53 protein-coding genes and 1 pseudogene (1 of these 54 only partly in view) are annotated in these 56122 nt (G+C 73.7%); 33 read left to right on the top strand and 21 right to left on the bottom strand.

Translation table 11 applies throughout. The annotated features are described in order from the left end of the window. A protein-coding gene (locus tag KSNIM_RS09230) for a winged helix-turn-helix domain-containing protein (RefSeq protein WP_263102740.1) crosses the window boundary here: on the top strand, positions 1-434 show its 3' portion. 280 nt of this gene lie to the left of the window's left edge; 434 of the gene's 714 nt are visible here — the last part of the coding sequence; the start codon falls outside the window, past its left edge; its stop codon occupies positions 432-434. Positions 435-531: 97 nt separating this feature from the next. Here KSNIM_RS09230 and KSNIM_RS09225 read toward each other — a convergent pair whose 3' ends face one another. Beyond that, positions 532-1521 (bottom strand): aldo/keto reductase, encoded by a 990-nt coding sequence (locus KSNIM_RS09225; RefSeq protein ID WP_263102739.1) that lies wholly within the window; start codon positions 1519-1521, stop codon positions 532-534. Positions 1522-1647: 126 nt separating this feature from the next. Between KSNIM_RS09225 and KSNIM_RS09220 the strand changes: the two genes are divergently transcribed. From KSNIM_RS09220 to KSNIM_RS09185, 8 genes are all read left to right on the top strand, one after another. Next, the gene (locus KSNIM_RS09220) at positions 1648-2082 is read left to right on the top strand and encodes a group III truncated hemoglobin (protein ID WP_263102738.1); all 435 of its coding nucleotides are present in this window, start codon (positions 1648-1650) and stop codon (positions 2080-2082) included. An 86-nt stretch (positions 2083-2168) separates the two neighbouring features. Continuing rightward, positions 2169-5600, top strand: a complete 3432-nt coding sequence (locus tag KSNIM_RS09215; protein ID WP_263102737.1) for an AfsR/SARP family transcriptional regulator — start codon at positions 2169-2171, stop codon at positions 5598-5600. Positions 5601-5638: 38 nt separating this feature from the next. After that, complete coding sequence (locus KSNIM_RS09210) at positions 5639-7765, top strand: MMPL family transporter (protein ID WP_263102736.1); 2127 nt, start codon at positions 5639-5641, stop codon at positions 7763-7765. Positions 7766-7866: 101 nt separating this feature from the next. Further along, entirely contained in the window at positions 7867-8433 is a 567-nt protein-coding gene (locus KSNIM_RS09205) for a TetR/AcrR family transcriptional regulator (RefSeq protein ID WP_263102735.1), read from the top strand. Positions 8434-8448: 15 nt separating this feature from the next. Then, positions 8449-9027 carry a DUF4865 family protein gene (locus tag KSNIM_RS09200; RefSeq protein WP_263102734.1) on the top strand — a complete coding sequence of 193 codons (579 nt, stop codon included), beginning with the start codon at positions 8449-8451 and terminating at the stop codon, positions 9025-9027. 1 nt (position 9028) lies between these two features. Next, positions 9029-9898, top strand: a complete 870-nt coding sequence (locus KSNIM_RS09195) for a phosphotriesterase (protein ID WP_263102733.1) — start codon at positions 9029-9031, stop codon at positions 9896-9898. A 111-nt stretch (positions 9899-10009) separates the two neighbouring features. After that, the gene (locus tag KSNIM_RS09190) at positions 10010-10876 is read left to right on the top strand and encodes a universal stress protein (RefSeq protein WP_263102732.1); all 867 of its coding nucleotides are present in this window, start codon (positions 10010-10012) and stop codon (positions 10874-10876) included. 303 nt (positions 10877-11179) lie between these two features. After that, entirely contained in the window at positions 11180-12319 is a 1140-nt protein-coding gene (locus KSNIM_RS09185) for an alpha/beta hydrolase (protein WP_263102731.1), read from the top strand. Positions 12320-12373: 54 nt separating this feature from the next. On the opposite strand, the gene KSNIM_RS09180 is transcribed toward KSNIM_RS09185, so the two are convergent. Then, positions 12374-12703, bottom strand: a complete 330-nt coding sequence (locus KSNIM_RS09180) for a MoaF-related domain-containing protein (RefSeq protein ID WP_263102730.1) — start codon at positions 12701-12703, stop codon at positions 12374-12376. Positions 12704-13569: 866 nt separating this feature from the next. Here KSNIM_RS09180 and KSNIM_RS09175 point away from each other — a divergent pair. Together KSNIM_RS09175 and KSNIM_RS09170 are read left to right on the top strand one after the other, a co-directional pair. After that, positions 13570-14718, top strand: coding sequence for a hypothetical protein (locus KSNIM_RS09175; protein ID WP_263102729.1), 1149 nt, complete (start codon positions 13570-13572; stop codon positions 14716-14718). Positions 14719-14852: 134 nt separating this feature from the next. Beyond that, entirely contained in the window at positions 14853-15164 is a 312-nt protein-coding gene (locus KSNIM_RS09170; RefSeq protein WP_263102728.1) for an antibiotic biosynthesis monooxygenase, read from the top strand. A gap of 33 nt (positions 15165-15197) precedes the next feature. Here the strand turns inward: KSNIM_RS09170 and KSNIM_RS09165 are convergent, their stop codons facing one another. Beyond that, positions 15198-15989: an IclR family transcriptional regulator gene (locus KSNIM_RS09165; protein WP_263102727.1), complete on the bottom strand. Its 792-nt coding sequence runs from the start codon at positions 15987-15989 to the stop codon at positions 15198-15200. Positions 15990-16178: 189 nt separating this feature from the next. Between KSNIM_RS09165 and aceB the strand changes: the two genes are divergently transcribed. Together aceB and KSNIM_RS09155 are read left to right on the top strand one after the other, a co-directional pair. Then, complete coding sequence (gene aceB / locus KSNIM_RS09160) at positions 16179-17831, top strand: malate synthase A (protein ID WP_263102726.1); 1653 nt, start codon at positions 16179-16181, stop codon at positions 17829-17831. Between the two features lie 141 nt (positions 17832-17972). After that, on the top strand, positions 17973-18359 hold the full coding sequence (locus KSNIM_RS09155) for a gamma-glutamylcyclotransferase (protein WP_263102725.1): 387 nt from the start codon (positions 17973-17975) through the stop codon (positions 18357-18359). A gap of 220 nt (positions 18360-18579) precedes the next feature. Here the strand turns inward: KSNIM_RS09155 and KSNIM_RS09150 are convergent, their stop codons facing one another. From KSNIM_RS09150 to KSNIM_RS09125, 6 genes are all read right to left on the bottom strand, one after another. After that, positions 18580-19962 (bottom strand): 8-oxoguanine deaminase, encoded by a 1383-nt coding sequence (locus KSNIM_RS09150; protein ID WP_263102724.1) that lies wholly within the window; start codon positions 19960-19962, stop codon positions 18580-18582. Positions 19963-20115: 153 nt separating this feature from the next. Further along, the gene (gene pucL, locus KSNIM_RS09145; protein WP_263102723.1) at positions 20116-21036 is read right to left on the bottom strand and encodes a factor-independent urate hydroxylase; all 921 of its coding nucleotides are present in this window, start codon (positions 21034-21036) and stop codon (positions 20116-20118) included. 31 nt (positions 21037-21067) lie between these two features. Then, positions 21068-21403 (bottom strand): hydroxyisourate hydrolase, encoded by a 336-nt coding sequence (gene uraH, locus KSNIM_RS09140; protein WP_263102722.1) that lies wholly within the window; start codon positions 21401-21403, stop codon positions 21068-21070. Positions 21404-21450: 47 nt separating this feature from the next. Beyond that, positions 21451-21975: a 2-oxo-4-hydroxy-4-carboxy-5-ureidoimidazoline decarboxylase gene (uraD, locus tag KSNIM_RS09135; RefSeq protein ID WP_263102721.1), complete on the bottom strand. Its 525-nt coding sequence runs from the start codon at positions 21973-21975 to the stop codon at positions 21451-21453. A 182-nt stretch (positions 21976-22157) separates the two neighbouring features. After that, a complete protein-coding gene (locus KSNIM_RS09130; protein WP_263102720.1) occupies positions 22158-22538 on the bottom strand; it encodes a helix-turn-helix domain-containing protein in 381 nt (126 codons plus the stop codon). Further along, positions 22535-22804: a thiamine-binding protein gene (locus KSNIM_RS09125; protein WP_263102719.1), complete on the bottom strand. Its 270-nt coding sequence runs from the start codon at positions 22802-22804 to the stop codon at positions 22535-22537. Before KSNIM_RS09125 ends, KSNIM_RS09130 begins: the two co-directional genes overlap by 4 nt. Before the next feature lie 227 nt (positions 22805-23031). Here KSNIM_RS09125 and KSNIM_RS09120 point away from each other — a divergent pair, with 227 nt between their 5' ends. The 14 genes from KSNIM_RS09120 (at position 23032) to KSNIM_RS09055 (ending at position 37807) form a co-directional block, all read left to right on the top strand. Continuing rightward, complete coding sequence (locus KSNIM_RS09120) at positions 23032-23889, top strand: TIM barrel protein (RefSeq protein WP_263102718.1); 858 nt, start codon at positions 23032-23034, stop codon at positions 23887-23889. A 43-nt stretch (positions 23890-23932) separates the two neighbouring features. Then, complete coding sequence (locus tag KSNIM_RS09115) at positions 23933-24817, top strand: 2-hydroxy-3-oxopropionate reductase (RefSeq protein WP_263102717.1); 885 nt, start codon at positions 23933-23935, stop codon at positions 24815-24817. Between the two features lie 347 nt (positions 24818-25164). Next, positions 25165-26307: a glycerate kinase gene (locus KSNIM_RS09110; protein WP_263102716.1), complete on the top strand. Its 1143-nt coding sequence runs from the start codon at positions 25165-25167 to the stop codon at positions 26305-26307. Positions 26308-26457: 150 nt separating this feature from the next. After that, positions 26458-27825: an allantoinase AllB gene (gene allB / locus KSNIM_RS09105; RefSeq protein ID WP_263102715.1), complete on the top strand. Its 1368-nt coding sequence runs from the start codon at positions 26458-26460 to the stop codon at positions 27823-27825. 11 nt (positions 27826-27836) lie between these two features. Beyond that, complete coding sequence (gene alc / locus KSNIM_RS09100) at positions 27837-29102, top strand: allantoicase (RefSeq protein WP_317634004.1); 1266 nt, start codon at positions 27837-27839, stop codon at positions 29100-29102. Positions 29103-29146: 44 nt separating this feature from the next. Further along, the gene (locus KSNIM_RS09095) at positions 29147-30607 is read left to right on the top strand and encodes a catalase (RefSeq protein WP_263102714.1); all 1461 of its coding nucleotides are present in this window, start codon (positions 29147-29149) and stop codon (positions 30605-30607) included. 201 nt (positions 30608-30808) lie between these two features. Beyond that, on the top strand, positions 30809-31594 hold the full coding sequence (locus KSNIM_RS09090) for an IclR family transcriptional regulator (protein ID WP_263102713.1): 786 nt from the start codon (positions 30809-30811) through the stop codon (positions 31592-31594). A 68-nt stretch (positions 31595-31662) separates the two neighbouring features. Then, positions 31663-32301: a hypothetical protein gene (locus tag KSNIM_RS09085; protein WP_263102712.1), complete on the top strand. Its 639-nt coding sequence runs from the start codon at positions 31663-31665 to the stop codon at positions 32299-32301. Between the two features lie 130 nt (positions 32302-32431). Beyond that, positions 32432-33325: a metal-dependent hydrolase gene (locus KSNIM_RS09080; RefSeq protein WP_263102711.1), complete on the top strand. Its 894-nt coding sequence runs from the start codon at positions 32432-32434 to the stop codon at positions 33323-33325. A gap of 146 nt (positions 33326-33471) precedes the next feature. Beyond that, positions 33472-34557: a PDR/VanB family oxidoreductase gene (locus KSNIM_RS09075; RefSeq protein WP_263102710.1), complete on the top strand. Its 1086-nt coding sequence runs from the start codon at positions 33472-33474 to the stop codon at positions 34555-34557. A 16-nt stretch (positions 34558-34573) separates the two neighbouring features. Further along, on the top strand, positions 34574-35404 hold the full coding sequence (locus tag KSNIM_RS09070; RefSeq protein ID WP_263102709.1) for a M24 family metallopeptidase: 831 nt from the start codon (positions 34574-34576) through the stop codon (positions 35402-35404). Next, on the top strand, positions 35401-37119 hold the full coding sequence (locus KSNIM_RS09065; protein WP_263102708.1) for an SDR family oxidoreductase: 1719 nt from the start codon (positions 35401-35403) through the stop codon (positions 37117-37119). The genes KSNIM_RS09070 and KSNIM_RS09065 overlap by 4 nt, the downstream gene beginning before the upstream one ends. A gap of 62 nt (positions 37120-37181) precedes the next feature. Continuing rightward, complete coding sequence (locus tag KSNIM_RS09060) at positions 37182-37394, top strand: type II toxin-antitoxin system VapB family antitoxin (RefSeq protein ID WP_263102707.1); 213 nt, start codon at positions 37182-37184, stop codon at positions 37392-37394. Next, entirely contained in the window at positions 37391-37807 is a 417-nt protein-coding gene (locus KSNIM_RS09055; protein ID WP_263102706.1) for a PIN domain nuclease, read from the top strand. Before KSNIM_RS09060 ends, KSNIM_RS09055 begins: the two co-directional genes overlap by 4 nt. 18 nt (positions 37808-37825) lie before the next feature. On the opposite strand, the gene KSNIM_RS09050 is transcribed toward KSNIM_RS09055, so the two are convergent. The 6 genes from KSNIM_RS09050 to KSNIM_RS09025 all read right to left on the bottom strand — a co-directional run bounded on the left by KSNIM_RS09050 (position 37826) and on the right by KSNIM_RS09025 (position 45039). Continuing rightward, positions 37826-38125, bottom strand: a complete 300-nt coding sequence (locus tag KSNIM_RS09050) for a hypothetical protein (RefSeq protein ID WP_263102705.1) — start codon at positions 38123-38125, stop codon at positions 37826-37828. A gap of 142 nt (positions 38126-38267) precedes the next feature. Further along, a complete protein-coding gene (locus KSNIM_RS09045) occupies positions 38268-39479 on the bottom strand; it encodes an XdhC family protein (protein ID WP_263102704.1) in 1212 nt (403 codons plus the stop codon). Positions 39480-39567: 88 nt separating this feature from the next. Beyond that, positions 39568-41046: an NCS2 family permease gene (locus KSNIM_RS09040; RefSeq protein WP_263102703.1), complete on the bottom strand. Its 1479-nt coding sequence runs from the start codon at positions 41044-41046 to the stop codon at positions 39568-39570. 263 nt (positions 41047-41309) lie between these two features. Next, on the bottom strand, positions 41310-43673 hold the full coding sequence (gene pucD, locus KSNIM_RS09035; protein ID WP_263102702.1) for a xanthine dehydrogenase subunit D: 2364 nt from the start codon (positions 43671-43673) through the stop codon (positions 41310-41312). After that, positions 43670-44155 carry a (2Fe-2S)-binding protein gene (locus KSNIM_RS09030; protein ID WP_263102701.1) on the bottom strand — a complete coding sequence of 162 codons (486 nt, stop codon included), beginning with the start codon at positions 44153-44155 and terminating at the stop codon, positions 43670-43672. Before KSNIM_RS09030 ends, pucD begins: the two co-directional genes overlap by 4 nt. Then, positions 44152-45039: an FAD binding domain-containing protein gene (locus KSNIM_RS09025; protein ID WP_263102700.1), complete on the bottom strand. Its 888-nt coding sequence runs from the start codon at positions 45037-45039 to the stop codon at positions 44152-44154. Before KSNIM_RS09025 ends, KSNIM_RS09030 begins: the two co-directional genes overlap by 4 nt. A gap of 413 nt (positions 45040-45452) precedes the next feature. On the opposite strand from KSNIM_RS09025, the gene KSNIM_RS09020 reads away from it, so the two are divergent. Next, positions 45453-47036 (top strand): PucR family transcriptional regulator, encoded by a 1584-nt coding sequence (locus KSNIM_RS09020; protein ID WP_263102699.1) that lies wholly within the window; start codon positions 45453-45455, stop codon positions 47034-47036. Positions 47037-47116: 80 nt separating this feature from the next. Here KSNIM_RS09020 and KSNIM_RS09015 read toward each other — a convergent pair whose 3' ends face one another. Then, positions 47117-48229 (bottom strand): alpha/beta hydrolase, encoded by a 1113-nt coding sequence (locus KSNIM_RS09015; protein ID WP_263102698.1) that lies wholly within the window; start codon positions 48227-48229, stop codon positions 47117-47119. A gap of 343 nt (positions 48230-48572) precedes the next feature. Here KSNIM_RS09015 and KSNIM_RS09010 point away from each other — a divergent pair, with 343 nt between their 5' ends. Next, on the top strand, positions 48573-49673 hold the full coding sequence (locus tag KSNIM_RS09010; RefSeq protein WP_263102697.1) for an ROK family glucokinase: 1101 nt from the start codon (positions 48573-48575) through the stop codon (positions 49671-49673). Positions 49674-49682: 9 nt separating this feature from the next. On the opposite strand, the gene KSNIM_RS09005 is transcribed toward KSNIM_RS09010, so the two are convergent. Both KSNIM_RS09005 and KSNIM_RS09000 read right to left on the bottom strand, forming a co-directional pair. Continuing rightward, positions 49683-50282, bottom strand: a complete 600-nt coding sequence (locus tag KSNIM_RS09005; RefSeq protein WP_263102696.1) for a CocE/NonD family hydrolase C-terminal non-catalytic domain-containing protein — start codon at positions 50280-50282, stop codon at positions 49683-49685. Positions 50283-50471: 189 nt separating this feature from the next. Further along, positions 50472-50894, bottom strand: a complete 423-nt coding sequence (locus tag KSNIM_RS09000) for a hypothetical protein (protein ID WP_263102695.1) — start codon at positions 50892-50894, stop codon at positions 50472-50474. A gap of 133 nt (positions 50895-51027) precedes the next feature. On the opposite strand from KSNIM_RS09000, the gene ggt reads away from it, so the two are divergent. From ggt to KSNIM_RS08985, 3 genes are all read left to right on the top strand, one after another. Beyond that, positions 51028-52824, top strand: a complete 1797-nt coding sequence (gene ggt, locus KSNIM_RS08995) for a gamma-glutamyltransferase (protein WP_263102694.1) — start codon at positions 51028-51030, stop codon at positions 52822-52824. A gap of 171 nt (positions 52825-52995) precedes the next feature. Beyond that, positions 52996-53799: an exodeoxyribonuclease III gene (locus KSNIM_RS08990; RefSeq protein ID WP_263102693.1), complete on the top strand. Its 804-nt coding sequence runs from the start codon at positions 52996-52998 to the stop codon at positions 53797-53799. 158 nt (positions 53800-53957) lie between these two features. Then, positions 53958-54530, top strand: a complete 573-nt coding sequence (locus tag KSNIM_RS08985) for a hypothetical protein (RefSeq protein WP_263102692.1) — start codon at positions 53958-53960, stop codon at positions 54528-54530. Positions 54531-54561: 31 nt separating this feature from the next. On the opposite strand, the gene KSNIM_RS08980 is transcribed toward KSNIM_RS08985, so the two are convergent. From KSNIM_RS08980 to KSNIM_RS08970, 3 genes and pseudogenes are all read right to left on the bottom strand, one after another. Then, a complete protein-coding gene (locus KSNIM_RS08980; protein WP_411543681.1) occupies positions 54562-55269 on the bottom strand; it encodes a lysoplasmalogenase in 708 nt (235 codons plus the stop codon). Next, positions 55266-55544 (bottom strand): annotated as a pseudogene (locus KSNIM_RS08975) (sterol desaturase family protein); the annotation flags it as partial. The gene KSNIM_RS08980 and the pseudogene KSNIM_RS08975, both read right to left, overlap by 4 nt. After that, complete coding sequence (locus KSNIM_RS08970; protein WP_263108265.1) at positions 55499-55675, bottom strand: hypothetical protein; 177 nt, start codon at positions 55673-55675, stop codon at positions 55499-55501. The pseudogene KSNIM_RS08975 and the gene KSNIM_RS08970, both read right to left, overlap by 46 nt. Before the next feature lie 128 nt (positions 55676-55803). On the opposite strand from KSNIM_RS08970, the gene KSNIM_RS08965 reads away from it, so the two are divergent. Further along, on the top strand, positions 55804-56122 hold a 319-nt coding region (locus KSNIM_RS08965; protein WP_263102691.1), incomplete at its 3' end, for a DUF2397 domain-containing protein.

Genomic DNA, 56122 nt, shown 5'->3' with positions numbered 1-56122 from the left:
GGTACGGCGCCGAGCTCGGCGCCTCCGCCGGGCACCCGCTGGTCGGCTACCTGCTGCTCGTCCCCGCCGACCAGGCCGCGCCGGCCCCCGTGCCCGCCGCCCCCGCGCAGGCCGAGGAGCCGCGGCCCGCGGCCACCCGGCCGCCCGCGCACGGCATCAGCGTCGACACCGACCGGCGCACCGCCCACGTCGACGGCGTCCAGCTCGACCTCACCTACCTGGAGTTCGAGCTGCTCGCCCACCTCACCGAGCACCCGCACCGGGTGCACACCCGCGACCACCTGGTCACCGCCGTCTGGGGCTACGGCCACGTCGGCGACGGCCGCACCGTGGACGTCCACGTCGCCCGGCTGCGGCGCAAGCTCGGCGCGGCGCACCGCGACAGCATCGTCACCGTCCGCCGGGTCGGCTACAAGTACGCGCCCGCCGTCTGAACGGGCGCAGCAGCACGACGGCCGGGGCCGGACGCGGTACGCGTCCGACCCCGGCCGGTGGCACGACCGACGGCGCAGGCCGGCCGGGCCCGCGGGCTCAGCGGCTGAGCCGGTCGATCTCGGCGAGCTCCTCGGCGGTCAGCGGACCGGCCTTGAGCGCGTCGAGGTTCTGGTCGAGCTGGGCGACGCTCGACGCACCGATGATCACCGAGACCACCCGCTCGTCCCGCAGCACCCAGGACAGCGCCAGCTGGGCGAGGGTCTGGCCGCGCTGCTCGGCGACCTTGTTCAGCGCCCGCAGCTGCTCCAGCTTCTGCCCGGTCAGCGCCTCCTCGCGCAGGAAGTGGCCGACCGACATCCGCGAACCGGCCGGCACCTCGCCCGACAGGTAGCGGTCGGTCAGCAGCCCCTGGGCCAGCGGCGAGAAGGCGATCATGCTGGTCTGGGTCTCGCCGATCGCGTCCAGCAGCCCGTCCTCGGGGGTGCGGTTCAGGATCGAGTAGCTGATCTGGTTCATCAGCACCGGCGTGCCCATGCCGCGCAGGATCTCCACCGCCTCGCGGTGCTGCTCGGCCGGATAGTTGGAGATCGCCGCGTACAGCGCCCTGCCCGAGCGCACCGCCCGGTCCAGCGCCCCCATCGTCTCCTCCAGCGGAGTCGTGGGGTCGTAGCGGTGCGAGTAGAAGACGTCGACGTAGTCCAGGCCCATCCGGCCCAGCGACTGGTCGAGACTGGACAGCAGGTACTTGCGCGAGCCGCCGTCGCCGTACGGGCCCGGCCACATGTCGTAGCCCGCCTTGGACGCGATGAACAACTCGTCCCGGTACGGCTTGAAGTCCTGCGCGAACAGGTAACCGAAGTTGCGCTCGGCACTGCCGTACGGCGGGCCGTAGTTGTTCGCCAGGTCGAAGTGGGTCACACCGCGGTCGAAGGCCCGGCGCAGCACCGCGCGCTGCACCTCCAGCGGCTGCGAGTCACCGAAGTTGTGCCACAGGCCGAGCGACACGGCCGGCAGCTGCACACCGCTGCGCCCCGCCCGCCGGTAGGTCATGGACGCGTAGCGGTCGTCCGAGGGGAGATAGGTCATACCGGCATCCTGCCAGGTGGCGCCCGGTGGCAGGGACGAACGACCCTGCCGGAACCGGGCACCCGCGGCGTAGCCTGGCCGCGGCGGCCGGACGGGCCGCCGGGCCGCACGGAGAGGAGCCCGCCGGTGCCGCGTCCCGACATCACCGACCGCGCCGACCTGGAGCCGCTGCTGCGGCGCTTCTACGCCGCAGCCTTCGCCGACCCGCTGATCGGCCCGCACTTCACCGAGGTCGCCCGGCTCGACCTGGAGACCCACCTCCCGCACATCACCGACTTCTGGGCGAGCGCCCTGCTGCGGAGCGGCGAGTACCGCCGCAACGCCTTCGCCCCGCACCTCGGCCTCCACCGACAGCGCCCGCTCACGGCCGCCCACTTCGGCCGCTGGGTCCAGCTCTGGCAGGCCTCCGTCGACGGCCTCCACTCCGGCCCCACCGCCGACCGCGCCAAGGCCCAGGGCGAACGCATCGCCCTCGCCATGCTCCGCCGCACCGCCGGAGACGACACCGAGGGCACCGGGGGCGGCTTCGTCCCCCTCTCGGCAGTCCTGCTCCGCAGCTGACATAAAGCACCGGCAGGGGCGCCCCTGAGGTACTGCCGGCATCCGCTTGGAGTCCACTTGGAGCCATCGCATAGGCTCGCTGCACGATGGTGCGGATATCGGTGCTGGGCACGTTGACGGCGCAGGTGGCGGGGGCGACGGTCGGCCTCGGCGGCCCGCGGCAGCGCGGTGTGCTCGCCCGGCTGCTGGTGGCCCGTGGCGCCGTCGTCCCGGTGGACCGGCTGATCGACGACCTGTGGCAGGGCCGCCCCCCGGCCAAGGCCGCCGCCTCCCTGCAGGCGTACGTCTCCAATCTGCGGCGCCTGCTCGAACCCGAACGCGGGCCGCGCGAGCCCTCCCGGCTGCTGGTCACCCGTGCCCCCGGCTACGCCCTGGCGCTGCCCGCGTCCGGCGTCGACGCCTGGGACTTCGAGCACCGGCTGCGGGACGCCCGCGGTCTCCAGCCGTTCGCCGGGCAGGCCGCGGAGCGGCTCGGGCACCCGGTCTCCCGGCTGTTCGACGAGGCGCTGGCGCTCTGGCGGGGCAGCGCCTTCGCCGAGTTCGCCGACGAGCCGTGGGCCGCCGCCGAGATCGCCCGCCTCGGCGAACTGCGGCTGGCCGCGCGGGAGTCCGCCGTGGGGGCGGCCCTGGACGAGGGCCGGGCCGGCGAGGCGGCGGCCGCCGCGCTGGCGCTGACCGAGGAGCACCCGCTGCGCGAGGAGGGCTGGCGGCTGCTGGCCCGGGCGCTGTGGGGCGCCGGCCGGCAGGCCGAGGCGCTGGACGCGCTGCGCCGCGCCCGCACCGTGCTCACCGCCGAACTCGGCCTGGATCCGGGCCCGGCGCTGGCCGAGCTGGAGTCGGCGATCCTCCGGCAGCGGACGGACCTGCTCGCCGTGCCGACCCCGGCCGCCGACCTGCCCCCGGCGGTCCCGTCCGGCTCGCCCTGCGCCGCCGGACAGGGCTGCGGCAACGGCCCGCCCGACCTGCCGTTCGTCGGCCGGGAGGCCGAGCAGCGCACGCTGCGCGAGGCGGCGACGGCCGCCACCGCCCCCGGCGGCCGGTCGGTGGTGCTCGTCTCCGGCGAGGCCGGTGCCGGCAAGTCCACCCTGCTCGCCCGGCTGAGCGGTGAACTGCGTCGCAGCGGCTGGCTGGTGGCCACCGGGCGGTGCCCGGAGACGGAGGGCGCCCCGCCGGCCTGGGCGTGGACGGAGGCGCTGCGCGAGCTCGCCCGGCAGCACCCGCCGAACGCCGTGACCGCGGCCGAACTGGCCCCGCTGCTCGGCGAGGACGACCCGACCCGCCGACGGGACGCCCTGACCGGCCGCTTCCGGCTGCACCGGGCGGTCGTCCGCTGGCTGGAGGCCGCGACCGAGCAGGCCCCCGTCGCGGTGATCATCGACGACCTGCACGCCGCCGACCAGGAGACCCGTGCGCTGGCTGCCGAACTCGCCGCGGTGCGCGGCCCCGAGCGGCTGCTGCTGGTGTGCGCGCACCGCCCCGGCGAGGGCCGGCTCACCGATCTGCTCGGTACCTTCGCCCGCTGCTCGCCGTACCGGATCGCGCTCGGCGGTCTGGACGCGGCCGAGGCCGGCACCCTGATCGGCGCGGTCTGCGACGCCCCCGTCGACCCGGACACCGTCCGCGCGCTCGCCGAACGCACCGGCGGCAACCCGTTCTACCTGGTGGAGAGCGCCCATCTGCTGGCCGGGGAGGGCGCGCTGGTGGCCGTCCAGGAGGTCCCGCAGGGCGTCCGGGACGTGCTGCGGCGGCGGTTCGACCGGCTGCCGCCGGCCACCGTCGAGGCGCTGCGGCTGGCCGCGGTCGCCGGCCGGGAGACCGAGGTGGAACTGCTGGTGCACGCCTCCGGCGCCGACGAGGAGGGCATGCTGGACGCGCTGGAGGCGGCCGTCGCGGGCGGGCTTCTCACCGAACCCCGACCCGGGGCCGTCCGGTTCGCGCACGCGCTCGTCCGCGACACCCTGTACGGCGACCTCAGCGGGCTGCGCCGGGCCCGGCTGCACGGCCGGTTCGCCGAGGCGCTGTGCGCCCTGCGGCCGGACCGGCTCGCCGCGCTGGCCCACCACTGGACGGCCGCCGCCTCCTCCGCCACCGCCCGGCGGGCCGTCGACGCCTGTGTCCGCGCCGCCGAGGCCGCCGAGCGCCGCTACGCCCACCAGACCTGCGCGGACCTGCTGCAGCAGGCACTCGACAACCTGGACCGGGTGCCGGACGACGGCGACGACCGGCCCGCGCGCCGGATCGCCCTGCTCGGCGCGCTGCTGCGGGCGCAGGTCCGGGCCGGGGCGATCTCCGCCGCCACCGCCACCCGGGCCCGGGCCGTCGCCCTCGCAGAGGAGACCGGCCGGGAGGACCTGGAGATCGAGGCCTGGACGGCCTGGACCGAACCCACCCCGTGGGTCGCCCACCCCTACGGCAGCTACGACGACCGGGCCGTGGAGACCCTGCAGCGGCTGCTGCGCCGCACCGACCTGCCGCCCGCGACCCGCTGCCGGCTGCTGGACGCCCTCACCCACGAGTGCAACTGTGCGGGGGAGCCGATCGGCACCGCGGCCGCCGACGAGGCGCTCGCCATCGCCCGCGCCGAGGGCGACCCCCGGCTGCTGGCGCTCGCGCTGGCCGCGTCCGCCCGGATCTGCGACTTCGAACTCGGCGCCCCGCAGCGGGCCGGGATCGCCGACGAGCTCGCCGCGCTCGCCCGCCGGCACGACCTGCCGGCCTACCGCTGGCAGGCCGAGCAGCTGTACGCCACGGCCGCCGCGGTCGCCGGCGACCTGCCCGCGCTGCGCCGCCACATCGCGGCGGCCGCGGTCATCGCCGAGCGGTACGGCCTGCTGGAACTCGTCGACGTCGGCCTCTGCCACCGCGGGATGCTCGAACTCGCCGCCGGCCGCACCGCGGACGCCGCCGAGCTGTACCGGCAGGCCGTCGCCGGGCTGACCGCCAGGGCCTCGGTGCACGCCGAGGGCTTCGGCGCGCTCGCCGACCTGACCATCGCCGTCCGGGAGGGCCGGATCGGCGGTGAACTGCCCCGGCTGCGCGCCGTCTCCGCGCTGTACGGGCGCCTGGTCGCCGACGTGGAGGCGCTGGCCCTCGCCGCGCTCGGCCGCACCGAGGAGGCCCGGGCGGCCCGGGCCGTGCGGCTGCCCGTCCAGCCCGACTACTACCGCTCCTTCTTCCTCGTGCTGCGCGCCGCCGCGGTGGTCGCCCTGGACGAGCGGGCCGAGGCAGCCGAGCTGATCACCGAACTGCGGCCGCTGCGCGGCCTGGTGGCCGGTGCGGCGTCGACCTCCGTCGCGCTGCGGCCGGTCGCGCAGGCACTCGGCGAGCTGGCCCGGATGCTCGGCCGGACGGAGGAGGCCGCCGACTACTTCGCGCAGGCCGCGGAGGTGGCCCGCCGGTGGGAGTCCCCGCTCTGGGAGTCGGAGGCGCTGGCCGCCCTGCACGGGCTGCCGGCCGTGCCGGACGAGGAGGCCGTCGCCCGGCACCAAGTGGGCTCCAAGCGGCACCCCGCAGGCTGAACGGGTATCGACCACCGGACTGCCGAAAGGCCCCGACGATGTCTACCCTGCTCGGCCGCCTCGGCGGCGCATCCGCCGCCCGGCCCTGGCGCACCGTCCTCGGATGGGTGCTGCTGCTGGGCCTCGCCCTCGGCCTGGCCGCCGCCTTCGGCGGCACCCCGCACGACGACTACCGCGTCCCCGGTACCCGCTCCACCGCGGGCGCCGACCTGTTGAAGGAGCGCTTCCCGGAGATGTCCGGGGCGAACGCCCGGGTCGTCGTCCACGACCGCCACGGCGGGCCGGTGCCCGCCGACCGGCTGACGGCGCTGCGCGATCGCCTCGCCGCCCTGCCCAAGGTGTCCTCGGTGGCGCAGCCGGTGCTGTCCGCCCGCGGCGACACCGCCCTGCTCACCGTCGACTACTCCGTCCCCGTCACCGACTTCAAGGGCTCCGCGGGCCTGGACGCGCTGCGCGAGGCGGCGAAGCCCACCGAGCAGTCCGGGCTGCAGGTCGAGTTCGGCGGACAGCTGCCGGAGAACTTCACCGCGCCGAACGGCGCCGCAGAGATGATCGGCATGGGCGCCGCCCTGGTGATCCTGGTGATCGCGCTCGGCACGGTGGTCTCGGCCGGCCTGCCGCTGGTCGTCGCCCTGGCCGGCCTCGGCCTCGGCACCGGCCTCACCACGCTGCTCTCCGCCGTCACCGACATCAGCCCGACCGCGCCGACGGTGGCCTCGATGGTCGGTCTCGGCGTCGGCATCGACTACGCCCTGCTGCTGGTCAGCCGCCATGTCGAGGGCCTGCGCAAGGGCCTGACGAAGCAGCAGGCCGCCGCCGAGGCGACCGCCACCGCCGGTGCCTCCGTGGTGGTGGCCGGCTCCACCGTGCTGGTCGCCCTGTTCGGCCTGAAGCTGGCCGGTCTGCCCACCTACTCCTCGTTCGGCTACGCCACCTTCGCGGTGGTCGGCGCCGTGATGCTGGCCGCGCTGACCCTCGTGCCCGCGCTCTGCTCGCTCGCCGGCGACCGGCTGCTGCGCCGCGCCGAGCGCCGCGAGCCGCAGCGCCGCACCCAGGCCGGCCCGACCCGCACCGAACGCTGGGCCCGGCTGATCGGCCGCCGTCCGGTCGCGGCCGCGCTCGGCTCGCTGGCGGTGCTGCTGGCGCTCGCCGCCCCGATGCTGCACATGCGCACCTGGCCGCAGGACGCGGGCAGCCAGGCGGCGTCCAGCACCACGCGCAAGGCGTACGACCTCACCGCCGACGCCTTCGGGCCCGGCGCCAACGGGCCGCTGGTCGTCGCCGTCGACCTGAAGAAGCTGCCGCAGGAGAAGCTGCCGGCGCTGCTGGACACCCTGAAGGCCCGGCCGGGCGTCGCCGCCGTGCAGCCGCCGCTGGTCAACCGGGCGCACGACGCGGCCGTGGTCACCGTGACCCCCGCCACCGGCCCGCAGGACGAGCGCACCGCCCGGCTGCTGAAGTCGCTGCGCGCCGACGTGCTGCCGGAGGGCGCCGAGATCACCGGCACCGTCGCCGTCTTCTCCGACATCTCGGACCGGCTCTCCGCCCGGCTGTGGGTGGTCGTGCCGGTGGTGGTCGCGCTCTCGCTGATCCTGCTCACCGTGCTGTTCCGGGCGCCGGTCATCGCGGTCAAGGCCGCGGCGATGAACCTGCTCTCGGTGGCCGCCGCCTACGGCGTGATGACCGCGGTGTTCCAGTCCGACAGCGGCGCCCGGGCGCTCGGCCTGCCGCACGAGGTGCCCGTCTCCAGCTGGGTGCCGATCCTGATGTTCACCGTGCTGTTCGGCCTCTCCATGGACTACGAGGTCTTCCTGCTCGACCGTGTCCGGGAGGACTGGCTGGCCACCGGTGACGCCCGGGGTTCGGTGGTGCGCGGCCTGTCCGCGACCGGACGGGTCATCAGCAGCGCGGCCGCCATCATGGTGGCCGTCTTCACCGGCTTCGCGATCGACCCGGACATCACCGTGAAGATGATGGGCGTCGGCATGGCCGTCGCGGTGCTCATCGACGCCACGGTCGTCCGGCTGGTGCTCGTCCCCGCGACGATGACCCTGCTCGGCCGGTTCAACTGGTGGCTGCCCGCCCCGCTGGCCCGCCGCTGGCCCGCACCGGTGGCCGATGCGGCCGCCACCGCAGCCGCCGAGCCGGAGCGCGTCCCCGCCTGAGACCGCACCGCACCGGGCGCCGCTCCCACGGGGGAGCGGCGCCCGGTCGTTCGTACGCTCGCCGCTTGAGTCTGTACCTACTAGTATGTACAGTCGCATCCATGAGCACCCAGGACCGCCTGATCGAGAGCACCCAGGAGCTCCTCTGGGAACGCGGCTACGTCGGCACCAGCCCGCGCGCCATCCAGCAGCGCGCCGGCGCCGGCCAGGGCAGCATGTACCACCACTTCCACGGCAAGTCGGACCTTGCCGCAGCCGCCCTCGCCCGCAGCGCCGAACAGCTGCGCGCCCTCGCCGAGGAGCGCCTCGCCGCCCCCGGCACCGCGTACCAGCGGATCGCCGGCTACCTGCAGCGCGAGCGCGAGGTCCTGCGCGGCTGCCGGATCGGCCGGATGGCACAGGACCCGGAGGTCGTCGCCGACCCCCGGCTGCGCGCGCCCGTCGAGGAGACCTTCGCCTGGCTGCGCGGCCGGATCGCCGAGGTGGTCGCCGAGGGCGTCGCCGCCGGCGAACTCGCCCCCGGCGCAGGCTGTGGAGACCCCGCCGACACCGCCGCCGCGATCGTCGCCGTCGTCCAGGGCGGCTACGTCCTCGCCCGCGCCGCCGGCGACCCCGAACCCTTCCACCAGGCCGTCCGCGGCGCACTCGCGCTGCTGCGCCCCGCCTAGACCGGGGGATCACCCGTGCAGGCCATGCAGTACGAGATCACCCTGCCCGCCGACTACGACATGGGCATCGTCCACCACCGGGTCGCCACCCGCGGCCAGTGGACGGACGCCTTCCCCGGCCTCGGGCTCAAGGCCTACCTGGTCCGCGAGATCGGCACCCTCGGCTCCCCGGTCAACGCCTACGCCCCCTTCTACCTGTGGCGCACCGCCGCCGGCATGGCCGACTTCCTCACCGGCCGGGGCTTCCGCGGCCTCAGCGCCGACTTCGGCCGCCCCGCCGTCCGGCACTGGATCGGCGCCGGACTCCACGCCGGCCCCGCCGCGGACACCCCGCCCACCACCGCCACCCGCACCACCCGGTCGCTGCCGCCCGGCACCGACCCCGGCGAGGAGACCGCCCGCGCCCTCGCCGCCCTCGGCGACGCACCCGGCCTGCACACCGCCGCCGTCGCCCTCGACCCGGCCCGCTGGGAACTCGTCCACTTCGCCCTCTGGGCCGACACCCCGCCCGGAACGCCCGCCGAGGGGCACTGCACCGCCTACCGTGTGCTGCACCTGTCGCGACCCGAACTCCACCTGCTGGCCAAGGACTGAGATGACCGCGGACCGCTCCCCGGCCGTGCACACCGTGCTCGGCCCCGTCCCGCCCGAACGGCTCGGCACCACCAACAGCCACGACCACCTCTTCCTGCGCAGCGCCCTGCTGCCCGGACAGGAACTCGACGACCCGGCCGCCGCCGAGGACGAACTGCGCGCCTTCGCCGCCCTCGGCGGCGGCGCCGTCGTCCAGTGGACGCCGTACGGGCTCGGCCGCCGCATCGACGACCTCGTCGAGCTCGCCGAGACCACCGGCCTCCACCTGGTCGCCGCCACCGGCCTGCACCAGGCCGCCCACTACGACGACCCCGACGCGCTGCGCCGGCTCGACCCGGCCGCCCTGTTCACCGCCGAACTCCACGACCGGGCCGGACTGATCAAGGTCGCCGGCGGCTACCACGGCCTCGACGCCCACGCCCGGTGGACGATGACCGCCGCCGCCGAGGCGCACCACGCCACCGGCGCCCCGATCGCCGTCCACCACGAACTCGGCACCGGCGCCCAGGATGTCCTGGAACTGCTCTGCGACCGCCTCGGAGTCCCGCCGCACCGCGTGCTCCTCGGCCACCTCAACCGCTTCCCCGACCTCGGCCTGCACCGCGAACTCGCCGCCTCCGGCGCCTACCTCGCCTTCGACGGCCCCTCCCGCGCCAACCACGCCACCGACCACCGCCTGCTGGACTGCCTGCACGCCCTCGCCGACGCCGGCCACGCCCACCGCCTGCTGCTCGGCGGCGACACCACCACCGCCGCCGCCCGCGGCAACCCCGGCATGCCATACCTGCTGCACCGGCTGCGCCCCCGGCTCGGCCCCGAGCTGGCCGCCCTCGTGCTCACCGACAACCCGGCGGCGGCCTTCGCCTGGTGACCGGGCCGTGCCGCGGCCCTGGGGGAGGAGCATCCTGGAACGAGAGGTCCGACCGCCCCCGTGACCCGCCCGAACGGGGCCGCGCGGGCGGCGCCACCCCGGGAGCAGACCATGAACAGCAGATCCCCCGCAGGCGTGGTCGTCGGCGTCGACGGCTCGGCGCACGCCGCGGCGGCCGCCGACTGGGCCGCCCGCGAGGCCGCCCGCCGCGACTGCCCGCTCCACCTGGTGCACGCGGTGAACACCGGCACGGTGACGCTATCGCCGCGCGCCAGTTCGGCGGTCACCGACCTCATCCTGCACGACGCCGAGGCCGTCCTGGAGGAGTCGCTCGGCAAGGTCCGGGCCTCCCACCCGGCGCTGCGCCTCACCGGGGACGTCGTCCCCCGGGACGCCGCGGAGGCCGTGCTCACCGCCGCCGAGCACGCCGAAGTCGCCGTGGTCGGCACCCGCGGCCACGGCGGTTTCGCCTCCCTGCTGCTCGGCTCGGTGAGCCTGCGGGTCGCCGCCCACTCCGCCTGCCCGGTGGTCGTCGTCCGCGGCACCGAGCACGTCGGCAACCACGTGCTGGTCGCCGTCCGTGACGAGCGGGACGCCGCCACCCTGCGGTTCGCCCTGCGCACCGGGGAGCTCACCGGGCTGCCGGTGCGCGCCCTGCACACCTGGTCGCCGGTGGTCGCCGACGTCGGCCACATGGCACCCATGGTGGACGAGCTCGGCGAGGAGGCCCGGCTCCACCAGCAGCTGCTGCACCGCACCTGCGACCCCGTCCGCGAGGACTTCCCGGACGTCGCCTTCGAGGCCCGCCAGGTCGGCGGCGCCACCGCCGGCACCCTGGTCGAGGCGTCCCGGCAGGCCGCCCTGCTCGTCGTCTCGCGCCGGCAGCCCGCAGCGCACTTCGGGCTGCGCCTGGGCACGGCGGTGCACGCCGTGCTGCACCACGCCTACTGCCCGGTCGCGGTCGTGCCGTTGCGCTGACGGCCCGCCGGACGCGGCCGCCCGTCCGTCAGCAGCGCGCCGCCGCACGCCCCGAGCGGGTGAGCTGCGTCACCCGTAGGCCCGGGCCGCCGCCGCCAGAGCGTCCCCGTGCGCCGGAGGGGCCGCGCGGACGTGCATACTTGTCGGTCGACGGCAGCGGGCCGGGGACGGTCCGCCGGAACCGGCCGATCCCCGGTGGAACCGGAAGCACCCCGTTCGGCGTGCGTTCACCGGGGGCGTTCCCGCGGACGCGGGAACGGCCACGCCGTGGCGCACGCGGGAATCTCGGGGAGTGGCGGAAGCATGGGTCTGACCAGCAGTACGGTCCTGGTGATCGCGATCGTGCTCGCGGTCCTGCTGCTGGCGGCGACCGTGCTGTGGTGGCCCAGGCTCGCCCGGACGACCTGGCAGGCCGTCCTCGGCCGCATCGCCGCCCTGCTGACCACCCAGTTCGCGGTGCTCTGCGCGATCGGCCTGGCCGCCAACAACTACTTCGCCTTCTACAGCAGCTGGGACGACCTGCTCGGCACCGGCGACACCGGGCCGGTCAGCGTCCAGGCCTCGGTCGAGGGCCGGCCGGCCACGGCGGTGCCGGTGGTCAAGGCGCAGGTGCTCGGCAAGGAGCCGGTGGAGGGCGGCAGCGGCGGCCCCGAGCAGTCCGGCGAGATCCAGTCCGTGCGGATCACCGGCTCGCACTCCGGGCTGAGCACCGACGCGTACGTCTACCTGCCGCCGCAGTACTTCCAGCCGGCCGAGGCCCACAAGCGCTTCCCGGCGGCCGTCGTGATGACCGGCTTCCCCGGCGACGCCAAGAACCTCATCACCCGGCTGAACTACCCCTCGGCCGCTCTCCAGTTGATGCAGAGCGGCAAGATGCAGCCGACCGTGCTGGTGCTGATGCGGCCCTCGCCGGCCATGCCGGCCGACACCGAGTGCGAGGACATCCCCGGAGGCGCGCAGTCCGAGACGTACTTCACCAAGGACGTGCCCCGGGTGGTTGCCGAGAGCTACCGGGTGGCCACCGCTCCGTCGGCCTGGGGTGTGGTCGGCAACTCCACCGGCGGCTACTGCGCGCTGAAGATGGCCATGCGTCACCCCGAGGTGTTCCCCACCGCCATTGCCCTGTCGGGCTACTACAAGGCGGCCGAGGACGCGACCACCGGCGACCTCTTCACGGGCAGCCAGCAGCGGCGCAACGAGGCCGACCTGCTGTGGCGGCTCAACAACCTGCCGCAGCCGAAGATCTCGGTGCTGCTGGCGGGCCCGCAGGCCGGCGACGGCAGCTACAAGCCGAGTACGGAGGCGTTCCAGAAGGCGGTGAAGGCACCGATGACCGCCAACACGGCATGGGTCCCGCAGGGCGGGCACAACTTCCGCACCTGGTCGCAGCTGCTGCCGCCCTCGCTCGAGTGGCTCTCCCAGCACCTGAACGCCGGGGCCTGACAGCCGGGGCCCGACCGGCCCCGGCTCCGTGCGGACCGACCCGTACCTCAGGGCTCAGCTGAGCTGCTCCAGCGTGCCGGTGTGCAGCTCGCCGACCCGGCCGCCCTCGCCCTCGTACGTCCAGAAGACCCGCACGGACAGGGCGGCGAGGTCCATCACATGGCTGACGGTGATGCCGCTCTGCTCCGTCCAGCTCACGAACCAGAGCTGCTCCCCGACCTGGGCCACGTGCAGCGACACGTCCTCGAACTGCCCGGCCGACTCGCCGAGGCCCTCCCAGCGCAGCCGCTTGCCGTCGGCGGAGTACGAGTTGCGGAAGGCGGCGCCGTTGTCGACCTGGAACAGATAGGTGTGGCCGGCGAAACCCGGCAGAGGCGCGGTCATCTCGGGCGTTTCCTCGGAATCTCGGCGGGTGGCTGCGGCCCCGGCGGCCGCACCCGTTCAACCTAGCGGACGCCGTGATCGTTCCCCACCATGGCCGGCCGACTGGGACGGAGGACACGCCGCGGGCTCGCCCGGGGCGCCGCAGGGCTCCACCGATGGGAGCACACGGACGCCGGCCCCGCTCCCGGCGGTCGCCGCTTCGGGCGGGGTCGGCCGGAAGGGCCGATTCGCTTCTTTCATCGACACGTTGGACAACCGATCTGGTGCTCCGTGGCCGAATCTCCTCCGTGAGCGTCGGCCTTAGCAGTGGGCCGGAACGCCGCCGGAGGGCCTGGCCGGGGCAATGCGCGCTCTGCATGGGAGAATTGACGCCACATCGGACGCCGAGGGTCGAACGGGGGTATCCGGCGTTTCGCTTCCGGTCGTGTGGTCTGGACCTCTGAATCACTCAGCGTGTCCGTCCTGGCCGATTCCGGATGGGTCGCGAATGCACCCGAATGGCCGTCAAGCTCGCCCAACCTGCTTGGCAAAAACGCTGATTGAGGTGGTGTGTGAAGCATTCTTCAATCCGTCACACATCAACAGATGGTGATCAGTCAGCGGTTGTCCGCGGTCGAACCGTGTGCTTACTCTTCTCGCGATGTTCCGCCCCCTGCGGACCTCGCGGCCGGTACGCCGATTCCCGTCCGGCCTGCCGCGAGCAGCTCGAGCACAGAATTCCGGACGGGAACGGGAAGCCGATTCGGCGTGTCGACGCGCTCTGCATCGCTTGTGCGTCGACCCGGGGCGTGCCGTGCCAGCGCGGCGGCCCGGCCCTGCCCGAAAGCCAACACGGCCCGCCCGTGGGCGCCTTCAAGGACACCATCATGCGCTTTGCCATCAGACCGGCACGCCTCGGCGTGGCGGCGGCCGCGGCGATGCTGCTCGCGTTGCCGCTCGCCGGCCGCGCCGAGGCCGTCCGGCTCGTCACCCAGGACAGGCTCGTCCCCACCGAGATGACCGAGGGCACCGCCGCGAGCGCGCGGCTCACCGTGCACTCCCTGGTCTGCATCACCGCGAGGACCGTCGGCGTCGCCGTGCGCGACGAGTCCGGCCGCAACCTGGACTTCCCCGGCGCGGCGACCAACGTCCGGATCTGCCCGGGCGGCGTCACGATCACCACCGGCGCCCGCATGCTGCCGGCCGGATCGTACACGACCTTCGGCTACTGGCAGGACTACGCCAATGTCTGGCACGACCTCGGCCAGCAGGGGCTGACCGTCGCCGCCTCGGCCACCGGACCGACGCAGCCCGGCCCCACGCCGACCCCGGACGGCCCCGAGGTCCCGCTGCCCGGAGGTTCGTTGGTCTGGTCCGAGGAGTTCGACGGTTCGATAGCCTGGGGCGCGAAGTGGGTCGGTGACCGCAGCGGCGCGTACCGCTACGGCGACCACAACCCGGACGACAACAAGCTCGACCTGCTGAGCCCCGGCGCGGTCGAGACCGTGGACGGCGTCGTCGTCTTCACCGCCACCCAGTCCGGCCGGTGGCTGGAGAACGGCCGCCGCGCCTGGGAGACGGGCCTGCTCACCACCGAGGGCTCCGACGAGGGATTCCGGGTGCACCCCGGCGACTACGTCGAGACGAAGGTCCAACTCCCCGAGGGCGCAGGGGCCTGGCCCGCGCTGTGGACCTGGCGCAACGGCGGCAGCGAGGTGGACAGCTTCGAGTACCACCCGGACAATCCCCACCTGCTGGAGCTCACCAACCACGTCCGCCGCGGCGCCAAGTACTACACCGACCCGGACGCCGTCGCGCCGGGGAAGTGGGTGACCATCGGCACCCGGTACGGCGCCAACTCGGTCGACTGGTACGTCAACGGCGAGCGCGTCTGGTCGGACGGCCGCGGCGTCGGCCAGCGCTGGTCGGCGTACCTGATCCTCAACCTCTCCGTGGTCGCCGGGAAGTACCACCCCGGCCCGGACGGCGCCGAGCCGATCACCGCCGCCGCCGACTACGTCCGGGTCTACCGCTGAGCCGTCCGCCCGGGCGGGCGTGATTGCCGAAGGTGACTGCGCGGACACGCCAAGTGTGTGGCGAAGAGCCCCCGTTCGGCGGCTGCGCGGACCGGCCGCTCTCGGCGTACGTTGGAGATCCGGAGGTGAGTGCCATGACCGAACAGGTTCTGAGTGAGGTCGGCGCGGTGGTCGCGCCGGAGCGCGAGGCCGAGTTGGTGGCCCTGTATCGCGAACTGGTGTCGGGACCGCTGCCGGAGGGTCTCGTCCGCACCGAACTGCTCCGCGGACCGGCCGGTCATTGGCGGGTGCAGAGCCTGTGGCGGGACATGGCGGCCCTGGAGGCCGTCCGCAACGCGCCGGAGCGCCCGGCCGCGCCGCGGATCTTCCGGCTGGTGGGAACGGAGCCGGAACTCACCGTGCACGAGGTGGTGATCGCGCAGGTCGGGGAGCTCAGTCTGCACTGAACCCCCCTTCCGGCCACGGGTGCTGGCGTCCCGTCAGGGCGCCAGCACCCGGCCGAGCCGCTCGGCGATCTGTCGCATCACCGGCACCAGCGCGGCCTCGCCGTCCTGCGTCTCCAGCGCCCTGATCCGAGCCTCTGGGCCGGACACCGAGAGTGCGGTGGGCGCCGGTGCGCCGGGCACGGCGACCGCGATGCAGCGGACGCCGATCTCCTGCTCCTGGTCGTCGACCACGTACCCGGTCTCCCGGGCCGCCGCCAGGTGCCGCAGCAGCTCGGCCGGGTCGGTGTGGGTGTACGGGGTGTGCGCCTGCAGCGGTCGGCTGCCGAGGATCGCGCGGGCCTCCTCCTCCGGGAGTTGGGCCAGCAGGGCCTTGCCGACACCGGTGCAGTGCGGCTGCACCCGGCGGCCCACCTCGGTGAACATCCGCATCGAGCGCCGGGACTGCACCTGGCCCACGTACACCACCTCGCCGCCCTCCAGGACGGCGAGGTTCGCCGTCTCGCCGGTGGCCTCCATCAGTTCCGCGAGGTACGGGCGGGCCCAACTGCCCAGCAGTCGGCCGGCCGTCTCGCCGAGCCGGATCAGCCGCGGACCGAGCGTGTACCGACGGGCGGTGTCCTGCCGGACATATCCCTGCTGTACGAGGGTACGGATGAGTCGGTGGATCGTCGGCATCGGCAGGCCGGAGCTGGCGGACAGCTCGCTGAGCGCGGCCGTGCCGCCGGCGTCGGCCAGTGCCTCGAGGAGGAGGAAGGCGCGTTCGACGGACTGCACGCCGCCGGCGCGGTCGGTGCCTGTCCGGTCTGCGGCGGGGGTGCTGGCCACCGGTGTTCCCTTCGCTCTCGGGGGAGGAGTAGAGTCCCGCCGATCACATCAACAAACCGTTGAAATTCTGTATCGCGGAAACTAGGCTCCACTGTACAGAACGGAACCCGCCCGCAGGGGGGTCCGGATCTCGGGAGTTCCCATCGGAACCCCCAGTGCTGGCTCAACCGTCCAAGGAGTGTCCTGCCCATGGCTGCAGATCAGGGATCCGCCGGCGCGTCGTCCGCCGCCCCGGTCGTCACGGTCGCCGGTCCGCGCGTCGCCCGCGCCGAGGAGGTGCTCACGCCGGAGGCCGTCTCCTTCGTCGTCGGGCTCCACCGTGCCTTCGAAGGCCGCCGCCAGGAGCTCCTCGCCCGACGGAAGACCCGCCGCGCCGAGATCGCCGCGGCCGGCACGCTCGACTTCCTCCCCGAGACCGCCGACGTCCGCGCCGGAGACTGGCAGGTCGCCGAGGCCCCGCTCGCGCTCCGGGACCGCCGGGTCGAGATCACCGGCCCGACCGACCGCAAGATGGTGATCAACGCGCTCAACTCCGGTGCGAAGGTCTGGCTCGCCGACTTCGAGGACGCCACCTCGCCCACCTGGGAGAACGTGGTCTCCGGCCAGGTCAACCTGGTCGACGCCTTCGAGGGCCGGATCGACTTCACCTCCCCGGCCGGCAAGGCGTACACCCTGAAGCCCGCCGCCGAACTCGCCACCGTCGTGGTCCGCCCGCGCGGTTGGCACCTCGACGAGACCCACCTGCTGGTGGACGGCGCACCGGTCTCCGGCGGGCTGTTCGACTTCGGCCTGTACTTCTTCCACAACGCCGCCCGCCTGATCGCCCGCGGCGCCGAGGACCCCAACTCCGGGCCCTACTTCTACCTGCCGAAGACCGAGAGCCACCTCGAAGCACGGCTGTGGAACGACGTCTTCACCCACGCCCAGGCCGAACTCGGCATCCCGTACGGCACCATCCGCGCCACCGTCCTGATCGAGACCATCACCGCGGCCTTCGAGATGGAGGAGATCCTCCACGAGCTGCGGGACCACGCCGCCGGGCTCAACGCGGGCCGCTGGGACTACCTGTTCTCCATCGTGAAGAACTTCCGCGACGCCGGCGACCACTACATCCTGCCGGACCGCAACACCGTCACCATGGCCTCGCCGTTCATGGCCGCCTACACCCGCCTGCTGGTGCAGACCTGCCACCGCCGGGGCGCCCACGCGATCGGCGGCATGGCCGCCTTCATCCCCTCCCGCAAGGACCCGGAGGTCAACGCGGCCGCCCTGGTGAAGGTCAAGGCCGACAAGGACCGCGAGGCCGCCGGCGGCTTCGACGGCTCCTGGGTCGCCCACCCGGACCTCGTCCCGGTCGCCCGGGCCAGCTTCGACGCGGTGCTCGGCGACCGCCCGAACCAGAAGTCCTCGCCCGGCTCGCCCGAGCCCGTCACCGCCGAGCAGCTGCTCGACATCGCCGGCGCCGGCGGCAGCTGCACCCGCGCCGGCCTGCACAACGCCGTCCAGGTCGGCGTCCGCTACATCGAGGCCTGGCTGCGCGGCCTCGGCGCGGTCGGCATCTTCAACATGATGGAGGACGCCGCCACTGCCGAGATCTCCCGCTCGCAGATCTGGCAGTGGATCAACAACGGCGTCGTCCTCGCCGACACCGGCGAGAAGGCCACCGCGGAGCTCGTCCGCCGGCTCGTGGCCGAGGAACTCGCCGAACTGCGCTCAGAGCTGGGCGACGCCGCCTACGCCGCCGGACGCTGGACGGAGGCCGCCCGGCTCTTCGAACAGGTCGCCCTGGCCGAGGAGTTCGTCGACTTCCTCACCCTGCCGGCACTGCCCCTGCTCGACTGACCCCAACCTATCCGCCGGGCGAGGGGCCCGACGCCCTCCAGGTCGTCGAACTCGCCCGCCGCATTTCACCGTTCCGTACGGCTCCCGCCGCCCCGGCGCCGGGAGCCGTACGGAACGCCCGTTTTCGGAGGCTCTTCCCCCATGGCGCTCATCTTCTTCAACGGCCAGGCGATGACCGGCGGCCCGTTCCATCCGCTGGTCGCCGAGTACCTGGTCGGCCCGGTGCGCACCGCACCCGGCCACCGCTTCTTCTCAGTCCGCGACGTCTGCCCCGGCCTGCTGCCCGACCCGGGCGGCAGCGCGGCGATCGAGGGCGAGCTCTACGACCTGCCGCTGGAGCACCTGCGGGACGCCGTCCTGCCGGGCGAGCCACCGGAGTTGGAGCTCGGCGTGATCGCCCTCGCCGACGGCACGCCGTGCCTGTCCATGGTGCTGCGCCGGGGTGAACTCGAGCGCGGGGTGCACCGCGAGATCACCGCCCACGGCGGCTGGCGGGCGTACCTGGCCACCCTCGGCCGTACCGCCTGACCGGGCCCCGCCCGAACGGTCGATGGCCCCGCAGGAGCGTCTCCTGCGGGGCCATCGACCGTTCGCGGGCGGAAGCCGGCCCGGGAACGCCGCAGCCCCCGGACCCTCGCCGTGGGTCCGGGGGCTGCGCTCCGTACGGCCTCCGGCCCGCTGCGGGCCGACCGGGGGTCACGGAGTCCGGGTGGCGTACCGTCCCTGGTACGGCCCGGAGTGCGGGGGATCAGACGCGGGAGGCGAGCTCCTTCGCGGCGCGGGCGCAGGCCAGCGCGATCCGGTCCTCGTCGACGGTGGTGAGCACGCCCTTCTCGACGACGGCGTTGCCGTTGACGAACAGCACCGCCAGCGGCGGCAGGGCGCCCATGGTGAGCGCGGCCACCGGGTCGGCGATCGAGGAGTGCATGATGCCGTCGATCTTCCAGAGCGCCAGGTCGGCGAGCTTGCCGGGCTCGATGGAGCCGATCTCGTTGTGCCGGCCGAGCACCCGGGCGCCGCCCATGGTGCCCAGGCGCAGTGCCTGGCGTGCCGTCAGCGCGTCGGGGCGGCCGTGCAGGCGGTTGATCAGCAGCGCGTTGCGCAGTTCGGTGCCGAGCTCGCCGGACTCGTTGGAGGCGGTGCCGTCGACGCCGAGGCCCACCGGCACGCCGGCCTTCAGCATGTCCGGGACGCGGGCGATGCCGGCCGCCAGGCGGGCGTTGGAGGACGGGCAGTGCGCGACGCCGGTGCCGGTCTCGGCGAACTTGGCGATGTCGGAGTCGTTCATGTGGACGCAGTGCGCCATCCACACGTCCTCGCCGAGCCAGCCGGTGGACTCGAAGTAGTCGGTCGGGCCCATGCCGAACAGCTCCTTGCAGAACTGCTCCTCCTCGGCCGTCTCCGAGCCGTGGGTGTGCAGCCGGACGCCCTTGCGGCGGGCCAGCTCGGCGGACTGCTTGAGCAGCTCGGTGGAGACCGAGAAGGGTGAGCACGGGGCGATCGCCACGTGCAGCATGGAGCCGAAGGAGGCGTCGTGCCACCTGTCGACGGCGGCCTCGGAGGCGATCAGGATGTCCTCGGTCCGCTCCACCGCGTGGTCCGGCGGCAGGCCGCCGTCCTTCTTGCTGCGGTCCATCGAGCCGCGCAGCGCGGTGAAGCGCAGGCCGAGCTCCTGCACGCCCTCGATCGAGGCGCCGAGCACGTCGCCGCCGCCCTGCGGGAAGACGTAGTGGTGGTCGGAGGCGGTGGTGCAGCCGGACTTGAGCAGGGCGGCGGCCGAGCCCTGGGTGGCGGCGTGCACCAGCTTCTCGTCGATCCGGGCCCAGGTCGGGTAGAGGGCGACCAGCCAGTCGAAGAGGATGCTGTCCTGGGCGAGGCCGCGGGTGATCCACTGGTAGAAGTGGTGGTGGGTGTTGACCAGGCCCGGGGTGACCAGGTGGCCCTCGCCGTTGATCCGGCGCACCACGTTGTCCAGCCACTGCGGGGCGGGGCCGTTGCCGACCGACTCGATGCGGTTGCCGAGGATCACCACGTGGCCGCGGGCGTGCTCGGTGTCGTCTGCGTCCACCGTCGCGATCGCGACGTTCTCGATCACGATCCGCTGGTCGGCGGGCGGGGGCTGGACTGCCATGGCGAACTCCTAGGGGGCGAGGGCTGGGGGTGTGCCGCGGGCGGGGCGGCAGGTGGAGCGGGCCGGGCGGGACGGGTGCGGGTGCCGCCGCGGGGAAGCACAGGGGCCCCGCGGCGGCGCCGTCCGGCCCGTGGCGTGCGGGTGCCGGTCCGGTCAGGCGACGGGTATGACCGGGACGACGCCCTCGCGGTGGACGGTGCCCTCGATCAGGCCGTACATCCGGTCGGCGGCGTAGTAAACCTCGTTCTCGTTCTTGAGGCCGAAGGGCTCCAGGTCGACGAGGAAGTGGTGCTTGTTGGGGAGCTCCAGGCGGACCTCGTCCACCTCGGCGCGGTTGTTCAGCACCCGGGTGCCCATCGCGTGCAGGGTCTGCTGCAGCGAGTAGGAGTACGTCTCGGCGAAGGCCTCCAGCAGGTGGCGCTTCACGTGGTTGTACGAGCGGTTCCAGTTCGGCTGGGGCTCGTCGTCGCGGCCGGTGTAGCCGTACTTCCAGCGGGCCGTCACCTGGGTGGCCAGGATGCGGTCGTAGGCCTCCTGGAGGGTGGTGTACTTGTCCTTGATGTAGCCCCAGAACTCCGAGTTGGTCGTGTTCATCACGACCAGGTCCTTGAGCCCGGAGATCACCTGGACGGACTCGCCGTCGAACACGATCTCGGAGGTGCGTACCTCCTGGCCGTTGCGGACGAAGGAGTGGCCGACCTCCTCGGAGCCGATGAAGCGGGCGGAGCTGTCCGGGGTCCGGATGCGGTCCCAGGTGTACTCCTCGATGCGGATGCGGGCGCTGTGCACCACGCCGCGCTCGGTGTTCTCGACGAAGTGGCGGGCCAGTGTGATGCCGAAGGCCTCCGCCGACTCGATGCCGTACTCCTTGGCGAAGGCGTAGACGGTGTTCTTCGTCGTGTCGGTGGGCAGGCAGTTGGCGTTGGAGCCGGTGAGGTGGACGTCCTCGAACTCGCCCTGCAGGGAGACCGAGACGTTCAGGTCCTTGATCTCGTGCCGGGTGGAGTCGCGGTAGACCCGCACGATGCGGTTCTCCGCCTTGCCGTACTGGTTCTGACCGAGCACATGGGCCATGGCATGGCTCCTAAGCTTCCAGGTCGGTCTACTAGCTTCCGCGGTAGACCGAGTAGCCGAACGGGTTGAGCAGCAACGGCACGTGGTAGTGGTGCTGCGCGGGCGCGACCGTGAAGACGATCGATACCTCGGGGAAGAACGGCGCCGCCTCGCCCCGGGCCGCGTAGTACGCGGTGGTGTCGAAGAGCAGCCGGACGACCGAGCCCGCCTCCACGGCCGGCAGGTCCTTGGCCCGGCCGTCGGAGTCCGTGGCGGAGGTGCCGAGCACCTTCCAACCACCCTCGGTGTGCAGTGCCAGCTCGACCGGAACGCCCTCGGCCGGGCGGCCGAGGCTGGTGTCGAGCACATGCGTGGAGATGCCAGTCATGGGTTGAAAGACCTTACTGATGGCAGGAATTGACTGACCGTCGGAGTCTAGGTCCCGTCGAGCAGCCGGTTGATGCGGATGTCGTTGATCTTGCGAAGCTCGCCGCGGACGATCTCGCTCTCGGTGGCGGCGTCGTTGGGGTAGCGCTCGCGCAGCGAGGCGAGCATGGTCGCGGCCGTGCGGCCGGTCGCGCAGATCAGGAACACGTGGCCGAACTTCGCCTCGTAGGCGGCGTTGGCCTCGCGCAGGTCGTCGAGGAGCGCGCTGTCGGCTCCCCGGATGCCGGCCTGCTCGCGCTCGGAGGTGGCGTCGCCGGTCTTCGGCGTGCCGATCCGGGCGTGTCCGGCCATCGCGTCGGCGAGGTCCCCGGTGTCGAGGGCGGCCATGGCGGCGGCGTTGGCGTCGAGCAGGGCCGTGCGGTCCCGCCACGGTCGGGCGGCCGCGACCGCCTCGGCCCAGCGGGGGCTGGAGCAGATCTCCAGCAGCGTCTCCCGCAGTTCGGCGGCCGGTGCCGCCGCCAGGGTCTCGAGCGCCCCGGGGTCCGTGGTCGCAGCGGTGGATTCATTGGTCACGGGTGGACCTCCTGAAGAGTGGTGCCACTCGCACAAGCTAGATCCACCACTGCAGACCGTCAACACTTTGTTGAACGGTTGGTGGTTACGTTTCGCGGCGGGCCGTGTTGCCGGGGGATGTCGTGTGGGATCCGCCAATGGGCCCGGCGCGACCTGCCGGTGAAGACTCGGTTCGGGCGGTGTCAGCCCTTGCGGGAGTCTTCCTGCCGGTTCAGGTAGTTGTAGACCGTGAAGCGGCTGACGCCGAGCGCCGAGGCCACCGTCTCCACCCCGTGGCGGACGGTGAACGCCCCGCGCTCCTCCAGCAGGGCGACCACGCGCTGCTTCTCGGCCCGGTCCAGCTCGGTGAGCGGGCGGCCGTCGAACTGGCGCGCCATCTCCGCGAGCAGCCGGTCCAGTGCACTGCTCAGGTGCGGGAGCCGCACCGCCACCGCCGCCGCGCCGTCCCACTCCAGGACGACGTCGTCCGGGCGGGCCTCGGCCGGCTCGACCGCGGTGGCGCCCACCGCGTCCAGCAGCGGCTTTATCGCCGCGGTGAGCGGGTGTTCCAGGGCGTTGCTCACGGCGTACCCACTCCTTCCGGGGACTGCTCGTCGCCGAGCACGCTGATCTGGACGGAGATCCGGGTGGCCCCGGCCTCCAGGGTCTCGCGCAGCAGGCGCGTCACCGCGGCCAGGGTCTGCTCGGCGTCGCCCTCGGCGCTGGTGCCGAAGGGCCCGACCGAGACGTCGAGGCCGGCCTCGTCCACGACCCGGCGGGCAGCCTTGGCGTGGTCCGGGAAGCCGTCCAGCTCGAACGGTTCTGTCGTGAACTCCACCATCAATCGCACGCGCTCACTCTAGACGGCCTGCGCAAGGGCCGGACGGGCGCACGGGTGCGCGGGAGGGCTGGGTGATCGGACAGGCCGCGGGCGGTGCGACCGGCGCCGTTCGGCCACTTCAACAAATTGTTGCGGCGGCCTTGACGGTTCGGAAGTTCCTCGGAGAAGATTCCACCAGACAGAATCCCCCTTCCGTATCGTGGAAGTCGGGAACGGAAGAGAGGGAAGGTGAGCACGTGACTGCCGCCGCCGCGCACAGCTACACGGTCAACCTGTCGATCCTGTTCAACGAGCTCCCGCTGCTGGAGCGCCCCGCCGCCGCGGCCGCGGCCGGCTTCACCGCCGCCGAGCTCTGGTGGCCCTTCGGCGAGGACCACGACCCGTCGCAGGCCGAGCTGGACGCGCTCCGCAAGGCGTTCACCGACGCCGGCGTGCGGCTCACCGGCCTCAACTTCCTCGACGACCTCGTCAAGGGCGCCCGCGGCACCGTTTCGGTGCCGGCCGAGAGCGAGCGCTTCCGGGCCAACGTGCCGGTCGCCGCCGCCCTCGCCGAGTCCCTCGGAGCCAGGGCGCTGAACGCCCTCTACGGCAACCGGGTGCCCGGCGTGGATCCGGCCGAGCAGGACGCCCTGGCGCTGGAGAACCTCGTCCTCGCCGCCCGGGCCGCGCACTCGGTCGGCGCGATCCTGCTGATCGAGACCCTCAACCGGGTCGAGTCCCCGGACTACGCCCTGCTCACCGCCGAGGCGGCGATCGAGGTCGTGGACAAGGTCAACGCGGCCACCGGCCTCGGCAACGCGAAGTTCCTCTGCGACCTCTACCACCTGGCCAGGAACGGCGAGGACCTCGCCGCGGTGATCGACGGGTACGCCGACCGGATCGGTCACGTGCAGATCGCCGACGTCCCGGCCCGCAACGAGCCCGGCACCGGCGGGCTCGACTTCGAGGACCTCTTCGCCCGGCTCACCGCCGCCGGCTACGGCACGGACGGCGGCTCCGCCGCGGGCGGCCGGATCGGCCTGGAGTACAAGCCCTCCACCGGCGTCAGCGCCGACAGCTTCGAGTGGCTCCCGCGCGAGCTGCGCGCCAACTGAGCCACCCCCTCCACCACCCCCCAAACGCAAGGAGCACGACGCGATGAGCCGCAAGATCGCCTTCATCGGCCTCGGCATCATGGGCAGCCCGATGGCCGCCAACCTGGTCAAGGCCGGCCACCACGTCACCGGCTACAACCTGACCCAGCCGCAGATCGACGCCCTGGTCGCCGCCGGCGGCCACGGCGCCACCAGCATCGCCGACGCGGTGAAGGACGCCGAGGTCGTCATCACCATGGTCCCGGCCGACCCGCAGGTCGAGCAGGTCGTCCTGGGCGAGGGCGGCGTCCTGGAGAACGCGCAGCCGGGCACCCTGGTGATCGACATGTCCTCGATCACCCCGCAGACCTCGATCAAGGTCGAGGCCGCGGCCAGGGAGCGCGGCGTCCGCACCCTGGACGCCCCGGTCTCCGGCGGCGAGGCGGGCGCGGTCGAGGCCGTTCTGTCGATCATGGTCGGCGGCGCGGCGGAGGACTTCGCCGAGGCCAAGCCGCTGTTCGACGCCCTCGGCACCACGGTGGTCCACGTCGGCCCGGCCGGCGCCGGCCAGACCGTGAAGGCTGCCAACCAGCTGATCGTGGCCGTGAACATCCAGGTCCTGGCCGAGGCCGTGGTCTTCCTGGAGAACGCCGGCGTCGACCTGCAGGCCGCGCTCGAGGTGCTCGGCGGCGGCCTGGCCGGCTCCACCGTGCTCAACCGCAAGAAGGCGAACATGCTGAACCGCGAGTTCGCCCCCGGCTTCCGGATCGACCTGCACCACAAGGACATGGGCATCGTCACCGACGCCGCCCGCGCCGTCGGCGCCGCCCTGCCGGTGGGTGCCGTGGTGGCCCAGCTGGTCGCCTCCGCCCGCGCCAACGGCGACGGCTCGCTCGACCACTCCGCCCTGCTGCGCGGCGTCGAGCGCCTCTCCGGCCGGACGGTCTGACCCGGCCCGGCCCCCCGACTCCTCCTGGCGGCGTGTACCTGTCCGGTCGTGCCCGCGCCGCCAGGAGGCAGTAACCCGACCGGCAGCGGGCCGCGGCCCTGCCCGCCCCCTGCCGGTCGTCCCAGACCGGCGGCGCGCCACCCTCCCGGAAGGCACTTCGGTCGTGCCCGTGCGCGCCGCCCCGGCCCCCTCTCCTGCCGAGGGGAGCCTCTCGAACGTCGGAAGCGGGACGAGAGGAACGGCGGAGAGGGGGCCCGTCACGCCGGTGCGGGCGTGCAGCGCCGCGCAGACCCCCGCCCACCTGGGTAGTGCCAGTACGTAGACGTTCCCGACGAAAGGCCACCACCATGCCCGCCACCCCCGCTCAGGGTCATGTGGTCGTCGCGCCCGACAAGTTCAAGGGCTCCCTCGAGGGCGCCGAGGTCGCCGCCCGGATCGCCGCCGGAGTCCGCCGCGCGGCCCCCGGCACCGAGGTCCGCGAACTCCCGGTCGCCGACGGCGGCGAGGGCACCCTGGCGGCCGCCCTCGCGGCCGGTTTCGAGCGGGTCGCGGTCAAGGTGGCGGGCCCGACGGGCCTGCCGGTGGACGCGGCGATCGCCGTCCGCGGCGACACCGCCGTGGTCGAGCTGGCGCAGGCCTCCGGCCTCGCCCGGCTCCCCGGCGGCCGCACCGCACCGCTGGCCGCCGGCTCCTACGGGGTGGGCCAGCTGATCGCCCGGGCCGTCTCGCTCGGTGCCGAGCGGATCGTGCTCGGCCTCGGCGGCAGCGCCTGCACCGACGGCGGCGCGGGCATGGTCCAGGCGCTCGGCGTCGGCCTGTACGACGCGGACGGCGCCGAGCTGTCGCCGGGCGGTGCGGCCCTGCGCCGCCTCGCCCGGATCGACCTCGGCCCGCTGGCCGACCGGCTGTCCGGGGTGGACGTGGTGGTCGCCTGCGACGTCGACAACCCGCTGCTCGGGCCGCGCGGCGCGACCGCCGTGTACGGCCCGCAGAAGGGCGCGGACGGTGACGACCTGGTGGTCCTGGAGGAAGGTCTGACCGTCTGGGCGGACGCCGTCCGGACCGTGACCGGACGGGACGTCCGCGACGCCCCCGGCGCCGGGGCGGCAGGAGGGGTCGGCTTCGCCGCCCTGGCCCTGCTCGGCGCCACCATGCGGCCCGGGATCGAGCTCCTCCTCGATCTCCTGGGCTTCGACGAGGCAGTGCGTGGGGCGCGCCTCGTCGTCACCGGTGAGGGATGCCTGGACGCGCAGACGCTCCACGGCAAGGCCCCCGCCGGCGTCGCCGCGGCGGCCACTCGGGCGGGGGTTCGGGTGGCTGCCGTGGCCGGACGGCTGGAACTGTCGGAACCGGAGTGGCGGGCGGCGGGCTTCGCTGCGGCCGTGGCGCTCACCGACCTGGCCGAACAGCCGGGCGAGAGCATGACCAGGGCCGGCGAACTCGCCGAGACCGCGGGGGAGCGGCTGGCCGCCGAACTGCTCGGCGGCTGAACCCCGGCCCCTCGTAGGTTCCTACATTGACGTTTTGTTGAAGGCGGGCCTAGGCTCCGAGCACTCGCAGCCGCCCGGCCCCTCGCTCAGGCCCAACTCCCGTGCGCGCCTTCGGCACTCCCCACTCGTACCCTCGTTTCGGAGGTCCCGATGCCCTTCAGCGACACGCCGTCCACTCCGGCCGTGATCCGCTCCCGCCGGGTCGTCCTGCCGGACGGCGAGCGCCCGGCCGACGTCCTCGTCCAGGACGGGCGGATCGCCCAGGTCGCCACGCACGGCTCGCTGCTCGTCGGGGACCGCCACCTCACCGACCTCGGCGACACCGCCCTGCTGCCCGGCCTGGTCGACACCCACGTGCACGTCAACGAGCCCGGCCGCACCGAGTGGGAGGGATTCGCCACGGCGACCCGGGCGGCCGCCGCCGGCGGTGTCACCACGATCGTCGACATGCCGCTGAACTCCGTCCCGCCGACCACCACGCCCGCCGGTCTGGAGGCCAAGCGGAAGACCGCCGAGGGCCAGGCCTGGGTCGACCTCGGCTTCTGGGGCGGTGCCGTACCCGGCAACACCGGCGACCTGGCGGCGCTGCACGAGGCCGGCGTCTTCGGCTTCAAGAGCTTCCTCGCCCCGTCCGGCGTGGACGAGTTCCCGCACCTGGCCACCCAGGACGACCTGGAGTCGGCGCTCGCCGAGCAGGCCCGGATCGGCGCGCTCGCCATCATCCACGCCGAGGACCCGGCCGTCCTCGACGCCGCCCCGCAGCAGCCCGGCGTGCACTACCGCGACTTCCTCGCCTCCCGGCCCGACGACGCCGAGGCCGCCGCCGTCGCCCGGCTGCTCGACACCGCCCGCCGCACCGGCACCCGGGTGCACATCCTGCACGTCTCCTCGGCCGCCGTGCTGCCGCTGCTGCGGCAGGCCCGGGAGGACGGCGTGCAGGTGACCGCCGAGACCTGCCCGCACTACCTCACCCTCACCGCGGAGGAGGTGCCGGACGGCGACACCGCCTTCAAGTGCTGCCCGCCGATCCGCTCCGAGTCCAACCGGGACGCCCTCTGGGCGGCCCTCGCGGCCGGCGAGTTCGCCGCCGTCGTCTCCGACCACTCGCCGTCCACCCCGGACCTGAAGCTGCTGGAGCGCTACGGCGGCAGCGGCGACTTCGCCGCCGCCTGGGGCGGCATCGCCTCCCTGCAGCTCGGTCTGCCCGCGGTCTGGACGGAGGCCCGCCGCCGCGGCCACACCCTCGCCGACGTCGTCCGCTGGATGGCCTCCGGCCCGGCCGCCCTGGTCGGCCTCACCGGCACCAAGGGCGCCATCGCCCCCGGGTACGACGCCGACCTCGTCGCCTTCGACCCGGACGCCGACTTCGCGGTGCACGCCGAGGAGCTGCACCACCGCAACCCCGTCACCCCGTACGCCGGCCGCACCCTCACCGGCGCGGTGCGCACCACCTGGCTCCGCGGCCGGGCGGTCGACACCGCCGGCGAGCCGTTCGGCCGACAGATCACCCGTCCCTGAGGAGAGTCGAGTTGAGCACCGAGAAGACCGCGGCCGCGCCCTTCACCGAGCTGGTCGACCTGGCCTCCCGCCGGCTGGGCGCCGGCGTCGTCGCCACCAACGAGGACACCTTCGCCGACGCGGAGAACCTGCTGGTCGCCAAGCCCGCCGAGTTCCGCCCGCACACCTTCGGCCACAAGGGCCAGATCATGGACGGCTGGGAGTCCCGCCGCCGCCGCGGCGCCTCGGCCGACCAGCCGCACCCCACCGACGAGGAGCACGACTGGGCGATCGTCCGGCTCGGCGCGGCCGGCGTGATCCGCGGCGTGGTCGTCGACACCGCGCACTTCACCGGCAACTACCCGGAGACGGCCTCCGTCCAGGCCGCCTCCGTACCCGGCCACCCCTCGCCCGCCGAGGTCGAGGCCGCCGAGTGGACGGACCTGGTGCCGCGCACCCCGCTGAAGGGCGACACCGCGCACGAGTTCGCGGTCGACAACGGCACCCGCTGGACGCACGTGCGGCTCAACATCTGGCCGGACGGCGGCGTCGCCCGGCTGCGGGTGCACGGCGAGGTGCTGCCCGACCCGCGCGAGCTCGACGGCCTCACCTTCGACCTCGCCGCCCAGGAGACCGGCGGAGTCGCCGAGGCCGCCTCGGACCGCTACTTCTCCTCCCCGCACAACCTGAACGCTCCCGGCCGCGCCACCGTCATGGGCGAGGGCTGGGAGACCCGGCGTCGGCGCGACAAGGCCAACGACTGGGTCCGGATCGCCCTGGCCGGGGGCGGCGAGGTCCTGGCCGCCGAGGTGGACACCACCCACTTCGTCGCCAACGCCCCCGGCTGGGCCGACCTGGTGGGCTACGACGCCTCCGCCGGCGGCGACCCCGCCACCGACACCGCCGGCTGGTTCCCGCTGCTGCCCCGCACCCGGCTGCAGCCGGACACCCGGCACCGCTTCCGGCTCGACGCCGGACGCCCCGCCACCCACGTGAAGATCAACGTCTACCCCGACGGCGGCCTCGCCCGGCTCCGGCTCACCGGCCGCCTCACCGAGGCCGGCCGCGCCGCCCTGGCCCTGCGCTGGTTCGACGCGCTGCCCGCCGCCGAGGCCGAGTCCGCCCTCACCGCGGCCGGCCTGACCGCCGACGAGGCCGCCGGGCTGACCGCCGCCCGGCCGCTCCGGGACGCCGCCGCCACCGGCGCCGCCGCGGCCGCCCTCGTCCCGGCCGACGGCCCGGACGGCGAGCACACCTCCCGCCGCCGCGCCGCCCTCTGGCGCCTCCTCGGCGTCTGACCCCAGACCCCCCTGCACCGCACCGCTGCTACTGAAGGACCCTCATGCCGAAGATCCTGACCACCGAGTCCGGCGCGCCCGTCGCCGACAACCAGAACTCCGCCTCGGCCGGCGAGTACGGCCCGCTGCTGATCCAGGACCAGCAGCTGCTGGAGAAGCTCGCCCGGTTCAACCGTGAGCGCATCCCGGAGCGCGTGGTGCACGCCCGTGGCTCCGGCGCCTACGGCTACTTCGAGGTCACCGACGAGGTCTCGCAGTACACCCGGGCGGACTTCCTGTCGGCCGTCGGCAAGCGCACCGACGTCTTCCTGCGCTTCTCCACGGTGGCCGGCAACCTGGGCGCCTCGGACGCGGTCCGCGACCCGCGCGGCTTCGCGCTGAAGTTCTACACCGCCGACGGCAACTACGACCTGGTCGGCAACAACACCCCGGTGTTCTTCATCAAGGACCCGATCAAGTTCCCCGACTTCATCCACTCGCAGAAGCGCGACCCGTACACCGGCATCACCGAGGCCGAGAACGTCTGGGACTTCTGGGCGCACGCCCCCGAGGCCACCCACCAGATCACCTGGCTGTTCGGCGACCGCGGCATCCCCGCCTCCTACCGTCACATGAACGGCTACGGCTCGCACACCTACCAGTGGGTCAACGAGCAGGGCGACGCCTACTGGGTGAAGTACCACTTCAAGACCAACCAGGGCATCCGCTCGCTGGACGGCTCGCAGGCCGCCGAGGTGGTCGGCGGGGACGCCGACAGCCACCAGCGCGACCTGCACCAGGCCATCGAGCGCGGGGTGTTCCCGTCCTGGACGCTCTACGTCCAGTTGATGCCGGTCGCCGAGGCCGCCACCTACCGCTTCAACCCGTTCGACCTGACCAAGGTGTGGCCGCACGCCGACTACCCGCTGGTCAAGGTCGGCCGCCTGGTGCTCAACAAGAACCCGGAGAACGTCTTCGCCGAGGTCGAGCAGGCCGCCTTCTCGCCGAACAACTTCGTGCCCGGCATCGGCCCGTCCCCCGACAAGATGCTCCAGGGCCGCCTGTTCGCCTACGCCGACGCCCAGCGCTACCGCCTCGGCGTCAACCACACCCAGCTGCCGGTGAACGCCCCGCGCGCCACCGAGGCGAACAACTACGGCCGCGACGGCCTGGGCGCCCTCAACACGGCCGGCCGCGCCAAGAACTACGAGCCGAACTCCTTCGACGGCCCGGCGCAGACCGACAACGCGCTCGCCGCCCCCGTCCGGCTGGAGGGCCACACCGGCACGTACACCACCCCGGCCCACACCAAGGACGACGACTTCTTCCAGGCCGGCGAGCTCTACCGGCTGATGTCCGACGGGGAGAAGGACCGCCTGATCGCCAACCTGGCCGGCTTCCTCGGCCAGGTCGGCCGCGAGGACATCGTGGAGAAGAACCTCGCCCACTTCCACGCGGCCGACGAGGAGTACGGCAGCCGCCTGGAGGCCGCGGTGAAGAAGCTCCGCGCCGGCGACGACGCCTGACCGGCACCCCGACCGGGCCTCTCCCCCCTGGGCAGTGGGGGAGGGGCCCTTCGCCGTACCGCTCGCCGGCTCCCGGAGACCTGACGGACGCTCACGAACCCTGCCGCATCCCGGCGTACGGGCGGCGAGGCGGGCACCCGCGCGGCTAGGCTGGAGAGGCGCGGCCGCGCCGCGTGTACGCGCGAGCGGAAGGGGACGCCCATGCCGGCACCGAGCCGGGGCCGCCGGACCGGCCCCGCCCACGGCCGCCCGAACCCGAACCCCTACGGGCCGCTGCACCGCGCACTGCGCCTGCTGGAGGCCGTCGACCGGCACCCGTACGGCGTCGACACCACCCGGCTGGCCCGCGAACTCGGCCTGCAGGCCGCGGCCGTGCGGGAACTCGCCGAGACCCTGGAGTGCGAGGGCTACCTGCTCTTCGACGACGGCGTCTGGCTGCTCGGCGGCGCGCTCACCGTACTCGGCCAGCAGAACCGCGAACAGCTCGTCCGGGCGCGACTGCACCGCCGGCTCGCCGACCTGCGCGACGAACTCGGCGCCGCCGTCTACTTCAGCCGCTACCACGACGGCGAACTGACCGTGGAGGCCGTCTCCGCCGCCGACCACGCGCCCGCCGTCCAGGAGTGGGTGGACTTCCGGGCGACGGCCCACGCCAGCGCGATGGGCAAGTGCCTGCTCGGGCAGCTCGACCACAACGGCCGCCGCGACCACCTCGCCCGCCACCCCGTCGCCCGGCTCACCTCCCGCACCATCACCGACACCGAGCAACTGCTGCACCGCCTGGACCGGCAGCCCGCCACCGTCCCCGTGCTCGACCTCCAGGAGTACGCGCTGGGCACCGTCTGCGCGGCCGTCCCCGTCACCGCCGGCGCCACCGTCGGCTGCCTGGCCACCTCCCTGCCCGCCACCGAGACCCACCGCCTGCGCGCCGCAGCCGAGCTCCTGTCCCTGCGCGCCGCCCCGCTGATGCTCGCGATGGCGGTGTAGCCCCGGCGTGGACCCGTCCCGGCCCGGGCAGGATCCGATGGTGGCCGGCGCCGTCGGAGGGGGAAGCCATGACCACCGGGGTTCGGCCGTTCGGCCTGCTGTGCGTCGCGGCCGGGCTGGCGGCCGCCGTCCCGTCGGCCGCGGCGATCGCCTACTCCGCCGGCGTGGACTGGCAGCTGGACCCGGCCGGGCCGGTGTTGTTCCTGCTGCTCGGCGGCCTGGTGCTGGCGTTCCTCGGCGGCCTGCTGGCCAGGGCCGATGTGCTCGTCGGCTGCCTGGCGGCCCTGTTCTTCCTGGCCATGCTCTGCATCGGTGCCGAGCTGGCCGGCCGGGCGGTGGAGCGCACCCGTGACTGGTACCGGACTCCGCAGGCGGTCAGCGTCACCGTGACGGAGTGCCAGGTGTACCAGGAGGCCGCCGGGCCGTTCGGCGACCGCTACGGCTGCCTGCACTCCTGGACCTTCGACGGGCGGCAGTTGACCGAGCGGCGCCTCGCCGGGGACCACCCGGACGGCCGCCGGATCCGGCTCTGGATGGACCCGGACGACGGATCGCTCGACGACCACGCACTCGTCACCATCCTCGGTGCGACGGCCTTCGGCCTCTTCACCGGGGCTCTCGCCCTGCTGATGGCCCTGCTCGCGGTCGAGTCCTTCCTGACGCAGATCCGTGCCGCAGTCCGCGGCGCCGCGCCGTTGCCGGACTGAGCCCGGGACCGGCGCGGAGCGATGCTCGGAAACTTATTAGACTCAATGTCGATAAGGCCCTTGCCGGGCCTGCTACCCGCGAGTACGTTGCCAGGGTCGAAGCCGCCACCGCAGGCCAGGAGGCTCACCCATGCCCGGCACCACCCAGCCCCCGCGGGTCCACGACAGCCTCGTCCTGGAACCCCGCGACGTGCAGTTCGACTGGTCCAGCCTGCCGCTGCACTGGATCCCCGACGAGCCGTTCGCCACCCACACCATCAACGTGCTCCACCTGCTCCTCCCGGAGGGCGAACGCTGGTTCGTCCGGGTCTTCTCCGACGCCCTGCCGATGATCACCGACGAGCAGCTCCGCGAGGAGGTCCTCGGCTTCATCGGCCAGGAGGCCATCCACGCCGAGGCCCACCAAGAGGTCCTCGACCACCTGCTCGGCCAGGGACTCGACCCCCGCCCCTACCTCCGCCAGATCGGCTGGCTCTTCCACCGCGTCCTCGGCGACAAGCCCGGCCTGACGGGCCGCCGGCGCCGCGAGAACATCATCGAGCGGGTCGCCTTCGTCGCCGCGATCGAACACTTCACCGCCTTCCTCGGCAACTGGGCGCTCAACTCGCCCGGCCTGGACCGCGCCCAGGCCGACCCCACCATGCTCGACCTGCTGCGCTGGCACGGCGCCGAGGAGGTCGAGCACCGCAGCGTCGCCTACGACCTGCTGGTCCACCTCGACCCGGGCTACCTGCGGCGGATGCGCGGCATGCTCGTCTCCGGGCCGCTGCTGGTGCACCTGTGGGTGCGCGGAGTGCGGTTCCTGCTCGCCGCCGACCCCGAACTCCGCGGCAGGATCCGGCCGACCTGGCGTGAGGCGCAGGTGCAGGCCCGCCGCGGCCTGCTGCCCGACCCGAGGGCGATGGCCCGCTCCGCCGCCCGCTACTTCAAGCCCGGCTACCACCCCACCCAGGAAGGCTCCTCCAGCCAGGCCCTCGGCTACCTGGCCACCTCCCCGGCCGCCCGCGCAGCCGCCACCCACTGAGGGGGCAACCCCCAAGGCGCCCCTCTGGGGGGGATGCCTCCGTTCTGCGCGCTGTGGGTGCACCCACGCGCCCCTGGGGGACGCCCTCCCGCGCCGCTGAGGTCGCCCCTCATGTTCCGATATCGATCGCCACGGAGCCGCCACCGATGGATCTCGTCACTCCGCCGCCCGACCTGTACGGCCGCCCCCGGGACGACCGCTTCATGCGGTGGCTCACCGCCTTCGGCGACCGCTACAGCCCGGCCCTCGGCAGTCCCGGGCTGCGTCGCAGCCCCCGCAGGGCGGCCCCCGCCCCCGTCCCGCCCCTGCGCCTGGTGGTCACAGGTCGCCGCGCGGTGGCCGAGGACGTGGCCGCCCTCGACCTCGCCGAACCCTCCGGTGGCCCGCTGCCCGCCTGGCAGCCCGGTGCGCGGCTGCTCCTCACCCTGCCCTCCGGCCGGCAGCGCCACTACTCCCTCTGCGGCGACCCGGCCGACCGGCACCGCTACCGGATCGCGGTGCGCCGGATCGCCGACGGCGGCGGCGGGTCGGTCGAGCTGCACGACGAGGTGGCGGTCGGCGCTCTGCTGACCGCCGCCCGCCCGCGCAACGGTTTCGCCTTCTGTGCGGAGCCCGCCGTGCTGCTGCTGGCCGGTGGCATCGGCATCACGCCGCTGCTGCCGATGGCCCGTCAGGCGCGGTCGCTCGGCCTCGACTGGCGGCTGGTGCACACGGGCCGTACGGCCGCGGCGCTGCCGTTCACCGCGGAGCTGCGCGCCCTCGACCCGGGCCGCGTGGAGATCCGTACCGACGACCGCGACGGTGTACCGGACGCCGCCGAGCTGCTCGCCCGGGCCCCGCGCGGCGCTGCCGTCTACTGCTGCGGCCCGGCGCCGATGCTGGCCGCCGTCCAGCGGGCGTTCGACGCCTCGCCGGCCCGTGCACTGCACTTCGAGCGGTTCGGTGCGGCCCCGGTGACCGGCGGTCACCCGTTCACCGTCCGGCTCGGTGCCGACGGTCCCGAACTCGCCGTGCCCGCCGACCGGTCCGCCCTGGACGTGGCCCGCGACTTCCGTCCCGACCTGCCGTACTCCTGCAGGCAGGGCTTCTGCGGCATCTGCCGGGTGCGGGTGCTGGACGGGACGCCCGAGCACCGCGACCGCCGGCTGACCCCGGCCGAGCGCGCGGGCGGTGCCCTGCTGCCCTGCGTCTCCCGTGCCGCCGAGGGCGAGACCCTCGTCCTGGACCTCTGAACCGCCGAGGAGAGCCGTGAGTTTCCCGTACGACGAGCACGACCTTGCCCGCTTCCGCGAGACCCAGCAACTCGCCTACCACTGTGCGGAGCAGGTCGCCGCCTGGATCGAACCCGGTGTCACCGAGCGGCAGGCGACCGCGAAGCTGCGCCGCTGCCTGGAACGGGCCGGGGTGCAGGACTACTTCCACGTGCCGTTCGCCTGGTTCGGTGACCGCACGGCCTTCCGGCACTTCCACACTCCGCTGCAGTTCTTCGCCGGCGGGCGCCGGCTGGAGGAGGGCATGCCGTACGTGCTGGACTGCGCGCCGGTGGTGGACGGCTACACCGCGGACATCGGCTACGGCGGCAAGGTCGGCGAGAACCCGGTGTGGGACCGCCTCGCCGCCGACCTGAAGGTCTACCGGGAGCTGATCCTCGCCGAGGTCAGGGCCCGCAAGCCGCTGAACGAGGTGTACGCGGCGGTGGACGCCCAGCTCGCCGTGCACGGCTACGACAACCGGCACCGGGTCTACCCCGGCCGGGTGATCGGCCACCGGGTCACCCGGACCACCGCCCGCGGCCCGGCCGGCGTCACCCTCTTCGGCTTCGGCGTGCGTACACTCCAGACGCTCGGCCGGGAGCTGATCGGCGAGCGGCTGCACGGCCGCTCCCCGCTCTGGGCGGACGGCCGCTCGTCCCGGCACGCACCCACCCCGGGCCTGTGGGCGGTCGAGCCGCACATCGGCTTCCGGGACGTGGGCATCAAGTTCGAGGAACTGCTCGTCGTCACGGACGACGACGCGTTCTGGCTCGACGACGACCTGCCGCACGTGCGGCGCTGGACGCTCCAGGAGGAGGCCGCATGACCATCCGCCGCCGCACCGTCCACTCCGGCGGGCTGCCGCTGGCCGTGTACGAGCAGGGCGACCCGGCCCGGCCGACCGTCCTGCTGGTGCACGGCTACCCGGACACCCACGCGGTCTGGGACGACGTCGCCGCCGACCTCGCCGTCGACCACCACGTCGTCCGCTACGACGTCCGCGGCGCCGGCGGTTCCGGCGTGCCCGCCGCCCGGGACGGCTACCGGCTGGAGCACCTCGGCGCCGACCTGTTCGCCGTCGCCGACGCCGTGAGCCCGGACGATCCGGTGCACGTGGTCGCCCACGACTGGGGCTCCATCCAGTCCTGGGAGGCCGTCACCGAGCCCGGAGCGCACCGCCGGATCGCCTCCTACACCACCGTCTCCGGACCGTCGCTGGACCACATCGGCCACTGGATCCGGCACCGGATGCGCCGCCCCACCCCGCGGCACCTGCGTCAGCTGCTCGTCCAGGGCGTGCACTCCTGGTACATCACGGCCTTCCAACTGCCCTACCTGGCACCGGCCGTCTGGCGGCTCTTCCTGGCCCGCGCCTGGCCGACCGTGCTGCACCGGATGGAGGCCGTCACCCCGCGGCCCGGCCACCCGCAGCCCACCCTCGGCCGGGACGCCGTCCGCGGGATCGAGCTCTACCGGGCCAACTTCCGGCCGGTGCTGCGCAGTCCGCGCGAACGGCCGACCGAGGTGCCCGTCCAGCTGATCACCCTGGAGCGGGACCGCTACGTCTCCACCTTCCTCTCCGAGGGCCTGGAGCGCTGGGTGCCCCACCTGACCCGCCGCACCCTGGACGCCGGCCACTGGTCGGCACTGCTGGAGAAGGGCGGCACAGTGGCCCGGCTCGTCCGCGAACACGTCACCCGGGTCGCCGCCGGACACGTCCAGGGCCCGCCGGTGAGCGGCCGGCTCGCGGTGGTCACCGGCGGCGGCAGCGGCATCGGGCGGGCGACCGCGCTGGCCTTCGCCGAGCAGGGCGACCGGGTGGTGGTCTGCGACCTCGACCTCGCCGCCGCCGAACGCACCGCCGAACTCTGCGGCCTGGTCGGCCCCCGGGCGCACGCGATCCGGGTGGACGTCTCCGACGGCGAGGCCGTGGACGCCTTCGCCCGGCAGGTCGCCGCCGAGCACGGCGTGCCCGACGTGGTGGTCAACAACGCCGGGATCGGCCACGCCGGGACCTTCCTGCAGACCACCGAGAAGGAGTGGCAGCGCGTCCTGGACGTCAACCTCTGGGGCGTCATCCACGGCTGCCGCGCCTTCGGCGCCCTGATGGTGGCCCGCGGCGGAGGCGGACACATCGTCAACCTGGCCTCGGCGGCCGCCTACCTGCCGGCGAAGTCGCTGGCCGCGTACGCCACCAGCAAGGCCGGGGTGCTGATGCTCTCGGACTGCCTGCGGGCCGAGCTCGCCCCGCACGGGATCGGCGTCTCCGCGATCTGCCCCGGCATCGTGGCGACCAACATCACCAGCACCACCACCTTCTCCGGCACCGACCCGGACGAGCAGGCCGCCAAGCGGGCCAAGGCCACCAAGGCCTACGCCCGCCGGGGCTTCCCGCCCGAGAAGGTCGCCGCCGAGATCCTCCGCGCCGTCCGCACCGGCAAGCCGGTCGTCCCGGTCACCTTCGAGGCCAAGGCCGCCCGCCTCCTCGGCCGCCTCAGCCCCGCGCTCCTGCGCCGCCTCGCCCGCCTCGACATCGGCTGACGGCCACGGGGCCGTGATATCGGATAGCATGAGATTCGATATCACTGCCTCGGGAGGTTGCCATGACGCGCACGGTGATAGATGTGGACGACGAGCTGCTGGCCGAGGCCGCGGAGATCTTCGGCACCACCACGAAGGTGGCCACCGTGAACGCCGCGCTCGCCGATGCGATCAAGCGGCGGAAGCGGGAGTCCTTCCTGAACTGGTTGGCCGAAGGCGGCCTGCCGGACCTCACCGGGCCGGTGGAGGGTGATTCGGAGCACCGGGCGGCATGACGGAACGCTTTCTGATCGACACCTCGACCCTCGCGCGATTCCCCAAGCAGGCCGTTCGCAGGGCGGTGGAACCGCTCCACAACGCAGGCCTGCTGGCCGTCTGCGCGGCGGTCGAACTGGAGGTCCTGCGCAGCGCCCGGTCGAAGGCCGAGGCCGAGCGCATCCGCGACGAGATGCGCGGCTTCGACTGGCTGCCGACGACCCACGAGGTCTGGGACCGGGCGCTGGACGTCCAGGTGCTCCTGGTCGGTGCGGGCAACTGGCGGGCGGTGTCGACCGCCGACCTGGTGATCGCCGCGACGGCGGAGCGCCACGGCGTCACCGTGCTGCACTACGACGGCGACTACGACATGATCGCGCAGGTCACCGGCCAGCCGACGCGGTGGGTGGTCCCCGCCGGTGAGGCCGACTGACCTCCGGGGCGAGTCCCGTTAGGACTGGGCGGTGAGGCGGGCGAGGCCGGTCTGGAGTTCCTGGGCGGTGAGGCAGGGGACCACCTCGACGTCGGCGCCCATCTCCGTCCAGAGCGGTTCGACGAGGGGGATCAGGTCGGCCTCGTCGGCGATGTTCACCACCATGGTGAAGCCCCGGCGGCCGTGCAGCGGGTAGAAGTAGGCCGCCTCGGGCTTGAGGGTGTTGAGCATCTCCTCCACCGACTCGGGCATCTTCCCCGCGGCGACCACGGCGTTGGAGCGCTCGGTGTCGATCGAGGCCTGGATCAGCATGCGCATGGCGGTGGTCCCTTCGGTGCGGAGAACGACCGGCCGGCCGCTCGGACCTCGCCGGGTGGGGGGCGGTCCTCAGGTCTCCAGCGTCGCGCCGCGGAGGCGGCCCCGCACCCGGACCGACCGGGCCGACCGGACCACCCTGTGCTCAGGCTGCGTGCGGCCGCTGTCGCGGCTTCGGCTCGGGTTCCGGCTCGGGTGCGACCGCCGTCAGGTCGTGGTGGATGGGGCCGTCGCCGGCGGAGAGGGGCAGGCAGCTGCCGCCGCGGCGGTGGGCGACGATTTCGGCGGCGACGGAGACGGCGGTCTCCTCGGGGGTGCGGGCGCCGAGGTCGAGGCCGATGGGGGAGCGGAGGCGGGCGATCTCGGTGTCGGTGAGGCCGGCCTCGCGCAGGCGGGTGTTGCGGTCGCGGTGGGTGCGGCGGGAGCCCATGGCGCCGATGTAGCCGACGGGCAGGCGCAGGGCGCGTTCGAGGAGGGGGATGTCGAATTTGGCGTCGTGGGTGAGGACGCACAGGACGGTGCGGCCGTCGATGCGGTGGTGCTGGGTGTCGAGGTAGCGGTGCGGCCAGTCGACGACGATCTCGTCGGCGTCGGGGAAGCGGCGGGCGGTGGCGAAGACGGGGCGGGCGTCGCAGACGGTGACGTGGTAGCCGAGGAACTTGCCGATGCGGACGACGGCGGCGGCGAAGTCGATGGCGCCGAAGACGATCATACGGGGGGCGGGGACGTGGGCCTCGACGAGGACGGTGACGGTGCCCTGGTCGGTCGGGTCGCAGGGGCGGCCGTCGAGGGCGAGGACGACGGTGCCGGTGCGGCCGGCGTCGAGCATGGCGCGGGCCTCGGCGACGATCGAGCGCTCCAGCGACAGCGTGGTGGGCCCGGGGGTGGCGGAGCCGGCGGGGGAGAGGCTGCCGTGGTGGGTGTCGGCGGTGACGGCGACGGCGGCGCCCAGCAGGGCGTCCGGGCCGGAGACGATCCGGGCGAGGGCGACGGGCGTGCCGGAGGCGGTGTAGGTGATGGCGGTGTCGACGGCCAGGTCGGTGCCCGGCACGACCGGCTGGACGAAGACGTCGAGGACGCCGCCGCAGGTGAGGCCGACGGCGAAGGCGTCCTCGTCGCTGTAGCCGAAGCGTTCGAGGACGGGTTCGCCGGTGCGGATCGCCTCCTGGCAGAGGTCGTAGACGGCGCTCTCGACGCAGCCGCCGGAGACCGAGCCGATCGCCTCGCCGTACTCGTCGACGGCGAGGGCGGCGCCGGGGTCGCGCGGGGCGCTGCCGGAGACGGCGACGACGGTGGCCACGGCGAAGGAGCGCCCGGACGCGTGCCAGGCGTTGAGCTGCGCGGCGATGTCCTGCATGGGTGGGTGCTCCTTAGGACGAGGGTAACGGGGTGACGGGGTCGGCCGCCGTACCGGAGAGGTGCTCCGGTACGGCGGCCGGGTCCGGTCAGTGCACGCCGAGCCACGCCTTGACGGGCGTGAGGGCGAAGTAGACGACGAAGACCGCGGTGAGGATCCACATCAGTGGGCCGGGCTCGCGCCACTTGCCGGTTCCGGCCTTGATCACGGTGTAGGAGATGACGCCCGCGGCGACACCGGCGGTGATGCTGTAGGTGAACGGCATCAGGACGCAGGTGAGGAAGGCCGGGATGGCGACCTCGCGGTCGGACCAGTCGATGTGCCGGGCCTGGCTCATCATCATCGAACCGATGACGACCAGGGCGGCGGCGGCGACCTCGACCGGGACGATGCCGGCGATCGGCGAGAAGAACAGCATCGCGGCGAAGAACAGGCCGGTCACGGTGGAGGCGAGGCCCGTCCGGGCGCCGTCGCCGACGCCGGTGGCGGACTCCACGAAGACGGTCTGGCCGGAGGCGCCGACCACACCGCCGACCGCGCCGCCGGCACCGTCGATGAACAGCGCCTTCGACAGGCCGGGCATCCGGCCCTTCTTGTCGGCCAGCCCGGCCTCGGTGCCGACGCCGATGATGGTGGCCATCGCGTCGAAGAAGCCGGCCAGCACCAGGGTGAAGACGGCGACCGAGGCGCTGATCGCGCCCATGCCCTTCCCGGTGAAGGCGCCGAAGAGGTCGACGTGGCCGAACAGGCCGAAGTCGGGGGCGGCGACCGGGCTGCCCGGCCACACCGGGGCGGAGTTGGCCCAGGTCTTCGCCGGCAGGTCGGCGACCGCGTTGACGATCATGGCGAGGACGGTGCCGCCGGCGATGCCGATCAGGATGGCGCCCCGGACGTTGCGGGCCAGCAGTACGAAGATCGCCAGCAGGGTGAGCGCGAAGATCAGCACGGGCCAGCCGGCCAGCTCGCCGAAGGGGCCGAGCGAGAGCGGGGTGGGGCCGCCGGTGTGGACGAAGCCGGCCTTGTAGAGGCCGATGATGGCGACGAACAGGCCGATGCCGATGGTGATGGCGTGCTTGAGCGGCAGGGGGATGCCGTTCATGATCTTCTCGCGGAGTCCGGAGACCACCAGCAGGACGATCAACAGGCCGTAGATCACACACAGGCCGAAGGCCTGCGGCCAGGTGGTGTGCGGCACGACGAGTGCGGAGATGGCGCCGGAGACGCTGAGTCCGGCGGCGAGGGCCAGCGGCACGTTGCCGACCACGCCCATCAGGATCGTGGTCACCGCGGCGGCGAGCGCGGTCGCGGTCGTCAGCGCGGAGTGGTCGAGCTTGACGCCGTTGACGTCCGCCCCGCTCAGGATGATCGGGTTGAGCAGGACGATGTAGGCCATCGCCATGAAGGTGGTGACGCCGCCCCGGAGCTCGGTCGCGAGGGTGGAGCCCCGCGCCGAGATCTTGAAGTACGCATCCAGCGGATTCTTCGGGGTGACGACCGGCGGCGTGAGGGCGTCGTCGGTGGCAGGTCTGTCTTCAGTGGTACCGGGCTCTGTGGGGATCCGGGTCATGTCCACTCCCAAGGTTCAAAGGGGATTGGGGTGGGCGAGCCGACCTGAATGCCAGGCTGTGGGAGTTAGGCACTGAGGGGGACTGTTCGACTCACGGTCGGCACGCGGCGGGTCCGCGTACCGGATGGGGTGGTGCGCCCGCTGCCGGTCCCCGGCGTGGGTGGGGCAGGGGGTGGAGCACATCCGGTGTGTGGAGTTGTGGTGCGCCCCCGGGGCGGCGGGGAAGACATGGCGCCGCCCCGGGGAGGTCCTGCGCGGTGTGGCTAGAGCGTCCCGGTGAGGTGCTCCGGCCGGACCGGCACCCGGTTGAGGGCGAGGCCGGTGGCGTTGCGGATCGCCGCGACGATCGAGGGGGTGGCCGACACGGTGGGGGCCTCGCCGACGCCGCGCAGCCCGTACGGGGCGTGCGGGTCGGGGAGCTCCAGCATGTCCACCGGGATCGGCGGGGTGTCCAGGATGGTGGGGATCAGGTAGTCGGTGAAGGAGGCGTTGCGGACCTTGCCGTCCTTGACGACGATCTCCTCCATGACGGCGAGGCCGAGGGCCTGGGTGCAGCCGCCCTGGATCTGGCCGACCACGGAGAGCGGGTTCAGCGCCTTGCCGACGTCCTGGGCCGCGGTCAGCTCGACCACCTTGACCAGGCCGAGCTCCACGTCCACGTCGACGACCGCGCGGTTGGCGCAGAAGGTGTACTGGACGTGGCCGAAGCCCTGGCCGGTCTCCTTGTCGAACGGGACGGTCGGCCGGTGGTGGTGCTCGCGGGTCAGGTCGATCGCCTCGTCGCCGAGCAGGTCGACCATGGGGACGAGCACGCCGCCGGTCTCGGAGACGACCTTGCCGCCGACCAGGGTGATGTCCTTGTGCTCCCAGCCGTAGCGGCGCCGGCCCTTCTCGATCAGCGCCTGCTTGACCGCCTCGGCGGCCAGCTTCACTGCGCCGCCGGTCATGTACGTCTGGCGGGAGGCCGAGGTGGAGCCGGCCGAGCCGACCTCGGTGTTGGCCGGGTGGATGGTGACCTGCTCGACGCCGAGCTCGGTGCGGGCGATCTGCGCGTGCACGGTGACGCCGCCCTGGCCGACCTCCGCCATCGCCGTGTGCACCATGGCGACCGGCTCGCCGCCGATCACCTCCAGGCGCACCCGGGCGGTGGAGTAGTCGTCGAAGCCCTCGGAGAAGCCGACGTTCTTGATGCCGACCGAGTAGCCGATGCCGCGGACGATGCCCTCGCCGTGCGAGGTGTTGGACAGGGCGCCCGGCAGGGTGCGCACGTCCAGGTTCTCCAGGTCCAGCGGCGGCGGCAGCGGCATGTCCTTGACCCGCTGCAGCAGCTCGGCGACCGGCGCGGGCGCGTCGATCTCCTGGCCGGTCGGCATGAAGTCACCCTGGGTGACGGCGTTGATCTGGCGCAGCTCCACCGGGTCCATGCCCAGCTCGGCGGCGAGCTTGTCCATCTGGGACTCGTAGCCGAAGCAGGCCTGCACCGCGCCGAAGCCGCGCATCGCGCCGCAGCTCGGGTTGTTGGAGTAGAGGGCGATCGCCTCCATCCGCACGTTCGGGATGACGTACGGGCCGTGGCCGAGCGAGGCGGCGTTGCCGACCACCGCGGGGGAGGCCGAGGCGTACGCGCCGCCGTCCAGCACGATCCGGCAGTCGGCGAAGACCAGCTTGCCGTCCCGGGTGGCGCCGTGCTCGTAGGTCATCCTCGCCGGGTGGCGGTGCACGTGGCCGAAGAAGGACTCGTCGCGGGAGTAGACGATCTTGACGGGCTTGCCGGTGTGCAGCGCCAGCAGGCAGGCGTGGATCTGCATCGACAGGTCCTCGCGGCCGCCGAAGGCGCCGCCCACGCCGGCCAGCGTGAGCCGGACCTTCTCCTCCGGCAGGGCCAGCACCGGGGCCATCTGCTGGCGGTCCACGTGCAGCCACTGGGTGGCGATGTACAGGTCGACGCCGCCGTCCTCGGCGGGTACCGCCAGGCCGGACTCCGGGCCGAGGAAGGCCTGGTCCTGCATGCCGACCTCGTACGTGCCCTTGACGATCACGTCGGCCAGCGCCCGGATCTCGTCGGTCACGCCGCCGCCGGAGACCAGCTTCTGGCTGTGGCAGATGTTGCCCGAGCCGTGCGACTTGTACTCGTGCGGCTCGTGCACGTAGCCGTACGTCTCCGGGTCGAGGCACTGCTCCTCGGTGGTGATCGGGGTGAGCACCTCGTACTCGACCTTGATCTTCTTCACCGCGCGGCGGGCCGTCTCCGGGTGGTCCGCGGCGACCAGGGCGATCGCCTCACCGTGGTAGCGGACCTTGTCGATGGCCAGCGCCGGCTGGTCCTGGATCTCCAGGCCGTAGTACTTGGAGCCGGGGATGTCCTCGTGGGTCAGCACCGCGTACACGCCGGGCACCTTGAGCGCCTCGGAGATGTCCACCGAGAGGATGTTGGCGCGGGGGTGCGGCGAGCGCAGCGCCATGCCCCACAGCATGTCCTCGTGCCACATGTCCGAGGAGTAGGCGAACTCGCCCTTGACCTTCAGGGTGCCGTCCGGGCGCAGCGGGGAGCCGCCGATGCCGTCCTTGCTCGCCTGGTGGATGTTCTGCAGGTTCTTCTGGCCCTGGATGGTGCGGGTGCCGCTCATTCGGAGACCGCCTTCGCGCAGGTGCGGGCGGAGGCGAGCCGCACCGCGTCCATGATCTTCTCGTAACCGGTGCAGCGGCACAGGTTGCCCGACAGCGCCTCGCGGATGTCGGTGTCGCTCGGCTGCGGATCCGTGGCGAGCAGCGCGTCGGTCTGCACCAGCAGACCGGGGGTGCAGAAGCCGCACTGGACGGCGCCCGCGTCGACGAAGGCCTGCTGGACGAGGCCCAGGTCGCCGCTCTCCTCGGCAAGGCCCTCGACGGTGCGGACCTCGCGGTCCTGCACCTGGCCGGCCGCGACCAGACAGGAGCAGACCGGCACCCCGTCCAGGTAGACGGTGCAGGAGCCGCACTCGCCCTGCTCGCAGGCGTTCTTCGAACCCGGCAGGCCGACCCGCTCGCGCAGCACGTACAGGAGGCTCTCGCCCTCCCAGACGTCGTCGGCCTCGACGGGCTTGCCGTTGGCGGTGAACGTGACCCTCATGCCGCGCTCCTGATCTGCTTGCTGTAGTCGTTCCAGGTCCAGGTCAGCGTGCGGCGGGCCATCACGGCCAGCGCGTGCTTCCGGTAGTCCGCGGTACCGCGGACGTCGTCGATCGGGGACGCGGCATCGCGGACCAGCTCGCCGAACCGCTGGATCACCTCGGTGCCGAGCAGGTCGCCCGACTCCCACAGGCCGCGCTCGGCGAGCACGCCCCGCAGGTACTCCTCGGCCTCCACCGCGCGGCGCGGGGTGGGGGCGGCCGAGCCGATGCCGGTGCCGACCGTGCGGCTCTTCGGGTGGAGTGCGAAACCGAACGCGCAGACCGCGATCACCATCGCGTTGCGGGTGCCGATCTTGGAGAACTGCTGCGGGCCGTCCGCCACCGGGATGTGCACGGCGCGGATCAGCTCGTCGGCCTCCAGGCTGTTGCGCTTGACGCCCGTGTAGAAGTCGTCGATCGGGATCAGCCGGGTGCCGCGCACCGAGGCCGCCTCCACGAAGACGTCGCGGCCGGCGGCCAGCAGCGCCGGGTGCGAATCGCCGGCGGGCGAGGCGGCACCGAGGTTGCCGCCCACGGAGCCCCGGTTGCGGATCTGCGGCGAGCCGACGGTGTGTGCCGCCAGGGCCAGGCCCGGCAGCGGTCCGGACAGCTCGTCGATGATCCTGCTGTACGGAACCGCGGCGCCCAGCCTCACGGTGTCGCCGTCGATCGACCAGGTGGCGAGGTCGCCGATGCGGTTCAGGTCGAGAATCGCGGATGGCCGGTGCACGTCGAAGTTCATCTCGACCATGACGTCCGTGCCCCCGGAGATGGGCAGCGCGGTCGGGTACTCAGCCTTCGCCGCGAGCGCCTCGTCCCACGTAGCGGGCCGAAGGAACTCCATGCGGGTGTCTCCTCAAGTCGTCGCCAACCGGACAGTGGGCACAGTGCCCCGAACTCGGTGTTCGGACCTTGCTACCGCTTCGTTGCCTCGGCGTTGAGCTCCGGTCACCGGGGTGTTCCGGTGGCGTGTGGCCAGTGAACCGCTGTGACGGGGCCCACTGGCAGTCACCGATGGCATGAAGCCCGCGCGCCGGTCCTGCCCGGCATCCTGTACGTTCCTCTAAGGCTGACAAGTGCCCAGTCCAGCGGTTTCCCTACCGCCATCTACGACCGTAATCCGGCCGTGACGGTGAGGCGACGGGCCCGTGACCGGCCGGCCGTGCGGGACGTTCCGCCGAGGGCCGCGGACCTGGTGCACACTGTGAGGCCCCACATCCACCCGACCCCCACCCTCCAGTACGAAGGAGTCTGCGGATGCGTGTCCGCGACCTGCTCGCCCCCGGCGCCCCGCGGCTACGGCTGCTCGCCGCCGAGGAAGAGCTCGACCGGCAGGTCAGCGGTGTGATGACCACCGACCTCCAGGACCCGGGCCGCTACCTGCACGGCGGCGAGCTGGTGCTCACCGGCATGCTCTGGCGCACCGGCCCGGACGACTCCGAGCGCTTCGTCCGCACCATCGCGGCCGGCGGGGCGGTCGCCCTGGCCGCCGGCGAGGCCGAGGTCGGCCCCGTCCCCGAGGACCTGGTCGAGGCCTGCCGCCGGCACCGGATGCCGCTGCTCGTGGTGCCCGACGACGTCGCCTTCGGCACGGTTGCCGAGTACATCGGCCGCCAGGTGTCCGCCGACCGGGCCGCCGACCTCGCCGCCCTGGTCGACCGGCACCGGCTGCTGGTCTCCGCGGCCGGCGGCGGCGGCCTGGACGCCGTGCTCGACCTGCTCGGCGGCGACCTCGACCTCGACTGCTGGGTGATCACCCCCACCGGCCGGGTGGTCGCCGGACCGGCCGACCGGCTCTCCGCCGAGGACCGCGACCAGCTCGTCCGCGCGCACCTCGCCGCCCAGCGCCAGCGCCGCCGCCCGCCGCACCGTGCCCGCCTCGCGGTCGGCGCGTACTCGCTGCTGCCCGCCCCCGCCGATCCCGGCGCCGAGGCCCCGCTCGCCGACTGGCTGCTCGTGGTCGCCGGCGACGTGACCGAGTGGACGCCCAAGCGCCAGCAGCTCGCCGAGAACCTCGCCCGGCTGGTCGCCGCCGAGCGCACCCGCCGCGACGAGGGCCGCCGGCTGCGCCGGCGGATCGCCGACGAGGTGCTCGCGCTGCTCCGCCGCGACGCCGACCCGGTGGAGATCTCCCGCGCCCTGCAAGCCTCCGCCACCATGGCCGCCAAGTACGAGGGCGGCCGCCCCGGGACGGCCGACTCCTGGCTGATCCTCTCGGCCGAGGGCACCGGCCTGCCCGAGGGCACCGTGCGCGCCGTCCTGGAGGAGGCGCTCACCGACGCCACCGACCGGGCCCTGGTCGCCGGCGCGGGCAGTGGCGCCGTCGTGGTGCTGCCCGCCCCCGACACCGCCGTGCCCGCCGACGCGCTGCGCGAGCTGCTGGCCCCGCTGGAGGCCGGACTCGGCTCCGAGGGCCGGATCACCGTCGGCGTCTCCGCCCCCGCCAGCGAGGCCGACGGCCTGCGCGGCGCCCTGGAGGAGGCCCGGCACGCCCGCCGGATCGCCGCCGCCCGGGTCGGCCGGGTCTGTGTGGCGGGGCCGGAGGAGCTCGCCTCGCACGTGCTGCTGCTGGCCGCGGTGCCGGACGAGGTCCGCCGTGCCTTCCGCAGCCGCCTCCTCGACAAGGTCATCGCCTACGACCTGGAGCACCAGGCCGACCTGGTGCGCACCCTGGAGGCCTTCCTGCGCTCCGACGGCTCCTGGACGCGCTGCGCCGCCCAGCTGCACGTGCACGTCAACACCCTGCGCTACCGGATCGGCCGGATCGAGGAGCTGACCGGCCGTGACCTGTCCCGGCTGGAGGACCGGGTGGACTTCTACCTGGCGCTGGAACTCGCCTGACGGAACGCCACCCGCAACGCCGACGGGCCGCCCGCTCCCGGATGGGACGGGCGGCCCGTCAGCGTTGCGCTGCCGATGCGTCAGTGCTGGGCGGGGATGATCCCGGTCAGCCAGGTGAAGGCCTTCGGCAGCAGCGGCTTCCACACGTCGACCGCGTGCGGTCCGGTGGTCTCCACCACGGTCACGGCGGTCGGCGCCTTCGCCGCCTGCTGGAGGGCCAGGCCGCCCTCGTAGCCGTCGCCCTTGTTGCCGCTGACGAACAGTGAGGTCTTCGGCGGCTGGGCGGCCTTCTTGAGGATGTTCAGCGGGTTGGAGGCCTCGCGCAGCTGCGGGTTCTTGGCGGTCAGCGAGTCCGGCTCGGCGGCCGGGTCGTTGTAGCCCGAGAGGCTGATGCCGGCCCGGTAGCGGTCCGGGTGCTCCAGCGCGAGCTTCGCGGCGCAGTGGCCGCCGGCCGAGTAGCCGGCCACCGCCCAGCGGTCGGACGAGGTGTCGGCGCGGAAGTTGTCGAGCACCATCTTCGGCACGTCCCGGGAGAGCCAGGTGTCGGCGTTCACCTTGCCGGCCACGTCGGCGCAGCCGGTGTCGGTGCTGCGGCCGAGCAGCAGGGTGCGCGGCGACACCAGGATGAACGGCGCGACCTTGCCCTCCTTCATCAGCGGCTTCAGCTGCTCGGACACCTTGAGGGTGCCGTACCAGGTGCTGGAGGAGCCGGGGAAGCCGGGGATCAGCTCCACCACCGGGAAGATCTTGTCCTTGTACGCCGGCTCGTTGTACTGCGGCGGCAGCCAGACCAGCACCTCGCCGTCCACGCCGGACAGCTGGCCCTTGAGCTCGGTGCGCTGGACGTCCTTGGGCACCATCGGGTCGTCCACGCCCTTGAACTGCTGCAGCACCTTCGGCTCGGACTTGGCGTCGTGCGCCGGGCCGTCGGCCGGCACCTGCGGCACGGCGCGGACGTGGTCGCCGGTGCCCAGCAGGTCGTCCCAGTTGCCGTAGATGAGGTTGGCGTTGTTGACCATGACGAACACCATGGTGACGGCCGTCACCTGGCAGAGCAGGATCATCACCAGTCTGGAGAGCACCTGCACCGGCTTCGGCCCGCGCACCCTGCCCCAGAGCAGCAGCGCCGCCGCAATGGAGAGCGGCACGAGCACGATCGTGACGATCAGGAAGGGTGTTCCGGTCAGTTGCATTCAGGTTCTCGTATCCGGGTCGCAGGCAGCCCGGGCCCCGCTCGCCCGTGCGCGTTCCGATGTGATCAGACAGATGGAAACCGCCGTTCGGTTCCGCCCGAACTGAGCAGAACCTGAGAGGAACATCACGTTTCCATGTGAATCCCCCGCGCGGCCCAGCCCAGTTTGCCAGCCTCCTGACCGAATCCCTCGAACGGGGCAGCACCTGCGGTCATTCGGATGAGGATTGGCTGGCAGTCGCGGCTGCGCCGGGACCGGACCCCGCAGGCGCGGCCGGACGCGGGAGGATGGCGGTGAGCCCGCCGGCCCGCCGGCCGTCCGACCCGAAGGAGCCACCGCCCCCGTGACCAGCCCGCACAGCACCCAGCGGCCGGCCGTCCTGCCCACCCTGTTCGGCCTCGGGCCGCGCAGCGCCGACCGCCGCCGGCGCGCCCTGCCGGCCGGCGTCCTGCGGCTGCCCACCGTCGGCGTGGACATCGGCGGCACCAAGGTGGTGGCCGGAGTGGTCGACGGCGAGGGCCGGGTGCTGGACCGCGTCCGCACCGAGACCCCGCACAAGAGCAAGAGCCCCACCGTGGTCGAGGACGTCATCGTCGACCTGGTGCTGCAGCTCGCCGACAAGCACGAGGTGCACGCCGTCGGCGTCGGCGCGGCCGGCTGGGTGGACGCCGACCGCTCCAGGGTGCTCTTCGCCCCCCACCTCAACTGGCGCAACGAGCCGCTGCAGGAGGCGCTCAGCGAGCGGCTTCGCTTCCCGGTGGTGGTCGAGAACGACGCCAACGCGGCCGCCTGGGCCGAGTGGCGGTTCGGCGCGGGCCGCGGCGAGGACCACATGGTGATGATCACCCTCGGCACCGGCATCGGCGGCGCGGTCGTCCGGGACGGCTTCGTCGACCGCGGCAAGTACGGACTGGCGGGCGAGTTCGGCCACATGCAGGTGGTGCCCGGCGGGCACCGCTGCCCCTGCGGCAACCGAGGCTGCTGGGAGCAGTACTCCTCCGGCAACGCGCTCGTCCGCGAGGCGCGCGGGCTGGTCGCCGAGGAGTCGCCCGTCGTCCAGTCGCTGCTCGCCCGGGCCGGCGGCACCGCGGAGGGCATCACCGGTCCGCTCGTCACCGAAGCCGCCCGGGACGGCGACGCCGTCGCCGTGGAACTCCTCTACGAGGTCGGCCACTGGCTCGGCGTCGGCATCGCCAACCTGGCCGCCGCGCTCGACCCCGGACGGTTCGTCATCGGAGGCGGCGTCTCCGAGGCCGGCGACCTGCTGCTCGGCCCGGCCCAGGACGCCTTCAGGCGTACCCTGACCGGCCGCGGGTTCCGCCCCGAGGCCGGCATCGTGCACGCCGCCCTCGGCAACGAGGCCGGCCTGGTCGGCGCCGCCGACCTGGCCCGCCAGGTGGCCCGCCGCTTCCGCACCGTCAAGCGGCGCCGCAAGATGTCGTAGGGCATGTCTTCAAAGGGCGGTCGGGTGCTGATCCAGGGGCGCCGGGGCACCTCCCGGCCGAAGGCTGGGGGCGGAACTGCGCAGTCCGGGGGCGGGCACCGTCGTGACCTGGGCCGAGCCCGGATTTGCACGGCGGTCCACATCCGAGTTGCGCAGTTCCCCGCGCCCCTCTGGGTTCCCGATCGCCTTTGAAGACACGCCGCAGGGCGGCCCACCAGAGGCGCGTGGGGGCACCTCCCGGCTGAAGGCTGGGGGGCGGAACTGCGCAGTCCGGATGGGGCTCGCCGTACGGACCAGGGCCGGGCCCGCGTTCGTCACGATGCCCACCTTCGGATTGCGCAGTTCCCCGCGCCCCTTTGGGTTCCCCTCCTTGAGGGGCACCGCGACCCAGGACGGGTCGTCGGCGGTCGAGCCGAAGGTGAGGGTGGCGAAGGCCGGGTTGTCGGTGATGCAGAGCGGATCGACGCCGTCCACGACCAGGGCGAGGCGGTGGCCGGCCGGGACGCCGTAGGCGGTGCCCTGCATCCGGACGTCGGCGGTGAACCGCCTGCCGGGGGTGCGGTCGAGGAAGGCGTACGGGGCGTGGGCGGCCGGTGCCGAGCGCGTCAACGTCGTGCAGGTAGGCGACCAGGCTGCCCCGGTCGGCCGAGGGCGTCACCCCGAGGTGCAGCCGCACCGACCCGCGGACCCGTTGCGCGGAGCCGTACGCCCCGGACGGCGGCGACGCCCGCGGCAGCAGCGGCACCGGGACCGTCGGCGGCAGCTTGAGGAACTGCTCGGCCAGGTTGGACAGGAAGATCACGCCGCCGTCCGCGCAGGAGTCGGGGCGGTGGAGATCGGCGTGGTCCAGCCCGTCCGGGCGGCGCCGGTGGAGAGTGGTCCGGTGGCGAGCCGGTCGCGGGCGCCGAGGCTCAGCGTCAGGGTCGAGCCGGTGACGGACCGCCAGTCGGGGTAGTCCTCGTAGCCGTCCTGGAGCTGGGGCCCGATGCGGACGGGCGGCAGCCGGTCGATGCCGTGGTCGACACCCTTGAGGTGGTGGTCGAGCCAGGCCCGGGTGTCCGTCCAGACGTCGTTGGGCAGGCCGGCCAGGCCGGTGGCCTCGGCGGTGGCGTGGTCGCCGGGTCGCAGTTCGGGGCGCTTGGGGCCGGTGAGCCGCTCGTAGAAGTCGGTGAGCTGGTTCGGCGGGAAGATCGAGTCGCCCCAGGCGTTGGCGAGCATCACGGCGGTGCCGTTGCCGTTGAGCCGGTCGACGCGATAACGAAACTACTGACGGGTAGTGGCCTGAGGCGCTGTTGTCCTGTCCACTGCACCTGTGGCAGAACGGATAGCTGACGCTGCCTCAGGAGGCCCACGCATGAGAGCTCTGGCCCGACTCGCCCCGCCGATCGCACTCGCCACCAGCCTCGTCCTCGGCGCTGCCGCGCCCGCCGGGGCGGCGCCCGCGGAAGCATTGCCCAAGAGCCCCGAGGCCGTCGGCTGGGGCGGTGCCGTCGCCAGTGTCGACGCCGACGCCACTGCAGCCGGCATCGAGGTGCTGCGCCGCGGCGGCAACGCGGTCGACGCCGCGGTCGCCACCGCCGCCGCCCTCGGCGTGACCGAGCCCTACTCGGCCGGCATCGGCGGCGGCGGCTACTTCGTCGCCTACAACGCCCGCACCGGCAGGGTCTCCACCCTCGACGGCCGCGAGACCGCCTCCCGCACCGCCGACACCTCGCTCTTCCTGGACGCCGACGGCAGGCCGCTGCCCTTCGCCGACGCCGTCACCAGCGGCCTGTCCGTCGGCGTGCCCGGCACCGCCGCCACCTGGGAGAAGGCCCTGCAGCTCTGGGGCACCCGCCCGCTCGCCGACGTGCTGCGCCCGGCCGAGCGGATCGCCGACCGCGGCTTCACCGTCGACCGGACCTTCCGCGACCAGACCGCCGCCAACGAGGCCCGGTTCCGGGACTTCCCGGCCACCAGGGCGCTCTTCCTGCCGGGCGGCTCGCTCCCCGAGGTCGGCTCGACGCTCCGCAACCCCGACCTCGCCGCCACCTACCGGCAGCTCGGCCGGGACGGCACGAAGGCCCTCTACCGCGGCCCGATCGGCGCCGACGTGGTCAACACCCTGCAGCACCCGCCGGTCGACCCGGCCTCCGGCCGGACCGCCCGGCCCGGCAGGGTCGACCGCGCCGACCTCGCCGCCTACCGGGTCCTGGAGCAGAGGCCGACCCGGGTGTCCTACCGCGGCAACGAGGTCTACTCGATCGCCCCCTCGTCCAGCGGCGGCACCACCGTCGGCGAGGCGCTCGGCATCCTGTCCCACTCGGACCTGGCCCACCTCGACGCCACCCAGTACTACCACCGCTTCCTGGAGGCCTCCCGGATCGCCTTCGCCGACCGCAACCGCTGGGTCGGCGACCCCGCCGCGCAGCCCGTCCCCACCGACCGGCTGCTCTCGCCGGCCTTCGCGGCCGCCCGCGCCTGCCTGCTCGACCCGGCCCGTGCACTGACCAGCCCGCTCGCCCCCGGCGACCCGTACCACCCCGCCGCCTGCGGCTCCGCCGGCCCGGCCGCCACCGAGGCGTACGAGGGCCCGAGCACCACCCACCTGACGGTCGCCGACCGCTGGGGCAACGTGGTCTCCTACACCCTCACCATCGAGCAGACCGGCGGCAGCGGGATCACCGTGCCCGGCCGCGGCTTCCTGCTCAACAACGAACTGACCGACTTCTCCTTCGCCCCGGTGACCCCGGGCGTGCCCGACCCCAACCTGCCCGGGCCCGGCAAGCGGCCGCGCTCCTCGATCTCGCCGACGATCGTGCTGCGCGACGGCCGGCCGCTGTTCGCCGCCGGCTCGCCCGGCGGGGCCACTATCATCACCACCGTGCTGCAGGTGCTGCTCGGCCGGATCGACCGCGGGCTGACCCTGGAGCAGGCGATCGCCGCACCGCGGGCCAGCCAGCGCAACGCCGCCACCACCGCCGCCGAGGCCGGCTTCCTCGCCCTGCCCGAGCGGGCCGGGCTGGAGGCGCTCGGCCAGGTGCTCGCGACCTCCCCGGAGATCGGCGCCGCCACCGGCGTGGAACGGCTGCCGGACGGGCGCTGGCGGGCGGCCGCCGAACCGGTGCGCCGCGGCGGCGGCGCTGCGGCGGTGGTGCGGCCCGCCCGCTGACCGCCCGGGGTTGTCGGCGCCGGGCGGTATGTTCGGGGTGGGCGCCTGCCGGGCGCCCGCCCCGTTCGCGCGTACCCGCCCGAACGGCCGTACGACCGTGTCAGCACCAAGCCCGTACCAAGCCCGTACCCAGCCCGCACCACGCCCGTACCACCGGGGAGGCCGCCCGCCGTGACCGTCCGCATCGCCACCTGGAACATCAACTCCGTCACCGCACGGCTGCCCAAGCTCCTGGAGTGGCTGGAGAGCGCCGCCCCCGACGTGCTCTGCCTGCAGGAGCTCAAGTGCGCCGCGGACGCATTCCCGTACGAGGAGGTCCGGGCGCTCGGCTACGAGACCGCCGCGCACGGCAGCGGCCGCTGGAACGGCGTCGCGGTGCTGTCCAAGCTGGGCCTGGAGGACGTCGTCCGCGGCCTGCCCGAGCAGCCCGGCTACCAGGCCGACGACGCGCTGCTGCCCGAGGTCGAGCCGCGCGCGATCGGCGCCACCTGCGGGCCCGTCCGGGTCTGGTCGGTGTACGTGCCGAACGGCCGCGAGGTCGACCACGCGCACTACCGCTACAAGCTCGCCTGGCTGGAGACGCTGCGGCAGTCCGTCCTGGAGGACGCGGCGGGCGACCGCCCGTTCGCGGTGCTCGGCGACTTCAACATCGCCCCGAGCGACGAGGACGTGTTCGACCCGGCCGCCTTCGTCGGCCTCACCCATGTCACCGAGCCCGAGCGGGCCGCGCTCGCCGCCCTCCACGAGGCCGGCCTGCAGGACGTCCTGCCCCGCCCGCTCAAGTACGACCGCCCCTACACCTACTGGGACTACCGCCAGCTCGCCTTCCCGAAGAACCGGGGCATGCGGATCGACCTGACGCTCGCCAACAAGGCCTTCGCCGACGCGGTCACCGACAGCTACGTCGACCGCGAGGCCCGCAAGGGCAAGGGCACCTCCGACCACGCCCCGGTCGTCGTCGACCTGGAGGTCTGAGCAACGGGCGGGTGCCCGCGGTGACGGTGTGGACCCGAACGGTCGCGTGCGGTGGCCGGGTACGGCCGGGCTGCCTAGCGTCGGGCATGACTGGGTGCAGCCGACCGACCACGGGGCGACCCCGCCCCCGGCCGCATCCGAGAACCTGGAGGTCCGGCATGCGCATCCCGCGTACCGCCGCCGCCGTCCTCGGCACGACCGCCCTGCTCGCCCTCGCCGCGCCGACCGCGAACGCCGTGCCCGCCGCGCCCGCCAAGGGGCCCGAACCGGCCAAGGTCACCCCGGCCCAGGCTGCCCCCGGTGAGAAGGTCACCGTCAACGTGGTCTGCCCCGCCAGCACGACGAAGACCATCACGGCCAGCTCGAAGGCGTTCACCGGCGGCACCGTCACGCTGACCGCGGGCCCCAACGGCACCTACACCGGCAGCATCGCGCTGCTCTCGGCAACCGAGCTCACCCTCACAGAGCAGGTCACCGAGCAGCCCGCCTCCTGGGGCATCGACGGCAAGTGCCCCAACGGCGACGCGTTCACCGGCACCGTCGGCGTGCTGGCCCCGCTGACCCCGGCCGGCCACGGCACCGCGGCGCCCGAGCCGCACGGCAGCGTGGCCACCGGCGTCGGCGGCTCGGTCACCGGCACCGGCGCCCGGGAGCTGGCCACCGGCGGTGCGCTGGTCGCCGCCGGCCTCGGAGGCTTCTGGCTGCTGCGGCGCCGTGCCCCGCAGTCCTGATGGCCGATCGTCCGCCCGGCGCCCCGTCCGCTCAGGCCGGGGCGCCGAGTCGCACCCCGGCCGTTCCGTCCGCGGCCCGCGGCTCCGTCCGGGCCGCCTCGGCCCGCAGCGCGCCGCGTGCCAGCAGGTACTGCGCGGCGATGTAGGTCGCCATCACCAGCACGTTGTGGCCGGGCAGCAGCTTCCAGCCGGCCAGCCGGACGGCGATCAGGCTGTCCGACAGCAGGAACAGCCCGCCGCCGATCCCGGTCGCGAGCCCCAGCCCGGCCGAGGACACCGCGGTGGACGCCAGCAGCAGGCTGTAGACCGCCACCGGGATCTGCAGGCCGCCGAGGTCCGGCCAGAGCTGGGAGATCACCGCCGCCCAGGCCGCCGCGTAGCCCGCGGCCACCAGCAGGGTCCGCCGCCGGTCCGTGAAGGCGCCCTGCTCGGCGAACATCGTCACGTACGCGACGTGCGCCGCCGCGAAGGAGCCCATCCCGGCCAGGAAGGCGGTGTTCCCGCCCAGCTGCAGCAGCACGTCGCCCGCGGTACTCGCGAGCAGGGCCGGTGCCAGCAGCTTCGGCGCGCGTTCCGCGGAGGCCAGGCTGTGCGCGGCCAGCAGCGGCATCAGGGCGGGCTTGGTGGTGTTCTGCAGCACCGTCGCGCCGGTGGCGATCGCCCCCAGGTGGGCCGCCGAGGTGGCGGCGAAGGCGGTGGCGAGGCCGCGCGCGGCGCGCAGTCGTGCGGAGACGGTCATACGGGGGTGCCCTCCGGGCTGTCGGTGCGGGCGGGCTGCCAGCCCGGCCCCTTGGTGAGGTGGCGGAGGCGGTCGCCCCAACTGCCGGCCGCGGCCACGTCACGGGCGATCGCCGCGTACTCGTGGGTCGCCACCCGCAGCGGGTTGTAGCTCTCCAGGTTCTTGGTCAGGCCGTAGACCGGCCGCTCCGTCTCCGGCGTGAACGAGCCGAACAGCCGGTCGAAGACGATCAGGATGCCACCGAAGTCGCGGTCCGGGTAACCGCCCTGCGGGGCGCCGCGGTGTCCTTGCCGGCGTAGCCCCGTTCGTCCTCGTCCGGACGGAACCGGCAGGAGACCGCCTCCAGGACGGTGAGCAGCACGAAGGCGGGTAGGGACCGCAGCACCACGTCGGGCAGGTTCGGCATGCGAGGACCTCAGGGGGACGCCGGGCACGGGCGGAAGGGGACGGTTACCCGCCCGTAGCAGCGGTTGCCGGACGGACCTGCGGAGCCGTGCCGTCCGGCCCCGGGCACCGTCTAGGCTGGGCATCGACATGGAGCAGCACGAGTACGCGACCGGCGCCCGCGGGGCGGCCGGCGGCGTGGCGGACGGGCGCATGGGCGGGGCGGGGCAGCTCACGGCCCAGGCGCGCACCGGCGCGTACCCGCAGGCCGAGCTGCTGGCCCGCCGGTTCGCCGACGCCGACGAGGCGGACGCGCACCGGCTGTTCACCGCCGTCTTCGGGCTCTACCCGGCCCGGCACCTCGGCGGACGCCCCGCCGACCCGCACGGCCAGGCCGCCGGCACCAGCTGGTGGCACGGGCCGACGGTCCACCGGGCCCCCGCCGCCTCCCGGCCCCGCGGCCTGCGCC

It is taken from the genome of Kitasatospora sp. DSM 101779, from assembly GCF_025655475.1.
In the GTDB taxonomy this organism is placed as follows: domain Bacteria; phylum Actinomycetota; class Actinomycetes; order Streptomycetales; family Streptomycetaceae; genus Kitasatospora.
This window is presented reverse-complemented; position numbering and strand designations above follow the sequence as displayed.

Bases quoted from the DNA above. Each gene is read 5' to 3' on its own strand.
- KSNIM_RS09225 (WP_263102739.1), bottom strand. From the start codon at position 1,521: ATGACCTATCTCCCCTCGGACGACCGCTACGCGTCCATGACCTACCGG.
- KSNIM_RS09215 (WP_263102737.1), top strand. From the start codon at position 2,169: ATGGTGCGGATATCGGTGCTGGGCACGTTGACGGCGCAGGTGGCGGGG.
- KSNIM_RS09210 (WP_263102736.1), top strand. From the start codon at position 5,639: ATGTCTACCCTGCTCGGCCGCCTCGGCGGCGCATCCGCCGCCCGGCCC.
- KSNIM_RS09205 (WP_263102735.1), top strand. From the start codon at position 7,867: ATGAGCACCCAGGACCGCCTGATCGAGAGCACCCAGGAGCTCCTCTGG.
- KSNIM_RS09195 (WP_263102733.1), top strand. From the start codon at position 9,029: ATGACCGCGGACCGCTCCCCGGCCGTGCACACCGTGCTCGGCCCCGTC.
- KSNIM_RS09190 (WP_263102732.1), top strand. From the start codon at position 10,010: ATGAACAGCAGATCCCCCGCAGGCGTGGTCGTCGGCGTCGACGGCTCG.
- KSNIM_RS09185 (WP_263102731.1), top strand. From the start codon at position 11,180: ATGGGTCTGACCAGCAGTACGGTCCTGGTGATCGCGATCGTGCTCGCG.
- KSNIM_RS09180 (WP_263102730.1), bottom strand. From the start codon at position 12,703: ATGACCGCGCCTCTGCCGGGTTTCGCCGGCCACACCTATCTGTTCCAG.
- KSNIM_RS09175 (WP_263102729.1), top strand. From the start codon at position 13,570: ATGCGCTTTGCCATCAGACCGGCACGCCTCGGCGTGGCGGCGGCCGCG.
- KSNIM_RS09170 (WP_263102728.1), top strand. From the start codon at position 14,853: ATGACCGAACAGGTTCTGAGTGAGGTCGGCGCGGTGGTCGCGCCGGAG.
- aceB (WP_263102726.1), top strand. From the start codon at position 16,179: ATGGCTGCAGATCAGGGATCCGCCGGCGCGTCGTCCGCCGCCCCGGTC.
- KSNIM_RS09155 (WP_263102725.1), top strand. From the start codon at position 17,973: ATGGCGCTCATCTTCTTCAACGGCCAGGCGATGACCGGCGGCCCGTTC.
- KSNIM_RS09150 (WP_263102724.1), bottom strand. From the start codon at position 19,962: ATGGCAGTCCAGCCCCCGCCCGCCGACCAGCGGATCGTGATCGAGAAC.
- pucL (WP_263102723.1), bottom strand. From the start codon at position 21,036: ATGGCCCATGTGCTCGGTCAGAACCAGTACGGCAAGGCGGAGAACCGC.
- uraH (WP_263102722.1), bottom strand. From the start codon at position 21,403: ATGACTGGCATCTCCACGCATGTGCTCGACACCAGCCTCGGCCGCCCG.
- KSNIM_RS09115 (WP_263102717.1), top strand. From the start codon at position 23,933: ATGAGCCGCAAGATCGCCTTCATCGGCCTCGGCATCATGGGCAGCCCG.
- KSNIM_RS09110 (WP_263102716.1), top strand. From the start codon at position 25,165: ATGCCCGCCACCCCCGCTCAGGGTCATGTGGTCGTCGCGCCCGACAAG.
- allB (WP_263102715.1), top strand. From the start codon at position 26,458: ATGCCCTTCAGCGACACGCCGTCCACTCCGGCCGTGATCCGCTCCCGC.
- KSNIM_RS09095 (WP_263102714.1), top strand. From the start codon at position 29,147: ATGCCGAAGATCCTGACCACCGAGTCCGGCGCGCCCGTCGCCGACAAC.
- KSNIM_RS09090 (WP_263102713.1), top strand. From the start codon at position 30,809: ATGCCGGCACCGAGCCGGGGCCGCCGGACCGGCCCCGCCCACGGCCGC.
- KSNIM_RS09085 (WP_263102712.1), top strand. From the start codon at position 31,663: ATGACCACCGGGGTTCGGCCGTTCGGCCTGCTGTGCGTCGCGGCCGGG.
- KSNIM_RS09080 (WP_263102711.1), top strand. From the start codon at position 32,432: ATGCCCGGCACCACCCAGCCCCCGCGGGTCCACGACAGCCTCGTCCTG.
- KSNIM_RS09075 (WP_263102710.1), top strand. From the start codon at position 33,472: ATGGATCTCGTCACTCCGCCGCCCGACCTGTACGGCCGCCCCCGGGAC.
- KSNIM_RS09065 (WP_263102708.1), top strand. From the start codon at position 35,401: ATGACCATCCGCCGCCGCACCGTCCACTCCGGCGGGCTGCCGCTGGCC.
- KSNIM_RS09060 (WP_263102707.1), top strand. From the start codon at position 37,182: ATGACGCGCACGGTGATAGATGTGGACGACGAGCTGCTGGCCGAGGCC.
- KSNIM_RS09055 (WP_263102706.1), top strand. From the start codon at position 37,391: ATGACGGAACGCTTTCTGATCGACACCTCGACCCTCGCGCGATTCCCC.
- KSNIM_RS09050 (WP_263102705.1), bottom strand. From the start codon at position 38,125: ATGCGCATGCTGATCCAGGCCTCGATCGACACCGAGCGCTCCAACGCC.
- KSNIM_RS09045 (WP_263102704.1), bottom strand. From the start codon at position 39,479: ATGCAGGACATCGCCGCGCAGCTCAACGCCTGGCACGCGTCCGGGCGC.
- KSNIM_RS09040 (WP_263102703.1), bottom strand. From the start codon at position 41,046: ATGACCCGGATCCCCACAGAGCCCGGTACCACTGAAGACAGACCTGCC.
- pucD (WP_263102702.1), bottom strand. From the start codon at position 43,673: ATGAGCGGCACCCGCACCATCCAGGGCCAGAAGAACCTGCAGAACATC.
- KSNIM_RS09030 (WP_263102701.1), bottom strand. From the start codon at position 44,155: ATGAGGGTCACGTTCACCGCCAACGGCAAGCCCGTCGAGGCCGACGAC.
- KSNIM_RS09025 (WP_263102700.1), bottom strand. From the start codon at position 45,039: ATGGAGTTCCTTCGGCCCGCTACGTGGGACGAGGCGCTCGCGGCGAAG.
- KSNIM_RS09020 (WP_263102699.1), top strand. From the start codon at position 45,453: ATGCGTGTCCGCGACCTGCTCGCCCCCGGCGCCCCGCGGCTACGGCTG.
- KSNIM_RS09015 (WP_263102698.1), bottom strand. From the start codon at position 48,229: ATGCAACTGACCGGAACACCCTTCCTGATCGTCACGATCGTGCTCGTG.
- ggt (WP_263102694.1), top strand. From the start codon at position 51,028: ATGAGAGCTCTGGCCCGACTCGCCCCGCCGATCGCACTCGCCACCAGC.
- KSNIM_RS08985 (WP_263102692.1), top strand. From the start codon at position 53,958: ATGCGCATCCCGCGTACCGCCGCCGCCGTCCTCGGCACGACCGCCCTG.
- KSNIM_RS08980 (WP_411543681.1), bottom strand. From the start codon at position 55,269: ATGACCGTCTCCGCACGACTGCGCGCCGCGCGCGGCCTCGCCACCGCC.
- KSNIM_RS08970 (WP_263108265.1), bottom strand. From the start codon at position 55,675: ATGCCGAACCTGCCCGACGTGGTGCTGCGGTCCCTACCCGCCTTCGTG.